General features: G+C 45.4%; 60 protein-coding genes, 1 tRNA gene and 1 pseudogene (1 of these 62 running past the window's edge). 5 read left to right on the forward strand and 57 right to left on the reverse strand.

Features of this window, described 5'->3' with window-relative positions; all coding sequences use genetic code 11:
- The 4 genes from ACT3RN_RS00440 to ACT3RN_RS00455 all read left to right on the forward strand — a co-directional run.
- The coding region (locus ACT3RN_RS00440; protein WP_444518331.1) for a hypothetical protein at nt 1-561 on the forward strand (561 nt) is incomplete at its 5' end.
- 60 nt (nt 562-621) lie between these two features.
- Nucleotides 622-1,353, forward strand: a complete 732-nt coding sequence (locus tag ACT3RN_RS00445; protein ID WP_192518121.1) for a hypothetical protein — start codon at nt 622-624, stop codon at nt 1,351-1,353.
- 73 nt (nt 1,354-1,426) lie between these two features.
- Nucleotides 1,427-1,502: transfer RNA gene (locus tag ACT3RN_RS00450), tRNA-Arg, on the forward strand.
- 175 nt (nt 1,503-1,677) lie between these two features.
- The gene (locus tag ACT3RN_RS00455; RefSeq protein ID WP_192518120.1) at nt 1,678-2,883 is read left to right on the forward strand and encodes a tyrosine-type recombinase/integrase; all 1,206 of its coding nucleotides are present in this window, start codon (nt 1,678-1,680) and stop codon (nt 2,881-2,883) included.
- A gap of 154 nt (nt 2,884-3,037) precedes the next feature.
- Here the strand turns inward: ACT3RN_RS00455 and ACT3RN_RS00460 are convergent, their stop codons facing one another.
- The 45 genes and pseudogenes from ACT3RN_RS00460 to ACT3RN_RS00680 form a co-directional block, all read right to left on the reverse strand.
- Nucleotides 3,038-3,463 carry a hypothetical protein gene (locus tag ACT3RN_RS00460; protein ID WP_444518332.1) on the reverse strand — a complete coding sequence of 142 codons (426 nt, stop codon included), beginning with the start codon at nt 3,461-3,463 and terminating at the stop codon, nt 3,038-3,040.
- Nucleotides 3,464-3,473: 10 nt separating this feature from the next.
- Nucleotides 3,474-10,415 (reverse strand): SNF2-related protein, encoded by a 6,942-nt coding sequence (locus tag ACT3RN_RS00465; RefSeq protein ID WP_444518333.1) that lies wholly within the window; start codon nt 10,413-10,415, stop codon nt 3,474-3,476.
- A gap of 133 nt (nt 10,416-10,548) precedes the next feature.
- Nucleotides 10,549-11,211, reverse strand: coding sequence for a DUF2829 domain-containing protein (locus ACT3RN_RS00470; protein ID WP_192518117.1), 663 nt, complete (start codon nt 11,209-11,211; stop codon nt 10,549-10,551).
- A gap of 23 nt (nt 11,212-11,234) precedes the next feature.
- On the reverse strand, nt 11,235-11,963 hold the full coding sequence (locus ACT3RN_RS00475; RefSeq protein WP_192518116.1) for a hypothetical protein: 729 nt from the start codon (nt 11,961-11,963) through the stop codon (nt 11,235-11,237).
- Nucleotides 11,964-12,267: 304 nt separating this feature from the next.
- Entirely contained in the window at nt 12,268-12,744 is a 477-nt protein-coding gene (locus ACT3RN_RS00480; RefSeq protein ID WP_192518115.1) for a hypothetical protein, read from the reverse strand.
- Nucleotides 12,745-12,800: 56 nt separating this feature from the next.
- Entirely contained in the window at nt 12,801-13,019 is a 219-nt protein-coding gene (locus tag ACT3RN_RS00485) for a hypothetical protein (RefSeq protein ID WP_192518114.1), read from the reverse strand.
- On the reverse strand, nt 13,000-13,740 hold the full coding sequence (locus ACT3RN_RS00490) for a hypothetical protein (RefSeq protein WP_192518113.1): 741 nt from the start codon (nt 13,738-13,740) through the stop codon (nt 13,000-13,002). Before ACT3RN_RS00490 ends, ACT3RN_RS00485 begins: the two co-directional genes overlap by 20 nt.
- 15 nt (nt 13,741-13,755) lie before the next feature.
- Nucleotides 13,756-14,598: a hypothetical protein gene (locus tag ACT3RN_RS00495; RefSeq protein ID WP_192518112.1), complete on the reverse strand. Its 843-nt coding sequence runs from the start codon at nt 14,596-14,598 to the stop codon at nt 13,756-13,758.
- Nucleotides 14,598-18,863: a defense against restriction DarA-related protein gene (locus tag ACT3RN_RS00500; RefSeq protein WP_444518334.1), complete on the reverse strand. Its 4,266-nt coding sequence runs from the start codon at nt 18,861-18,863 to the stop codon at nt 14,598-14,600. Before ACT3RN_RS00500 ends, ACT3RN_RS00495 begins: the two co-directional genes overlap by 1 nt.
- Before the next feature lie 140 nt (nt 18,864-19,003).
- Entirely contained in the window at nt 19,004-19,624 is a 621-nt protein-coding gene (locus ACT3RN_RS00505; RefSeq protein WP_444518335.1) for a hypothetical protein, read from the reverse strand.
- Nucleotides 19,614-21,242: a hypothetical protein gene (locus tag ACT3RN_RS00510; RefSeq protein ID WP_444518336.1), complete on the reverse strand. Its 1,629-nt coding sequence runs from the start codon at nt 21,240-21,242 to the stop codon at nt 19,614-19,616. The genes ACT3RN_RS00505 and ACT3RN_RS00510 overlap by 11 nt, the downstream gene beginning before the upstream one ends.
- Before the next feature lie 35 nt (nt 21,243-21,277).
- Nucleotides 21,278-21,931: a phage baseplate assembly protein gene (locus ACT3RN_RS00515; protein WP_192518108.1), complete on the reverse strand. Its 654-nt coding sequence runs from the start codon at nt 21,929-21,931 to the stop codon at nt 21,278-21,280.
- Entirely contained in the window at nt 21,928-22,815 is an 888-nt protein-coding gene (locus ACT3RN_RS00520; protein ID WP_192518107.1) for a hypothetical protein, read from the reverse strand. The genes ACT3RN_RS00515 and ACT3RN_RS00520 overlap by 4 nt, the downstream gene beginning before the upstream one ends.
- A gap of 70 nt (nt 22,816-22,885) precedes the next feature.
- Nucleotides 22,886-23,392, reverse strand: a complete 507-nt coding sequence (locus ACT3RN_RS00525) for a hypothetical protein (RefSeq protein ID WP_444518337.1) — start codon at nt 23,390-23,392, stop codon at nt 22,886-22,888.
- Between the two features lie 35 nt (nt 23,393-23,427).
- The gene (locus ACT3RN_RS00530; RefSeq protein ID WP_444518338.1) at nt 23,428-24,054 is read right to left on the reverse strand and encodes a hypothetical protein; all 627 of its coding nucleotides are present in this window, start codon (nt 24,052-24,054) and stop codon (nt 23,428-23,430) included.
- 79 nt (nt 24,055-24,133) lie between these two features.
- A complete protein-coding gene (locus ACT3RN_RS00535) occupies nt 24,134-24,763 on the reverse strand; it encodes a hypothetical protein (RefSeq protein WP_444518339.1) in 630 nt (209 codons plus the stop codon).
- Nucleotide 24,764: 1 nt separating this feature from the next.
- Complete coding sequence (locus ACT3RN_RS00540) at nt 24,765-26,228, reverse strand: hypothetical protein (protein WP_444518340.1); 1,464 nt, start codon at nt 26,226-26,228, stop codon at nt 24,765-24,767.
- Nucleotides 26,212-26,541, reverse strand: a complete 330-nt coding sequence (locus ACT3RN_RS00545; protein WP_444518341.1) for a hypothetical protein — start codon at nt 26,539-26,541, stop codon at nt 26,212-26,214. The genes ACT3RN_RS00540 and ACT3RN_RS00545 overlap by 17 nt, the downstream gene beginning before the upstream one ends.
- Entirely contained in the window at nt 26,538-26,954 is a 417-nt protein-coding gene (locus ACT3RN_RS00550) for a hypothetical protein (protein ID WP_444518342.1), read from the reverse strand. Before ACT3RN_RS00550 ends, ACT3RN_RS00545 begins: the two co-directional genes overlap by 4 nt.
- Before the next feature lie 32 nt (nt 26,955-26,986).
- Nucleotides 26,987-27,532: a hypothetical protein gene (locus ACT3RN_RS00555; RefSeq protein WP_444518343.1), complete on the reverse strand. Its 546-nt coding sequence runs from the start codon at nt 27,530-27,532 to the stop codon at nt 26,987-26,989.
- Between the two features lie 143 nt (nt 27,533-27,675).
- Nucleotides 27,676-28,587: a hypothetical protein gene (locus tag ACT3RN_RS00560; RefSeq protein ID WP_444518344.1), complete on the reverse strand. Its 912-nt coding sequence runs from the start codon at nt 28,585-28,587 to the stop codon at nt 27,676-27,678.
- An 85-nt stretch (nt 28,588-28,672) separates the two neighbouring features.
- A complete protein-coding gene (locus tag ACT3RN_RS00565) occupies nt 28,673-30,049 on the reverse strand; it encodes a hypothetical protein (RefSeq protein WP_444518345.1) in 1,377 nt (458 codons plus the stop codon).
- Nucleotides 30,050-30,144: 95 nt separating this feature from the next.
- Nucleotides 30,145-30,834, reverse strand: a complete 690-nt coding sequence (locus ACT3RN_RS00570) for a hypothetical protein (RefSeq protein WP_444518346.1) — start codon at nt 30,832-30,834, stop codon at nt 30,145-30,147.
- Nucleotides 30,831-31,187, reverse strand: a complete 357-nt coding sequence (locus ACT3RN_RS00575; RefSeq protein WP_444518347.1) for a hypothetical protein — start codon at nt 31,185-31,187, stop codon at nt 30,831-30,833. The genes ACT3RN_RS00570 and ACT3RN_RS00575 overlap by 4 nt, the downstream gene beginning before the upstream one ends.
- A gap of 78 nt (nt 31,188-31,265) precedes the next feature.
- Nucleotides 31,266-32,531: a hypothetical protein gene (locus ACT3RN_RS00580; protein WP_444518348.1), complete on the reverse strand. Its 1,266-nt coding sequence runs from the start codon at nt 32,529-32,531 to the stop codon at nt 31,266-31,268.
- A 73-nt stretch (nt 32,532-32,604) separates the two neighbouring features.
- The gene (locus ACT3RN_RS00585; RefSeq protein WP_444518349.1) at nt 32,605-33,447 is read right to left on the reverse strand and encodes a hypothetical protein; all 843 of its coding nucleotides are present in this window, start codon (nt 33,445-33,447) and stop codon (nt 32,605-32,607) included.
- Between the two features lie 114 nt (nt 33,448-33,561).
- Nucleotides 33,562-35,379, reverse strand: a complete 1,818-nt coding sequence (locus tag ACT3RN_RS00590) for a hypothetical protein (protein WP_444518350.1) — start codon at nt 35,377-35,379, stop codon at nt 33,562-33,564.
- Between the two features lie 156 nt (nt 35,380-35,535).
- Nucleotides 35,536-35,853, reverse strand: coding sequence for a hypothetical protein (locus ACT3RN_RS00595; protein ID WP_444518351.1), 318 nt, complete (start codon nt 35,851-35,853; stop codon nt 35,536-35,538).
- A gap of 3 nt (nt 35,854-35,856) precedes the next feature.
- On the reverse strand, nt 35,857-36,291 hold the full coding sequence (locus ACT3RN_RS00600) for a hypothetical protein (RefSeq protein WP_444518352.1): 435 nt from the start codon (nt 36,289-36,291) through the stop codon (nt 35,857-35,859).
- Nucleotides 36,284-37,063, reverse strand: coding sequence for a hypothetical protein (locus ACT3RN_RS00605; protein ID WP_444518353.1), 780 nt, complete (start codon nt 37,061-37,063; stop codon nt 36,284-36,286). Before ACT3RN_RS00605 ends, ACT3RN_RS00600 begins: the two co-directional genes overlap by 8 nt.
- Before the next feature lie 4 nt (nt 37,064-37,067).
- Nucleotides 37,068-37,289 carry a hypothetical protein gene (locus ACT3RN_RS00610; RefSeq protein WP_444518354.1) on the reverse strand — a complete coding sequence of 74 codons (222 nt, stop codon included), beginning with the start codon at nt 37,287-37,289 and terminating at the stop codon, nt 37,068-37,070.
- A gap of 67 nt (nt 37,290-37,356) precedes the next feature.
- Nucleotides 37,357-37,887 (reverse strand): BRO-N domain-containing protein, encoded by a 531-nt coding sequence (locus ACT3RN_RS00615; protein ID WP_444518355.1) that lies wholly within the window; start codon nt 37,885-37,887, stop codon nt 37,357-37,359.
- Nucleotides 37,888-37,967: 80 nt separating this feature from the next.
- The gene (locus ACT3RN_RS00620) at nt 37,968-38,618 is read right to left on the reverse strand and encodes a hypothetical protein (protein WP_444518356.1); all 651 of its coding nucleotides are present in this window, start codon (nt 38,616-38,618) and stop codon (nt 37,968-37,970) included.
- A gap of 133 nt (nt 38,619-38,751) precedes the next feature.
- The gene (locus ACT3RN_RS00625) at nt 38,752-39,318 is read right to left on the reverse strand and encodes a hypothetical protein (protein ID WP_444518357.1); all 567 of its coding nucleotides are present in this window, start codon (nt 39,316-39,318) and stop codon (nt 38,752-38,754) included.
- Complete coding sequence (locus tag ACT3RN_RS00630; protein WP_444518358.1) at nt 39,315-40,505, reverse strand: hypothetical protein; 1,191 nt, start codon at nt 40,503-40,505, stop codon at nt 39,315-39,317. Before ACT3RN_RS00630 ends, ACT3RN_RS00625 begins: the two co-directional genes overlap by 4 nt.
- Entirely contained in the window at nt 40,498-40,803 is a 306-nt protein-coding gene (locus tag ACT3RN_RS00635) for a hypothetical protein (RefSeq protein ID WP_192518083.1), read from the reverse strand. The genes ACT3RN_RS00630 and ACT3RN_RS00635 overlap by 8 nt, the downstream gene beginning before the upstream one ends.
- 1 nt (nt 40,804) lies before the next feature.
- Nucleotides 40,805-43,141 (reverse strand): hypothetical protein, encoded by a 2,337-nt coding sequence (locus tag ACT3RN_RS00640; RefSeq protein WP_444518359.1) that lies wholly within the window; start codon nt 43,139-43,141, stop codon nt 40,805-40,807.
- A 280-nt stretch (nt 43,142-43,421) separates the two neighbouring features.
- Nucleotides 43,422-43,493 (reverse strand): annotated as a pseudogene (locus tag ACT3RN_RS00645).
- 116 nt (nt 43,494-43,609) lie between these two features.
- Nucleotides 43,610-45,160, reverse strand: coding sequence for a hypothetical protein (locus tag ACT3RN_RS00650; RefSeq protein WP_444518360.1), 1,551 nt, complete (start codon nt 45,158-45,160; stop codon nt 43,610-43,612).
- A 9-nt stretch (nt 45,161-45,169) separates the two neighbouring features.
- A complete protein-coding gene (locus tag ACT3RN_RS00655) occupies nt 45,170-45,715 on the reverse strand; it encodes a hypothetical protein (RefSeq protein WP_225739047.1) in 546 nt (181 codons plus the stop codon).
- A 2-nt stretch (nt 45,716-45,717) separates the two neighbouring features.
- A complete protein-coding gene (locus tag ACT3RN_RS00660; RefSeq protein WP_444518361.1) occupies nt 45,718-46,608 on the reverse strand; it encodes a hypothetical protein in 891 nt (296 codons plus the stop codon).
- A 9-nt stretch (nt 46,609-46,617) separates the two neighbouring features.
- On the reverse strand, nt 46,618-47,544 hold the full coding sequence (locus ACT3RN_RS00665; protein ID WP_444518362.1) for a hypothetical protein: 927 nt from the start codon (nt 47,542-47,544) through the stop codon (nt 46,618-46,620).
- Between the two features lie 94 nt (nt 47,545-47,638).
- Nucleotides 47,639-48,544 carry a BRO-N domain-containing protein gene (locus ACT3RN_RS00670; protein WP_444518363.1) on the reverse strand — a complete coding sequence of 302 codons (906 nt, stop codon included), beginning with the start codon at nt 48,542-48,544 and terminating at the stop codon, nt 47,639-47,641.
- Between the two features lies 1 nt (nt 48,545).
- Complete coding sequence (locus tag ACT3RN_RS00675; RefSeq protein ID WP_444518364.1) at nt 48,546-49,133, reverse strand: Rha family transcriptional regulator; 588 nt, start codon at nt 49,131-49,133, stop codon at nt 48,546-48,548.
- Entirely contained in the window at nt 49,120-49,269 is a 150-nt protein-coding gene (locus ACT3RN_RS00680) for an Arc family DNA-binding protein (RefSeq protein WP_444518365.1), read from the reverse strand. Before ACT3RN_RS00680 ends, ACT3RN_RS00675 begins: the two co-directional genes overlap by 14 nt.
- A 113-nt stretch (nt 49,270-49,382) precedes the next feature.
- Between ACT3RN_RS00680 and ACT3RN_RS00685 the strand changes: the two genes are divergently transcribed.
- Complete coding sequence (locus tag ACT3RN_RS00685) at nt 49,383-49,724, forward strand: Arc family DNA-binding protein (protein WP_444518366.1); 342 nt, start codon at nt 49,383-49,385, stop codon at nt 49,722-49,724.
- Nucleotides 49,725-49,753: 29 nt separating this feature from the next.
- On the opposite strand, the gene ACT3RN_RS00690 is transcribed toward ACT3RN_RS00685, so the two are convergent.
- From ACT3RN_RS00690 to ACT3RN_RS00745, 12 genes are all read right to left on the reverse strand, one after another.
- A complete protein-coding gene (locus ACT3RN_RS00690) occupies nt 49,754-50,005 on the reverse strand; it encodes a hypothetical protein (protein ID WP_444518367.1) in 252 nt (83 codons plus the stop codon).
- A gap of 60 nt (nt 50,006-50,065) precedes the next feature.
- Nucleotides 50,066-50,365 carry a hypothetical protein gene (locus tag ACT3RN_RS00695; protein ID WP_444518368.1) on the reverse strand — a complete coding sequence of 100 codons (300 nt, stop codon included), beginning with the start codon at nt 50,363-50,365 and terminating at the stop codon, nt 50,066-50,068.
- 82 nt (nt 50,366-50,447) lie between these two features.
- Complete coding sequence (locus tag ACT3RN_RS00700; RefSeq protein ID WP_444518369.1) at nt 50,448-50,837, reverse strand: lysozyme inhibitor LprI family protein; 390 nt, start codon at nt 50,835-50,837, stop codon at nt 50,448-50,450.
- Nucleotides 50,794-53,166 (reverse strand): VgrG-related protein, encoded by a 2,373-nt coding sequence (locus ACT3RN_RS00705; RefSeq protein ID WP_444518370.1) that lies wholly within the window; start codon nt 53,164-53,166, stop codon nt 50,794-50,796. Before ACT3RN_RS00705 ends, ACT3RN_RS00700 begins: the two co-directional genes overlap by 44 nt.
- A 72-nt stretch (nt 53,167-53,238) precedes the next feature.
- A complete protein-coding gene (locus tag ACT3RN_RS00710) occupies nt 53,239-54,147 on the reverse strand; it encodes a hypothetical protein (RefSeq protein WP_444518371.1) in 909 nt (302 codons plus the stop codon).
- Nucleotides 54,089-54,811: a helix-turn-helix transcriptional regulator gene (locus ACT3RN_RS00715; protein ID WP_192518075.1), complete on the reverse strand. Its 723-nt coding sequence runs from the start codon at nt 54,809-54,811 to the stop codon at nt 54,089-54,091. Before ACT3RN_RS00715 ends, ACT3RN_RS00710 begins: the two co-directional genes overlap by 59 nt.
- A 127-nt stretch (nt 54,812-54,938) precedes the next feature.
- The gene (locus ACT3RN_RS00720; protein ID WP_192518074.1) at nt 54,939-55,169 is read right to left on the reverse strand and encodes a hypothetical protein; all 231 of its coding nucleotides are present in this window, start codon (nt 55,167-55,169) and stop codon (nt 54,939-54,941) included.
- Entirely contained in the window at nt 55,166-56,515 is a 1,350-nt protein-coding gene (locus ACT3RN_RS00725) for a BRO family protein (protein WP_192518073.1), read from the reverse strand. Before ACT3RN_RS00725 ends, ACT3RN_RS00720 begins: the two co-directional genes overlap by 4 nt.
- The gene (locus tag ACT3RN_RS00730) at nt 56,512-56,982 is read right to left on the reverse strand and encodes a DUF1064 domain-containing protein (protein WP_444518372.1); all 471 of its coding nucleotides are present in this window, start codon (nt 56,980-56,982) and stop codon (nt 56,512-56,514) included. The genes ACT3RN_RS00725 and ACT3RN_RS00730 overlap by 4 nt, the downstream gene beginning before the upstream one ends.
- Before the next feature lie 19 nt (nt 56,983-57,001).
- Nucleotides 57,002-57,307 (reverse strand): hypothetical protein, encoded by a 306-nt coding sequence (locus ACT3RN_RS00735; protein ID WP_444518373.1) that lies wholly within the window; start codon nt 57,305-57,307, stop codon nt 57,002-57,004.
- Nucleotides 57,304-57,465, reverse strand: coding sequence for a hypothetical protein (locus tag ACT3RN_RS00740; RefSeq protein WP_444518374.1), 162 nt, complete (start codon nt 57,463-57,465; stop codon nt 57,304-57,306). Before ACT3RN_RS00740 ends, ACT3RN_RS00735 begins: the two co-directional genes overlap by 4 nt.
- 2 nt (nt 57,466-57,467) lie before the next feature.
- A protein-coding gene (locus tag ACT3RN_RS00745; protein ID WP_444518375.1) for a hypothetical protein crosses the window boundary here: on the reverse strand, nt 57,468-57,671 show its 3' portion. Its footprint extends 183 nt past the window's final position; the window shows 204 of its 387 coding nt (coding positions 184-387); its start codon lies beyond the right edge, outside the window; the stop codon is at nt 57,468-57,470.

Raw genomic sequence — 57,671 nt, forward strand, 5'->3', positions numbered from 1 at the left:
AAGGAATTAAACACAATGCCTTTACGTCCTATTGATGCTATATTTGTTCATCCTAAACAACGCTTATATGTTGTATATTATCGCGGTGAATTATGGCAATTGCCACGTATGAAAATTGACGATAGATCATGGCAGAAAAGAAAACCTTATACTGACGACAGCCGCTCACTCTATCTGAGTATTCATCAAACAATCAGTGACCCAGTATTGGCACAAAAACTCCGGACCTTGAACTTGCCTGCCGCTGTACGTGGTAGCACGTTACCACGCTTTGAAGCATGGTGGGAAGCCCATGGTTTCAGCTGGTTAAAAGATAAGCTTTCAACAGGTGAGTCACCACTGGCTGCACATCAAACCAACGATTGGGCAACAGCAACTGATCAGCATGTTTTACTTTCAGCCTACTCACCTGTCACAGAAGATAAGACTCATGTACCCACAGCGATAGCAGATTTTAAAAATAGTGAATCGACGCCTACTGAGAGTACCGATATTTTTGCAGATATGTTGGCAGATTTAGCAGATGAGGTATTACATCAAAAGTATAGAAACACATTCTAGGTCAAGCATTATACGTTATTCAAACTCGAAATAAGTCAATTAAAATAAGAGCAGCACTATATGAAAGACTACAAGCTACTGCTCGCTGGTCTAATTTTATTATCGCTACTTCTCATTGCGGTTTTTGTTTGGTTATGGAGTAATAACCGTAAAAATACAGATCCATTGCCAATTATGTCAAACAACAATAAATCGGTGGCAATGCTAAATGAAGATGAGACAAATATCCTAGCCGATAGTCTCCTATATCTACAAGTAGAAAACAATCTACGCGCACCCTTAGCCGATATCATTACCCGCTTTGAGTCTCGCTACCCTCATGTACAGGTTGTGGCAAACTATGTATCCACCAGTGATATCATAACTTTGTCAAAGAACAATAATCATCCAAGCAAACCAGACGAACTTGTGTTTAGTATAGATATGATTATTGCCAATAATATATCTCGTGATGAGCTTTCAATATTGCAAAAAGAGCTAAATATTGTTCAAGACAATACCTTTAACGATGCTGATAAACTAGAAGCACGTACTCTAAATTCTTTTAATTATGCGGTAAAAGACAATCATACACTTGAAGGCGTTATTCTGACAGATAATACGACTGCTATTAAATTCCGTAATTTTTTACTATCAAGTACCGGACAAGACATTTTAAAATCATACGACTACGATAATATTGAAGGTTATAAGAATAGTGTCGATGAGCTATTTAATCCAGCCAAACTCATAAAAACTGATGCAGAGACCACCTCAGTCAATGTCGCTGATGCCCTTAGTAATGGTAAATAAAAAGAAATCATACCTATTTATCGTTTGTTGATTGCTTTTATGACTCGTTTTTTCTACAATGTCACTCCATAATGCGCCTATAGCTCAACAGGATAGAGCAGTTGCCTCCTAAGCGATCGATCCGAGTTCGAGTCTTGGTGGGCGCGCCATCAACCTATACTTCACTCTACTAAATTACCCCGTAAGCCTTAGGCTACGGGGTTTTTTAACGGATTAATCATACTATACTATCCCTTATCGTACTATTTACCCCCTTTCTATACCCTTAAAATAAGGGTATTCTTGAGGGTATCGACCGATACCCCAAAACAGGATACCCTTAAAATGGCTAGAATCATTAAACCCTTGACCGACAGTCAGGTAAAACAAGCCAAGCCGGAGAACAAGGCTTACAAGCTTGCCGACGGCGGCGGCATGTATTTGTATATCACAAAGCTAGGCGCTAAGTCTTGGCGAATGAACTACCTAAAGCCTATCACAAAGAAGTATGCCACCTTAACTCTAGGCCTTTATCCGGAGGTGACGCTCGCTCAGGCACGCGAACAACGCAAAGAGATTCGCGCGTTATTAGCAGAGGGCGTTGATCCGCAGCAGAAAAAACTAGAAGATGATCGTGAGAAGTTGTTGCTGTCTAATAATACGTTCGCAGCGATAGCTGAGGAATATATGGGTCGCAAAACACACATAGCAAAATCAACGCAAGCCAATAACTATCGGCAGATCAAGCGATTGAACAAGTATATTGGCGACACGCCTATGACTGATATTAAACCGATGGATATACTAGATGCTTGCCGCAGCGCTGAAGCACAAGGGTACTTAGAGACGGCAATAAAAATGCGCACAATGGCAGGTCAAGTATTTAGATATGCTGTGCAAACAGCGAGGGCAGAGCGAGATATCACACAAGACTTGATCGGTGCGTTACAGACACCAGTGACCAAACACCACCCAACCACACTTGACCCAAAAGACTTAGGTGAACTGCTAAATGCGATTGATGACTACCAAGGATCGTTTGAGGTTAGAACCGCTATCAAGCTTATGCCTATGCTGTTTGTGAGGGCTGGCGAGCTACGTTATGCCCTCTGGAATGACTTTTGTCTGGACGAGGGTACTTGGACGTTTACGCCTAGAAAAACGCAACGTAGGACAGGCTTATCTCTTATTGTGCCACTACCAAGACAAGCGATTGAGCTAGTACGCGAGCTATCACTACATGCTCGCAGTAAGTATCTATTCCCTGCGGTGCATACGACGGTCCAGCCTATGTCAGAAAACACAATGAACCAAGCGCTGAAGCGTTTGGGTTATGATGGTACTAAGCAAACTATACACGGTTTTCGAGCGACTGCCAGGACTTTAATTGTTGAGAAGCTGAAATACCCTGAAAATCTGGTGGAAATGCAATTAGGCCATAGAGTGCGAGATATGCACGGGCGTGCCTATAATAGAACGGTATTTTTGGAAGAAAGGCGCGACATGATGCAAGCGTATGCTGATTATCTCGATGATTTAAAGGCTGAATAAAACACTATCGTAATTAAGTATTTCTTATGGCTCCCGGCTGATATATAAGGGCTGCGGCTGTTTTGCGTTCATTTCTCGTGAACGCAAATGAACGCAAACAAAAAAGCCGCTAATAAATTAGCGGCTTTTTTGTTGGTTGTAACTTAAACTATAGCTAGTAAGCGAGCGTGCTATCCGCTACGCTGGCTCGTTCTTCCATATCGCTATCATATAGCACGTAGTCACGCTTGCGATCATCAAGCGTCCAAGTATTGTTGTTGACCGGCTTGGTTTTACTCATATCAAGATAAAAGGCGTCCGCTGCTACCAGTGTTTCAGCGTCACTACTTCCGCAATACTTGCCAGCCATATCGCTATCCGTCTCATCGCCTACGTTATAATCCATACGGCGTAGCACGTCTTTTAGTGCCCACCAATAAGGACCATAAACGCGGTATCGCTGTATATTGCTCTTTAGGCGATCAAAGATCACGCTAGCAGCAAACTCAGTAAAGTTTGCGTCTGGCTTGTTTTTAGCAAGCGACTTGATAGCGGCTTGCGTTCTATCCGCTAGATCGTCTTTATCAAATAAATAATTCATAGCCTTATCCTTAGATTGTAGTTTGCATGGTGAGTTCTTCTATTAAGCGCGGTCTATCAGCTATCATGTGCTGCCAAGCTGCCAAGCTTATCACCCAAACTTTCTTTTTACCGTACCAAAAATACGTTTTAGATGTTCCGTCTATATTAACACCACGACTTACCGCATAAGCCTTTATTGAGTCTTTATGCTCTTTAGTGTCACCACTAATGTAAACCTTGGTGTTTGGAGGTAGGTCGCTTTCGCTATCCGCCGCCTTGCTATTGTTTAATATAAATGCTCTTAATGTAAAGTCAACTTTCATATTGGCCTTAAGCGCGGTAATGCTACCACCTTCAAAAGCCTCAAAATACGCCTTCGCCTTTTCTTTATCTACCGTGCTTTTTAGGTCATCAAAACGTCCAAACTCATTGATATTATGCTCAGTCGCCCCGCCATCTAAAATCGCTTGCAGTTTTGATCCATCCAAACCTAGATTTTCTGAAAACTGCTCGACGCTATCACCATTTTTTGCCGCCTTGCTTGCCGCTTCACTGATAACAGCTTTTTTTAACGCTTCGGTAAAATACTCAATCACATCAAACGATCTAATGTAGGTAGGTGAAGCATCTTTGTAGGCAGTATTGATTAATGCTAGTTTAACATCGTCGCCAATATCTTTATCGATATACTTGTCATCGTATAGGTGATTGTCAAAAATAGCGGTCGCAATACCTTCAAAGCTTGCTGGGTCAGTCTCAGCCGTTATCGACTCTTTAGCGGATTTTACAGCGTCAAAAGTAGCGGCGCCATTCTCTTTTAGCAGGCTATAAAGAATACGGTCATTATCAACGACTTCTTTATCGCTTGCTGCAATCTTAACCCCGCTATTTTTAATGAGATCAGTAACGGCATTAAAGTAATCGGTCTGCCCTGGGTAGTAGTGATTGCGCTTAACAGTAACATCGTCCTTAGCCATAAAGGTTCCGTTATCAAGGTTAATCTCAAAGCCTTGTTTTTCATACTGAACCAACATCGCTTTAGCAAACGGCGTGCCAGCGTTTAAAACAAACAAGGGTAACACGATAGCGATAGGACTATTTTCAATATTGGCATGACTGCCACCGAAGTCAGCGCTCATGGTCCATACGGGTCTAATGCTATCATCGCGGTACTCTGCCACCTCTGGTATCATATCGCTATACTTGGTTGCCAGCGGTTTTAAAGCGCCTTGTAGGTGCAAGTTGTCCTCAAAGGCGGCCATTTGCTTTATTGCACTCAAGTAATCACCACTACCCTTGTTAATAACTTTATCTGTACTAGAGATAACCCCTGCTGGCGTGTTATTAGAGATAGAATAAACCCCGTTACTGCCACTAAATCGATCCTTGCCAATCTTACTTAGCGTCAGCTTACCGCTATCCATGCGAGCCACGTAAATAGCGTCTGGCCTATCACCAGCTTGCGGTTTAATAACGATTGAACCCACCTGAATGTAAACGCCATTCACAATAACCGCCTCTTTTCTAGCAATCCGCTCGCCAGCATCAGCGGGCAAGCTAATACCATCAATGCCTGTCTCTTCGGCAATGTAGTTTGCTGCAATAACGGACTGATTAATAAGCCCTTCAGCGGTTTCTTTAACCTCGTCATAAGCCGCTTGATAGATACCGCCCTCGTTGATAATAAGTTTATCGTTACTGAAGCTATAAGGGCTGCCTAGCACCTGTTTATTGGTAAAGGTCTTAGCCCACTCATCCGTCTTGCTTGGTGGGTACTCAGTAGTATCATTCATTATGCTGTCATAAATACTGTCTGCTGTGGTATCAGGGCTAGCAATACCACCGACAGGGACATACTTGTGCGTTTTATTCCAATCCTCAGCCTGCTCATAACGCTGCACACTCACCGAGTCTAAAATATCATTTAGCTGGTCAAGCGCGATCTGTTTTGAGTTCTCATAAAGCAGCTCGTTCTTTTTGCGGGTGTCTGCCTTGGCAGTAGATTTCTCATTTTTAGTGAGAAGCTTTCTATTGTCACGAATAAGGCTGACCACATTGATAACAGCCTGTTCATAAAACTTATCAAGAGATAGGTTTGCCATCATGCTAGCCTGCTCATTCACTACGTCCATATTGATACTTTGACGCTTAACGGCGGCATTGTACCGAACCTCCTTCTCTTTGGCGTCTTTGGTGGCCTGATACTCACGCATAGCGTCTTTATTGCCCATTGTGGAGATAAGCGCGTCCTGTTCAGTGCGCGAAATACTACCTGTGACCTCAATGGTGTTTTTACCATCGTCTTTTAATACACTACTGATCCACTCGTCTTTTTTATCAATCATCGTGCGTTTAAACTCATCAAACGTACCATCAGCATCGTAATGATAAATAGCCACCTTTTGCGTTTTGTTACCTTGACGCGCGCTGCGCCCGTTACGCTGCTCTAAGCTATCAGGGGTCCAACCGGTTGTTAAATGGTGGATTGCCTGCGTACCACGCTGCAAGTTAATACCGACCTCAGCTTTTTTGTTGGCAATAATCACCTGATACTGATTGTCGTCACTCTCAGCGTTAAAGCCATCTTGAATATCGATCATCTCATCCGGTTCATTGTTAATCTGACCGGTAATGATCGCGATTTTGCTGGCTGGCACGCCTGCACGCTTAGCAATCAACTTTTTAATCTTGTTGTGCAAAAACAGATGGTCGCAAAAGACAATCTGCTTAACGATAGTGCTAGTCGTACCGTCTGCATTGGCACCGCGCGGCTCTGCTTGTTCGGTCTTAAAATTCTCAAGCATGGCGGCGATTTTTGCTGAAGTGGTCACATCAAGATTAAGCTTGTCTTTATCTGCGATATCTTCAAATCTTGATTGCGTTTTACCGTTTAGTGTGTCGACGACAATGCGCTTTCGACCATCGTGCAACACTATCTTAGCCTCAACCGTGATTTTATATTCTTTAAAAACCTTTGTATCACCGTCTTTAGTGTAGACCGCTTTAGCATTATCCTCATCGGTATAAGGGCTTAGGCGCTTACGGCTATCTGAATAAGATTTTTTATTAAACTTATCAATCACTGATTGCGCAAGCTTTTCTTGTGACTTCTCAAAGTCGTAGAAGGTTGCCATTTCGCTAAACTCGCTATCAGCAATCATGACATCCATCTTGCGAATGAGGTTAAACGGGTGAGCCATCAACTCCACTTCTTCGCCGTACTTTTTTTGAATAATACTAAACGGGCTATTGGGGTTAAACGGGCTTTGCGGGTGATTGGGGTTGTTAAGCTCATTATCGAGCTGATCTTTTTCAACCTGTTTAGCGATGGTATAAGCATCTTGGAACATACGCAGCTGATCCGTTACGCCTTCGCCTAAATTAACCTCAACGGCGACCTCTTCACGATCTGGGATAACCACCGACATACCGACATCTTGCGCGTCTTTAATAACCGCATTTGATCCAATGACAGTACGCAAGATATTAGCGTTGCGAATACCGGTAAAGACGTTTTGCGAGCGTTCGCCGCCATCAATAGTTGGCATCACCTCTTCTTGAATCTGGCACATGATCTGAATGAAGTCATCAGCGCCATTAATACCGCCGCACATTTTATTAATCGTATCACGGCCGCTTGCCAGCGATAACATAGAGTAAATCTCAAGCGGACTATTGGTGATAGGCGTCGCTGTGAGTAGCTGCACCCCATCGTTATTAGGCGTGCTGCCACGTACATACCAAAGCTTGGCTTGTGCATCCTCACCACGCGCTGATTGACCAGGCTGTGATAGGTATTTAATGCGGTCGTCAGTGTTAGGTGCGGTAATCGAGTTTTTAAAGGCGTGCGCCTCATCGATCACCACGCTATCTACGCGCATATCTTCCAAAAATGGCGCGTTACTGTTCATCGTCAAACGCTCGATAAGATCAGCGGTTAAACCATTTACTTTCTCATTGTCTTTTTGCAACTCTTTTTCTGAAAAGGCGGTATCGTTTTGTTTGATGTAGTCCGCATAATCGCCTAGTGTGCTGTCCTTTAAGCGAATGCGCTTGAACGCCTCAAACGTCATGAATATTTTGCGGTACTTGCCATCGATAGCGCTTAGTAAGTCCTCGTCATATTTGTTTGACATGACACGGAATTTTTCACCATCCTCACGTAGGCCCACAAAAATACAATCATCGGTATTTTGATAAGCAAAAGCAGCCTCTTTGCGCCAGTTGGACAACACGCTGTTAGGAACCACAAAAATTGTTTTCTTTTTAACGCCAATATTATGCACATGCTGGACGCTGGCAAGTGAGGTGAAGGTTTTACCAAGTCCGACGCCAAAGCCGTTAATACCGCCAAAGAAGCGGCCTTGCTTGCGCACCTCGGCATTCTGATAGCCATGCAAGCTAAGTTCGGGGTTCATGCCAGCAATATCAATCGGCGTCTCATCTGCATTCTGAGTGAAATATAAATTGTCTTCATTGGTCATCATATCCTCAAGACCTGACATGATGTTTTTATTGGCTTTAACCCATGAATTAAACTTGATGTTAGCGGTATTGATCTGCTCCGTCATCCAGTTTAGGGCCTCACGCTGGCTCATAGTCTCAAGCTTAACGCTGCCTAGCGTGACGGTTCCTTTGCCAAGCCAATCACCGATACGATTATACAGCTTGTCCTTGTCTTTCTTCTCAAGACTGTCTTTGGTGCTACTGCCTTTAATATCGATATCTGCAATGCCGCGACCTTGTGCGTTATAAGCGACAAAAGCGTCTTTATGGACCGTTTGCTTTAAAAACCTTACCTTGTCTTCAGCACTAATAAGCGGGGTACGAAGATCAAGCTCAAGGCGCTTAACATCGATACGCGCCACACTGTCACGGGCAATAGATTTTTGCTTAATAAGTTTGGCTTTAATCTGCTCATTATTAGTAAGTTCAATCTGCTTATCAATATCTTTTAAGCGGTCCGACAAACTACCGACTAAGAAGTCATTAGCGGCGATAATTTGGCTGCCATCATGATTGACAAACCAGTCATCGTTATTGATAGGATCAGCGGTAGGATCAATCTGTTTTAGCTGCTCAGGCGTGATATGAAGGCTTTTATTTTCGTACTGAATACGTGCAATAACGCTTTGATAACTCTTAGCGGCGCCATTATCGACAACCTCGCTATTTATATTACCAAGCCAAGCGTCGTTATACTTGCCATTGGCATAATACAGTGCTACGAATTTATGATCTTGCTTGGCGTCACCAGATAACTTAGCGTTTTTGCCATCTAAAAAGGCGTATTTCATAAAATCTGTGATTTCAGGCTCGCCATTCTTAAAGTCATAGCCATATTCATGTAGCTCAATAGCCTCCCGGATAGCTTGCGCACACAATACACAATTCCATGCAGCGGGGCGATCAGCGATGGCACTTTTTGAGGCGCGATCTAACATGGACAAAGCATCGCTAGGGATTAATCCTGCTTGACCCGTTTTTTGGCTATACTCAAACGTGGCGCTTATCTGCTCATAGGTCACGCGAGCCATCACCATGTCGATAGCACTACCCATGCTGGCAAGTTGTTTTTGTATCTCAAGCTCAGTGCTAGTCACTTCTTTTTCTATCGCCTGCCAGCGTCCGTCTTGATACTCTAATTGCTTGCCATCTTGAAATACGACATCGCCGTTTTTGTAATCAATAATTTCAACACCTGCCGAACCCAACATATCCCAGTCGATACGGCTGTCACCAAACTTTTTAAGCATTTTTGACACTTTAGGGTTTTTCTTATTCTCCTTAACGGTCTCAATCTCTTTACCCCATTGGTTTATGGTTGTAGTTTCGTCACCTAAGATGAATTTTTTATGTTCAGCTTTTTTAAAGTAATCACCGCTTAGGTAGTCATCCCAAAATACTTTTGATTGAGCAAGGGTATCAATACCGCCGCCATTGTATAGGTCCATTATCTGATCTGTGGCATCGCTACTGTGTTTGCGATAGATAACAACATCAGTCACAACACTTGCGCCAGTTTGATCAAAAACCTCTGTTGGCATACGATATGCCCCCAAGAAGTCGGCTTTTAGGCTGGTGAGCTTGCGTAGTTTTTTCTTATCGTTCGCGCGTCCTGATACGACCGAAGTGGGCGTGATAAATACCGCTAATCCGCCATATTTTAGCTTCTCAAGTGATCTTAAAATAAAGTAATTCTCAAGCGACTCTTTTCTATAGCAGTCATCCTCTTTCGGATTGTCACCGCGCACCTTGTTACCACCAAACGGTACGTTAGTAATAATCATATCAAGGCTATTGTTCGCCATGATTTTGGCCTGCGCCTCAAAAGGAGAGATAATCGTTTTACTGCGCTCACCATCATTCAGTAATTGAGCAATGGCCCCCGATGTCTCATCAAGCTCGATACTATCAATAACAGCGCTTTCTGGGCTAGTCGCTGCAAACACACCGGTCCCCGCACTTGGGTCAAGCACCTTGCCGCCACTAAACCCCGTCTCGCTTGCTAAGTCCCACAAGGCGCTAGCAACATCTAGCGGCGTATAATACTCGTACTGACTACCACGAAGCCGCTTACCGTTCTCATCGGCTTTAGCCTTTAATCCGCCACCACTACCGGTATATTTAGCAAGTGTTTCTAACTGCTCATCGGTTAAGTCGTCACGGGTTAAGCCTTGCTCTTTAATGCTTGCCAGCAACTCGATAGCGGCGTCATTGGCTTTTTGGCGGGCGGCCGCCTTTTCAGGAACCGCAATACTAGATCGGTCAACCATTTGGCTGGACTGATCTTTAGTACCTGTGTTCGACTGCACCGTGTTGTCTGTTTTTAACTTGGCGAACGCACCCAGCTCTTTTAAGACAGATAACAAGTCTTTAGCAGTGCTTGCGCGGCTTTGAATATTATCAGACGCCTTGAAGCTGGCAAGCGCGGTCCGAAGTCTTTTTAATATAGCAAGTTTCTCTTTCATAATTGGTGGCCTGGTTGGTGTTATCGATTCCTTATTATGAGGTATAACGACTTGCCAGCTTTTAGTGTGTTCCACAAAAAAGCCCTATCTTTTTGATAGGGCTTGGTAAGAGGCAAGGCAATTACTTACTGTACTAGACAGCCAGCATCCAGTCCGTAGTAAGTGCGTCCGACTGGCTGATAGTCCACGGTACAACTTCGCCGCTTGCGGTTTTAAGGGCGATATACGCACCGTATGGCACCATGTCATCAGGATAGTCGCCCACTAACACGCCCTTGGTGTTACGCTGTGCTGGATAGCTTGCGGCTGGCACGATATACACAAACATACCCTTGCCGTTCCAGCCTTCACGCTGCACACGCTCGCCCACTTCCATCAGGTGTAGGGCTGTGCCAAAGTCAACAAGATCACCTTCTTTGATTGGGTGTTCGCTTCCACCTTCCACAAACTCACAGCAATCACATAAAGAGCCGCCACTTGCCAGCGTAGCGATTTCATCTTCGGTTAATTCGTGTTCGGGATCAGAAGGTGCGGTGCATTTAACTGGTAAGTCGCCTGTTTGTCCTGCAGTACATTCATAAAACTGGTCATCAAACATTTCTTTGGGCATCCACGATACATAACCGTCAAACTCCAAAGTATTAGGCGAACTATTGATATCTTCAATCAAATACCCCTTATCGCTACCATCTTCATCTGCCGGTAAACGCCAGCCTCGCAAGTCGTTATACTCTTGACGGCTCATTGGCTTGGCATTTACTTTTTTTAGTGCGTTAAATCGTTTCATGTCTGCCATGATTAATCCTTTCTTAGTTGATTTTAGGCTGCAAGCATATCGGATTTATCATCCGTAAACTGTATGGCAGTCATAATAGTTTTAGCATATCCAGCAATAAGATCGCGCTTATCACGTCCATTGATGACATAACGCGCCAGCACAAACTCATTAAAAGTGCCAAACGTAACATAATGCGGAATACTTTTGCCGGTAAACAGACCTTGCATTGATCCGGTTACTAATATGTCGGCTGAAATATCGGGTTCAAGCGCAAGATCGGGGTTGTTAGCAAGGTCTACGCCTAGTATTAACCCCAACTTGATATAGTTATCGAGCCACGTAAGCTGGCAATCCCCGCGCCCAAAAAATAGGTGAGGATAATCAGATTTTAAGTAAGCCGGACGGCTAAGATTGCCATTACGAATGCCATAAACAACCCCTTTGCTGTTTTTAAACCATTGACCATAACGCTTTTTGCGACCCTTGCCATACTCATTAATAGGAGTCATGGTTGTGGCGCTCTCATGCCATACAGTCGCTAGAATATAGGCGGCGTGCTGCGGCGACAGCTTGGCACGGTTGCAAGCTGCCATAATACGGTTAAAGCCATCTACTTGAGATTGACTAAAAGAGCCTGCTAGCTTGCGTCTCAGATAAGCCCAGTTAAAATCAAGCTGTTTGCCTTGTGCTAGGTAGGCTCGTTGCGAGTCACCGCCCCACCAACCATCAGCAAGTACGCCCAGCTCTTTTTGCATTTCAATAATTGCCATGATTACACCTCTTTTTGTTTAATTGGTTTGCGTAGGCCGTGCGCTCTTTTGCATCGCCTAATAATCAACTTTTTAAAGTGCCAAATATTTAAAATCAAAACGATTGTTCGAGCTGCTGTGGTAGACCACGACGGCTCAAAACTACTGCTTGGTAGTGACGCTGAGACTAAGAATATCCATACGATAATCCAGCCGCCCAACTGTCCAAGGGTTTCTTTTGATGTTGTATTGAATCGATCTGACAATAAACAACAGGTGCATATCATGAGGCCAGTAAAAGCTAATAATGTGTTGATGATAGGTATCACTTATCACCCCCTGAGAATCTATTGATCCATTTTAGGATAAGGTTTTTAACAATAGACTGAACACCCACCTTGAGATCGTCATCTGCTGACAATTCTAGTATCATGCGTAAAAATATCGTACCAAGTAGTCCACCAAAAAAAGCGGTTAGCATCATAATGGCGACCGTTGGCTTGTCATTGATTGCTGGCAAGATAACGAATGAGATGATAAAACCAACCACTATCGCTAGCAGCAGATTGCCCCAAAATGTGCCTTGCTTCTTCATGTAATCGTTGGTCATTGCAAGCCCTGCGCCCACAAAAACCAGTAAAATTGTCGCTACTAAAAAATACCAATACGGTAAACTTAGATATAAAAAGGTGTGAGGCTCATTGAGTTGTACCATCACACTGACTGCGCTAATAACCGTACCGCTACCTGACAATGCCAGTAGTTTGGTTGTCTGCACAGCTGAATAGTATTTGTCTGGCATTGTCTATCCCAATTAAATTGATGATTAAATATAATCACTGTCGTGATCTGATTGCGTTATCTGCGTATCTGATTGGTTTTAATGATGGCATCAAGACGACTAATAACAGCAATTTTATGTAGATGCTCGCTTTCTAGGCGCTTAGACACTAAATCAAAACTTGACGATGTTTTGTACATTGTTAAAAAAGATAGTCCTATTTTAAGCGCTTCTGGCAAGCTCATATTGCCGTGTTCCACCATCACAAACGCATCATCAAGCAACGCACTCTGCAATAACTCTGGCGATCCCTTGTAAGCTATCAAGGGTGAGAAATCGTGACGGCTCATTGCTGCCATCACCTCCTTGACTAATAACGGTTAAACCTTTGTTTTCACAGCCCAGCACTACGAAGTGAGATAGTGCATCAACCCCTACGCTATAGGCATCATGCAATATATTAAAGTTGCCGTTAGCATCCAATCTATCGATAATCTTGATACGGCTTTGTATCGCCTCGTTAATCTCGTTATCAGTCATGCCCGCATCAATCACGTCCCACTTGAGATCGTCGCTACTGTCGCCGCCAATCACGGATGAGATATCACCACTAAGCTGGCAGGCCATTTGTCCGACAATCCAGTCGTAGACATTCTCACAAAGACCCTCAAGTACGACGACATGAGCGCCTAGCAAGTGATTAACATACATATCACCCACTTGGTGGCACTTTGGCACATCTGACTGAATAGTAGGCAGGGCGTAACCATCAATATCACTGTCCCCGATATGCTGGCTTTGCGATATCGCTTGGTGATTAAGTAGGACAAAATAACGCTCTTGTGCGGTTAACTTGCCAGCCAAGCTAGGATTGCCCGTTAAGTGCGAGATCATGGCGCTTAATCGTTTTTCATTGAATGCCACGGGTATCTTGGCAATATCCATTGCTTGCCCTATCTGAAGGTCGGGCAGCAATACATTGGTCTCTAAAAGCTGTACGTCTAAAGTAGTTTCCATGTTTATCCTTTGGGGTTAACGACCCATATCTATAATATTTTGTTGGTCCCATGCGGTGAGGGATAAGAAGGTGACTTGCACTTTGACAGCTATACGGTTGCCGTCCTTGGTCATTGGCGCAGTAATAGGTGCTGATACGCTCTCAATCACCAGTGGCTTATAGGTTTTGCCGCCGTATTGCAGTTGAACCATTGGCGGTATCTCTGACGGGAACATGGCTGATAATCCCTCATCAAGCGCACCGACAATCAGCGATGTGTTTGATAAGCTCTTAGCGGACGCCCAGCGCTGCAACTGACTCACCGCTGCCTCAACCTCGGTTGCGGCATCAGCCCATGCTTGAAAGACAAGGCTACCAGTGATGCGTACTGAGTTTGACGAGGTGAAAATTTGGCGGCTATTGAGCTTGGTAAAGTTGGATTTACCCAGCAGTCCCTCTAGTTCAGCTTGGCCTTTTTCAACAATACCTTTGGCGCCGATGAAGCTAGCAGCCGCATCAGCCGCGTCAGCGACTACGCCACCACCAGCAGCAAACAAACTGTAGCCAGCAGCAGCGGCCTGCCCTGACTGAATCATACCCATTAAGTTAGGTAGTCGACCCTCTGGGTTTGAGGACTCAAAAGGGGTGCTGTACTGCGACTCGATGGTGAATTCAGCATCCTCAAAGATAGACTCAACCGTAGGCTGGTTGGTATCAACCTCATAAGTCTGTGCCCCTTGCCCGCCCTCAATATTCCCTTCGATCACGGGCCGTATTTTGACGACAAGGTTTTTATTTAAACCCTTCTCGCCCCAGGTGCTACCAATGGTATTGCCATTGGTAGTCTTGTTTTTGTTGGTGGCTGGCGCGTTTGGCATTAGTTGCCTGCCATGTCAGACATCGCTTGCATGGCGATAGTCATCAACTTGTTTTGATAGACCTCACTTGCAGCCTCAAGTTTTGCGGTAAGCTCGCTATTGCCCTCAGCTTCTTCAGCAATAGCGCTTAGCGCATCAACATCAAAAATCTCTGGGTCAAAGTCGCTTGAGTTTATCTCATTGACTATGCCGTCGACTTTGGCGGCTAGGTTGGCTGTGTTGAAGTCGTCAAGTGGGCTGGCTTGATTTAGCCAGTCGTTCGCCTTTTTAATATAATCTGATAAGTCGTTGGTGTACTGGTAATCAACAATGTTTCCGTTTTCAGATTTTTCGATAGTGAAGTCTCTAGGCGCTTCTTTTGATGACTGGCCGTCATTGTTTTTGAATTTACCGTCAATCTCGACCTTGCGATTAGATACTTCTTTGGCTGCTTGGAATACCCCTAAGCCTGCATGTCTTGATTCGATAAAGGTGCTAAAACCAAGCGATTCTGCCATTTTGTTAAGCTGATCCAAACGGTTTTCTGTTAGCGGCTCTCTGGCCTCCCATTGGTCGGCGTTATTCATAGCATCTTCGTCATCATTAGCGTAAGCAGCATAAGGGTTGCTGGATGAGTAATTCTTGTCGCTTGTGGTAGCTTGGTTGTCAGTCACTACCGCTTCTTCTACTACCGTCTCATTAAACATATCAAGCGTCCCTATAGTGTCGGTATTATCATTAACTTGGTTGTTGGCGTGTGCGATAACATCAGCGAGTGATAGCGGCTCAGGCTCACCGAACATATCTAGTGTTTGACGGCTTACGCTGTCCTGCTCGATATAGCTTGCCATTGCATTGAAATAATCGGTCATCTTCTTAGCACTGCGAGCATTAGCGGCTAGGAATACCGCAAGTTCAGCGGTGGCATCGTCCACTTGCTCAAATAACCCTTGTTGCAGCACGTATTCTTTAATATCTTGATTGCTAAGCTTGGCGTTCATAATCATGTTGGTGGCATCAACAATGGCGTTTTTAACCTCGTCGCTTAGCGACTGCTCGACACTATCAACCACTTTTTCAGCCAAGTCCTGCGCGTCACTACGGTTGACCGCTTGTGCTGCTACAAACTTAGGCGCGGCCATTGTTAGGGCGTTTAGGGTGTTTTGTAGCTCAGGCTTTGTTTGATCTGCCATCATCTCAAGCAAGCGGTCATCGTCATAGGCTTTACTGAACAATGCGCCTTTAATGCGAGCGACTAGCGCTTGAGTTGGATTGCCGTTACTGTCGGTATATTGCGCCGCTTCTGTCGCGCCTAGGCTGGCTAGAAACGATTTTACGAATGGGCGGTTACTGGCGGCTAAGATGTCGCCTGACTCGCTAGGATCGAATAGCTCTAACATGCCAGCATTAACACGCTTAGCATCTGATTTGGCGCGTTCTGAGGCGGTAAAGCTTAGTTTGTCGTCTTGGTTCGCTTCTACTGCAAACTCACTACGGTTCACTTGCGTGGTACGCATACGCACAAGGATAGGCTGCTTATAGCTCTCTACTTGCTTAGCGGTCATACCGAACATATCAGCGTTCTCAGCAAGCCATTCTCTGTACTCGCTAGCATCGCCATTGGCGTAGGCCATCTTGATCGCAATAGTGCGACCGTTGCCGCTTTCTACCACTAGGTCATCACCCACGATAGGCGCGCCGGTATCAACACGGCCAGTACGACCTAAGCTCTCAGGATCAAGTTCTCTTGAGGTTTTTTGTACCCAAGCAATAGAGGATTCACGCGCACGGTCACGCGGCTGTAGCTCTTGTGGGTATTTAGGGTTTTTGCTGCCGTTCGCGGTATGCGAGGCGATCAAGAATTTAGCATCAACTAAAGCAAAGACGCTTTCAATTTTGGTGCCTTTAGGGGTTTTGGCCTTATTGGATTTGCCTTTGGTGATTTTTTTGTTGTTGGGGTTGGTTGGGGTGTGATCTGGATCGGTGTCGGTTTTCAAAACATCCGCGCCATTAGTTAGGGACAAAACTGACATATCCGCGCCTAAGCCTTCTAAGTAGTTAGAGATAAAGCCTTTAATCTCGGTTAAGCTGCCGGATAATTTGCTATCGTTATTTATTGATTTTATTGATGCCTCGTACTGGTTATCATCGGTTTTAGTAACTGATATATAGCTCAGCTCGCTAAACGAATCAGCAACATAGGTACTAGTATTTTCATTAGGATTAGTATCAGCTAATTCGTTATCAGTGTCGTGATTTGCGGTATCTTCGATAGATGTCTCGTTTAAAATAAACATATTCAGCACCCCATCGACTGTTGCAAGGTCTGCCTTATCGAACATAGTTTGATCTTGGTTGACATCCTCACTATTTGGTGCTTTAATATTAAGTGTGCTTGAAGCAACCCCTGAATAGTTATCAGGGATCGCTGTTTCAAGCACATTGTCAAACTGGTTGACATCACTGTCATCCGCTTGGTAAGATTCATCTAAGAAGTCTTGGTATTGGCTAGATCCGGTGAACCCATCAAATGTATTTTTGGTGATAGTATCCCCTAGAGCTGCTAAGGCTTCTTTTTTGTCTATACCTATGTCATATAAAACCTCGCCTTCGTTATTCTTCTCCAGTACGACTCTTGCTGCTTTTAGATTGCCACCTACTACCACTGCAACATTCAATACATAATACCCTTCGATATTAGAGCCTTTTTCTTTGTTCAAAGCAGTGTAATGCCCATATTTGCCCTGTTTAATCATTTCAGGAATAGCGGCCACCAGCTTTAGTTTTTCACGAAACGTATGATTTGCTTTAGCAATATGTTTACCACCGCGCCGTCTCAACAAAACATCACTGTCAATGGCAGGACAGAAAACAACCTTATCTTTTAAATTGTTGTCAAAATATGCCATCGCATTGTTTTTTGCTGTTTTAAAATCAACATCCTCACTTACGTCAATCTCTTTACCTGTGATAGTGATAGGTGCTGCGACATCGGTGTCATCTTGCGTAGTGCTGTCTTGGCCAGCTGGCTCTGCTACAGTTTCGTCAACTACCGACGTTTCTATAACAGGTTCGACGACCGGCTCAACCACAAGCTCAACTTTAGGCGCTTTCATAGCCGCATCAATCTGGCTATTTAGGCTGGCAATATCTTGATCCAACTGCTCGATAGTGGCAGTCTTATTTTCAATCGTCATTTTTGCTTCTGCTAGCTCATTATCTAGCTTTAAGCGCTTGGCTTGTGTACGCTTAAATGGCATAGAGTTTTTGGCAGCTACGCGCATGATTCGACTAGCCAGCGCAGGCAACTGGACGTTATCACCTTGTTTTGGTGATAATGCGGCGGTCACATCACGCTTGTTTAACATCCATTTCCAGCTAATCATGATATCGCTTGGCATTAACTTGGATGGCGTACTGTCTGGATTGTGGAACCAGATAGACAATTTTTGACCGTCTGATAGATCAAACACAAAGGCAATATTAGTCACGCCCTGGCGCTTAAATGGCTTGGTTTCAGTGACATTAGTAACTGATACCGTATCGTTACCGGCACGGCTCATCGCGTTATATAAGCGATCTTTCAATAGCCCTAAACGGTTTTTGGTGTCCATCAAGGCATCAAAGCTCTGCTCAGGTTCAGCGCCCAGCAAGTCGAGTACGTCTGCAAGCTCAAATTCGTTTACTAAGTCGCTGCGAGTATCGGCACGAGTCATGTCTAGCATGAGTGTGCTATCACGCCCGTCATGGCTTAATAGCTCTGCTCCTTCGCCCCACTCCACACTGTCAAAGGTAACGCGATCAGCTTCATAAGCAAGCTCTGAGGCGGTAATGATCGGTAGGTAGTTTTTATCCTGCGAAGGGTTGTCCATAAGCTTGTTGATGGCGTCAACTGAAAACGTGCCAGCGTTCGATTGATTGATACTGTCAAACTGAACCAATCCCTCACCAATCACTTTTAGGTTAGCTGCGCCTAGGCTGTCAAGCTGGGTGCGCGCTACCACGGTAGCGTGATCGGCATCCATAGCGCCGCCAACCGCAATACTATCGACATACAAGCCCTGTTTATCAAAGGCGTTTAATACGTGCCAGCTATCATCAGCACTACCGACTGCACTATCAAAACTATAGCCGTCACTGCCCGTACTATCCGCTAGAATGGCTGGCAAGTCTCGCTTGTTGCCAGTGATTAAACCTGTTTCGTAGCGGCTATACTGGCTAGTAGGCTGACCATTGATAGTTGTTTTATGGTGAGTATGCGCTTTATTGAGTGTGATATATGCCATTGCAGGACGCCTATGTTTGTTAGGGATAATAAGATAGGTTTATTGTGACAAGGTTTGGCGGCTATGCAGCGGGGGTGTTCCGCTGAATGTTAGGCAAAGAAAAACCCACTTCAAAGAGTGGGTTTATTAGCTAAGAGATATTATCGCTCAAACATAAGTGGCCTGAGCTTCTGAAAGGTTACTGGCACTTTGACAATCTCACTACGCCCCGTACTACTAATCTCAGGACGGGCGCTTTTGGCACCAACCAACCATGACCTTGTGATAACTGGCTCGCTGTTGGGTTTTTTATGATTGATAAGGCCAACACTTAACTTAAATGCGTATTTTTTAGACTCGTTCACCGTGCCATCGTCATTAAAGGCAAGTTTGTGACAAGCTCGGTAGGAATTGGATATATCGCCATTGATGGTCTCAATAAACGTCACATCCATATCATCGGCTGTTTTTTGCGTCAGATACCCTGCTTGATACGAGCCAGCGTAAAAGGTCTCGCTATCAGCGCTACCCAGCGACATATCCGCCTCAGTTGCTAGGTAGCATAATGTTTTATCTCTAAACCAAGGAATGTTAGGGCCATTGCCGAATATATCTTCAATCTTGACCACATACATACACTGCAATAACGCTTCATGTACCCGTAATTTACCATAGAGTAACTGTAAAGACTGCATGTACTGCGAATTGGTTGCCGTACCTACTTTTACGCGCCCAACATCATTTTTGCTAGCGATTAGCCCTTGCACTAGATCAGTCCTCATAGTCATCCTCCATATCGTCTAGGCCATCTGGCAAGTCGTCGTCTTCAGGATTATTGCTCATATCGGCATTACTAGGAGGTTGCGGCATCCCTGCTGGCAAGCCCTCTTCGCCCATTGGTGGCGCGGTAATGGCAATAGCGACCTTCTCTGCAAAAGATAAGTCGTAGTCCAAGCGGTCTTCAAGCATGAGTTGTGTCGCCTCTTTGCCAAGTCCCAAGTCCTTTATCATCTGTACTGCCTGCATCTCGATAGTCAGTGTGTTGGCTTTGTTTTGCTTATTGCTTAGTGCTTGCGCGGTAGCGGCTCCAGCATCTGAGAAGAAGTCAAACTGCCACGGGTACTCTTTAGCATCAAAATATTCCCCGTACTTGATACCCCAATGAATGCTCATTAAGTGATTAAAGGCATCAATTAACGAGGTGCGAATAAGGTTAGATCGACGCATAATTTGTGCGGACGTTTGAAAAGACGCGCCATCACCCAGTCCGCCTGCCAGCATATCCGCCCAACCGACTAAGGATAAATCAATCCCCAGACCACCTGCCACGCGGCGAAGGTTGAGCATAAGTGTCTCAGGGTTAAGAGGCATGTTACGCTGTGATAAATCCCCTACCGACTGCAGTATCTGCTTATCGCCCCATTGTGGCAATACATGATACTTAGTGCCATGCAATGCCTCACCGCCTTTAAATGCCGCTTGTATCTGATCGCGGTAGTTGGTCAGCATTTTAGTAATACTTTCTTTATATTTGTTTTGTTGTTTTGGTGGCATACCTTCCATATTGACGGTTAAAAAGGCTTGTTTGACACTATCGGCTATTTGCTGATTGTTCAGTCCTGCAAGGCTAATAACAACATCCTTCCACGGCTTCTCTACTGGATAGAGGAATGAGCCACCGATTTCCGCTGGCAAGATGGGATTGTCACAGCGCTCATTGTAGATCAGTGTTTTTCTGTCTTGCCATACCTGCATGGTCATCTGCGGTATCACCTCGATGCGCTGCATCTTGACGCGCAATAGCTGTCTAGGAGTAAGCTTGGCAATAGAGCGCTCGTAGTCCTCTTCCTCTAACCCATGAAAGCCGACTGTCTCGCCTGCCTGCTCAAACGGCATAATAAGCGATGGCGCGGTATGGCGATTGTTCATAAGTCCTACCACGCCCTTACGCTTGTCAGTATAGATACGTGCGTAACTGTCCCCATAGGCGATGGCTTGACGCGCTAAGGTGAAGGCGTAACGGTTAATAATGGGCGCAATATGCAATGCCTCACGCTCCACCCTATCGCGCAACTCTTTTGCTCGTCGACCTTTACCACGCACGCGCTCATGCGGGGTAATAAATATCATGTCACCCGTGGTTTCATGCCCGCCGAGTGCTGCCGTAACATGCAAGCTTAATGCCTCTGCTATTTGTGGGTCCTTTTGCATCAGCTCCCACGTTGAGTAGATATCTTGACGGGTTCGCGGCGCGTTTTCAGGGCTGTTAAAGGTGCCAAGCTCCATCTGATTAAGCGCTTCATACTGGCGATTGACATCGCCAATGCCCGCTGGCGTGGCAGACCGTTTCATCTCACGATTGCTAATCAGCATGTTTGCCATGGTATTAAGTAGTTTCATGTTTTACGCCTATTAATGCTGTGTTCTAGCAAATGTTATTGTGGGCCGCTGGTTGAGCCGCCGCCAGTATCAACGCCGCCATGTTTATGAGATTTAAGCGATATGCCGCCCGCCTTGATATCGCCTGTGGCAGACACACTGCCATTGATTGTCTGGTTGCCGTAAGAGGTGCTATTGCCGTTGACGGTATGGCTGCCAGTGATTGACTGATTGCCTTGCATTGAGTAGTTGCCCACTTGTCCGATGTTGCCTTTAACGCTCGTTTCTGCGGTGACGTTAAAGTTACTGGCATTAAGATTGACGGTGGTTGCATCAATAGTGATGGTTTTGGCTTTAATATGTACCAAGTCTTTAGCGTCCAAGGTTATTCTGGTGCGTGCTAGTAGCTCGATATTTTCTTGACGTATGCGGCGAACATCCACCACCGCTCGCCCTTGCCCGTGACGACGGTAAAAAGCAATCACTGGCATTGAGGTGTCGCCTTGCTCAAAGAACACCCACACATCAGCACCAGCTATCAGCTCGCGCTCTGTGTCCATGTCATCATCGCCTATCGGGTAGGCAATCATGGCGGTGATGCCTTCTTCTACGCCATCCGTAAGCCCTGCGATAGAAACTTTAGCCGTGCGATTGGTGTTGTCGTAGCTGATAAGTTTGGCGGGGTGTATGTATGGTGATACAAGACTCATGATCTATCCTCCACGCCAGCAAGCCACGCTTTTGTTGCCATAACAGCGGGACCGCCTAACGCTCCTGACTCGAATCGGTGCGCGGCGGTTAAGGCTACCAATGTTTTGTTGTCAACCGTTATAAGCTTGCCTGCGTCCAAGCGCTCGTCGAGCTGGCGAGTAATAGTGGCTTTGGTGATAAGTATGCGCCGCAAGTTCTGTAGCTCGCGGTTGTCTGCTCGTGGGTAGTATTCTATTGAGCGCTCAGTCCGTGCTGACCCTAATATATCTGAGCCATTGTCATCAATAGACAGATAATTGACGTTGCCGTGCCGGATAGCGTTCGGATTATTGATCCATTGCACAGCGCTTTTATCAAACAAGGTCGCCGCGCCTATCATTAGCTCGTTTAGGCGAATGACTGACAAACCGTTATTAGTATGACAAATAACCGCCGACTCTTTTTGCAGTGCTTTAGCAATGGCCACGGTTGGCATCTGACCTTTCAGGCAAATAAAGCTGGCAAGTTTGATGTCTTTTTTAATGCGGACTTTAGCGCCCAATGCGCGGTACACCTCGTTAAAGCTGGTATTATCTAGGCTGACTGCCTTTTTGGTGACGCCTAGCAGTGGCTCGCATCCTGATAAGACAGCAATGATATGCAGCGCGGCAATGCGCTTGCCAGCCTTGATAGATTGCTCATTGATAACTTGTGATTTAACGATGGTCAGCGACACGTCTTTAGGGGTGGTCAGCGTCTTATCAATTAATAATAGCTTATGCAATCGATCATCCGCTTTGACGACAAGCTCAATGGTGACAGGTACGGGCACAAGATCAGTGCGATAGATTGCGCTAATTAGATTGGTGCCGATTTGACTGCCATCTTCGAGCTGAATGTTCATAGATTTTTATCATCGCTTGGCATGTTATCAACTACCGCCAACCCAATAGACTCAAAAAACGCTAAAACCTCTATAGTTTCCGCCATGTTGTACTCCAAAATTTATCTTTAAAAAACTCGTCTAAGGCGTTATTTTCGGGAACCTCAACACTAAACGGCTGACACTGGAATGCCTCACGCTTCATCAACTCAAGCGAATCTTTGTAATATTGCAGCGCCTCGCTTGATGACATGCCAGCGGGTTGTACGCCTAAATTCTGTGCTCCCTCCATGCGGCGGGCTTGCACAAGGTCGCAATGAGCGCGAACCACTGGCTCAATAATCAGCCAGTCATCCACACCTAAAACCGTGTTTTCAGTGATTGTGAGTAGCGGCTTAACACACGAGGCGTCGTCTTTTGGACAATGCTGCAACTCACCTGACCAGCCAGCATACTTCTTAGTATTCACGATCATGATCTTAACGACATCGGTAAGCATGACCGAAGAGCCAGTCGTTACTAGCTCTTCGTAAAGCTCCTCGGCGGCATCTTGCAGCGATCCGATAACATGATGGGCGTCTGTGCTAGTGGTGCTCATAACTTAGCCTTGGCTGTATTAATTAAGATTAGGGGTTAACCGAAGATAGTCACGCCGTCTAAACCACCCTGCGGTACTAAACTGCTAAGGCTGCCGAGCGCATTGGTCAAGGTGTCAGCGAATACATCCGCGCCGCTACCGGTTGCGCCAATCTTACCGCTTTGGCCAAAATAGTTATAACGGCATGACGCTTGCACTTGTAAGATTTGACTACGGCTGGCCGCATCGATTTCACCGCCGCCATCGGTAAAGGTGATTGCACAATCAATCAGTTCATACTCACGGCTGCCTTTGATGTTATCGCCGTCACCGACAAAACCGTCATAGATGCGAACGAGTGGCAAAATACCGCCATGTTTAACCGCGATGTCTTCTGCAAACTTTGAGATCGCGCCGGACTCTGTTTCAATTAGCGTCCACTGACCTTCAAAGTTGGTTTTAACCGTACCTGCTACGTGTGCTTGTAGACCGCGCGCATAGTCAACATCAGCGCTATCATTGTGACTGACGATAGGACGCTGAAAGTTTTGAATAAGCAAGTATAGGTTGTTGTAGCCCTCTGGCACTAAAACGGCGTTACACGCCAGCATAGCCGCGCCTAGTGATTTTGCGGTTTCGTACTGTTTGCGGTACGCCTGAGCGCTAGGAGTTTTGGTTTTCATGATCGGCCCTATAAGATGATAAGTAATAGGGCTATTTTGACGTGCTTTGGGCGGGCGGGTTTAGGGGTGTTCCATAGGTTTAGTAAGGCGAAAAGTTAGCGACTTGAAATATCTCACCTGCCAGCGCAACCTGAACGCCCATGTCTTCAGTATCGATACTAACAGCCACCTCTGGCACAATCTGCCACGGCACCAAGCGAGATAGCGTGGGTGCAAGCTCTGATAGCTCAGTGATGTCAGTATCAGAGTCAATCTTGATGCGAATGCGGCTGGTCAAAAATTTTCGCACCCCTTGCGACTCACTTAAATACAAAGGATAGCTACCTGCCTGCGCTATCGAGTGCCAAAGCCTAACTATTTTATTCTGATTTGGGTACAGCATATCAAGCATGAATTGCAAAAAAGCCAGTCCGCGCTCGCTTGCCATCGACTCCCAGTTGGCATAAATAGTGCTCATAAGTTTATCGGACAAGCCCCCGTCATTGCGACGTAGCACTGCCAAGCCGTTAAGCTTGGTAAAACGCTCAACCACAGTGGCGCTACCAAGCCACGGCACACCATAACTATAGATATCATTGAGTTGGTTTACTTGATACTCTTGAACCACAGCAGTAAAAACACCTGCCATTGCCCGCTCAAGCTCGCCCGCCTTATGAGTAAAGGCAAGTGGCGCTAAAAAGTCACTAGCGCTAAGGGTTGTATTGTCCATATCACATCGTCCATATAGCATTACCGCTATCAGCAGTACGGGTTAAGTTGATGGTGATGCTATCGGTATCTAAAAATGCCCATTCATGCGGCTTTACGGGCTGGCTTGCCACATCCTCACCACTGACCGTAAAATCACTAATGCGATCTTGAAAGGCGCTTATCGTTGAGCGTATGCGCGTAGCAATCTCCTGCAAGTTAAAGCCATCTGCATTATGGTGAATAGCAGCCAATGAGCCTTTGCCATACTCCGCCAATAATAGCTCTTTGATCTGCGTGCGTACTGAGTCAATATCATGTACAGCGGCAAGCCTACCTGTAATGCTAATTTGATAAGGACGTTCCACCACCGCCTTCACCCTGACGCGACCATCAAGCAAGCTGTCAGCACGCGCCACTAATTGCTTGATGTCGGTGATAAGCTGCTCACGCTCACCCGCATTGCCAGACTTAGCAACGACCGTTAGGTTTAAGTGGTTAATGTTACTCACATTCACGCCATAGTAGCGCTCATGGATGGTTTCATTCCATATCGCCATATAGTCAAAACGGTTCATAAAATGCTGCATCACCAAAAAGGTAAAGTTACCCATAAAGACCGCGTTTCGGTCATACATAGATGGGAAGCTGGCAAGCAATCTTAGCTGATTAATAGTCAAAGGGTTAGCCCCTGCCCGCACCATGTCACCCGCTTTAAAATATAGGTTTAACTGGCTCTCGTCACTGACATTGATCTCACTAAGCGCGGCTTGTCTTAAACTGCTAGGATCAACCTCTCCGTAGCACTGAGTAATTGCAATTTGGTACACCTCGCCTGCCTGCACCGTCTTGCCAGCTCTATCGCTTGCACCAAATATCACATTAATATTGGTTAGGTTGTCACTTTGCAGCGTGTAGGCTGGCATGTTGATGCCTGCGTTCATAAAGTTTGGCGTGTGCTGATAAACCTCGCCTGTGGTGGTATTAACGACACTAATGCCTGCAAAGTAAGCGTCATCTGTGGTTGACAAGCCAGCGGTATAAAATGACTCATTAAGCGGTATGGTCATATCGACACGATTCACGACACTTTGTTCAGCCAGTACCGTTTTAGACGCACCGCTTGCCACGGTAACTGCTGCTAGTAGCCGCCATTGTCTGCCCGTACCATCTTCAATAAGCCGCCCTTGCGATAAGGTAAGCGTGGCGGCGGCTCTGTTCTCAATCGTTATTTTATGCTGGCAAGGCGTGGCAACGGGCAGTATACCTTTGTTGATAGCGTCAGCAATAATGGTGCGATTTTTTGACTTGATAAACGGCTCAATGGCATTGACATCGTTATCACGTTTTAAAAAAACGACTGCTTCAACGATTGAGGTTAGCATGGCGCGCACGGTAGGATCACCTGCTCGCCAGCGTTCGGCTATCTCTGGATAGTCGTTAATATGACTGTTGATACTCTCAAGTATCTTACTTCGCTCGGACATCGTAATAATCCTGATCTGAATTTTCGGTTTTGGCCTCACCTAAATCTATCGCAATATTGCCAATAAATAGGTACACGTAGAGCTTGTCAAAGTCGCGGGTCTCGGTACTGATATTAAGCTGGCTGTCATCAAGTTGATTGAGTAGCGGTATATCAAGACGTAGCTTTTTAAGGAGCTTGTCTGCATTGTCGCTAGACAGCTCACGTAGCAGCATATTGCGCAAATCAGCACCATAGCTTTGACCAAAATAGCCGTTTGGCGGGGTATCCAGCCAATGATTGACCATCGCTTTTATTTTAGCCGCATCAATCATGAGTACGCGCCCCTTGCTTGGCTTGGCTGCGGCATTGGCTTGTCATCAGTTGCTACCTCAACAGAACCAATAAAGCGGCTATGCTTGACGCAAACGAGTAGCACATACAGCCATATCATAGGAGCACCTACCACAAACATGACAACCAAAAGCCCTATACCGCCTGCACCCCACGTCTGACTTGCCAGCATCAACCCATAAAAGCGCCACAACATAAAGCTTAAGATGGCGATAAAAGGCACAGCGATAATGATGGATGTTTTTAATAACCTGGTGATTGCCATCAAAAATGAGTCAGGCGTGACCAGAGTATTAAGCTCAACGACCCGCGATCGGCAAGCAAAGTATAGGTAGATAAGCGATACCCAAACGGTGCCAGATAAAAACGCATCGACAATATAGCTGTTTTGCATAACAATCCTTACAATACGTGGCTTGTGTCAGCTTACGGCTGGCTGGTTAGATTGGTGAGTTGCTGCTCAAGCCCTGCCTTCTCTTTGGTCTTGATGTCGATAGTCTTATCAAGATCGCCCGCATCGTTGACCAGCTCTTTAAGTTGCTGGGTTTTATTTTTAGGCGCGGGACCGGTGCGCGGCTTGCGTATCTTTTGCTTGGCTCGTGACTTATCGAAGGCTGCTTGACCGGTGCGTAGCATATTACCAAGCGCGGTCACTGAGGCATCAAAAGCAGGTCGGTAGCTGTTATCGTAATCGCCTGATAGTGGCTGCGCCTTGCCGTTGACATCAATACGGAAGATATCGAAGCGCTCAATATCTTTGTTGTCTTCGTCTTTAGCACTGACGACACGCAAATAGATTTTAACGGACTGACCATTCTCAAGTACCATATTGACGGGACGTGCGCTTGCGCCTGATACGCGCGCAGTTTTGCCCACTTCAACAATGGGTATCGCTTGCTTGGTTGATTTTTTTAACTGACTGACAAAGTCTTTAACAAGATGTGTTTTTTCGGTGATATCGGATAGTTTCATGGTGGACCTAGATAGATAGTTGCTGATTTATCTATTGTATCGCTGTCCATGCTGGCTCGTTTGGTGTGTTCCATTGTTGTAGGTAGCAAAAAACCCAGCCATTGCTGACTAGGTTTTTGTTATCACGAATATGCTAGGTGACACTACTTGCCAAAATTGGCCTTAGTATTACGCGCATAACCAGCATTTTTAAGCGCTTGTAGGCGATTTGGGTTACCTTTGTAGATATTAGCTCGCAAGCCTTTGCCAAACGAGCGCATCTGCTTACGAATAGCGGAGGACGTACCAGCCTTGCGACGTGCTTTTTTCAGTCCGGCTCGCTGGCTAGCATTTAGTTTGACTTTACCGCTAATGCGCTTATTGATCGTGACCTTCTTGCCGTTACGGATGGCCTTAACGGCTTTATAGACCAATGTTTTACCATTGACCTTTTTAACGGTTTTCTTGCCAGCGCGCAGTTTTTTCTTAGCAGCGTCAAACTGGTATTCCTCATTCATGCTATCAAAGCTTTCTTCGTCTTCATCATCGCCTTCGTCGTCGCTATAAGCGAATGCTGCGACAAAATCATCAAACGCTTCACCGTCATCTGGCATATTCTCTAACACAGTCTCAGCAGCGGCAAGGCAAGCGGCATCAGCCACTTCAATCTCGTCATCAAACAGATCAGCGATAACCGCATCTTCAACGCCTAGTGTTGATAGCGCATCTGATACATGCGCAGAGAAGGTAACACGGACGTTTTCGTCAATCTCACCCATGTCGCTATCATCGTCATCATCATCAGTAAATGCTTCGATCATAAGACCGTCTAACACCTCACTAGGTAGCAGATCTTCATCGTCATACTCGCCATCGGTAAGTACGGCAGACAGCATAAACGCGACGTTTAAAGCAGCAAGGCGCATCTGACTGGTCGCTGCAATCGCCATGCGCTCAGAGATAGGGTCAAGCTCCATCTTATCGGCGGCTTCTTGCGGGGTTAGTGCGTCAAATTGTGCTTGCGCTTGGTCGTGTTGACGGTTAAGGCGGCGCTGGGTAATAAAATCGCGTGACATAATTTAATCCTTTCAGTGTGGGGTTATAAATAAACAAGGTTGTGACTAGCGCCATGCGATGACGCTAATAAATAAGGCTTAATAACTACTTAGTAACAGTGCCTTCAAAGAATACTTGACGGGCGCATCCTTCAGGACGGCGGCTAAACTTAATATCTGCTTTACTAAACGGGTCATCAGCGCGTGGCGTGATTTGCAATAGATAATACAGACCGCCAAGCTCAGACGGCTGAACCAGTAATCCTGCTGCCACGCACGCATCAAGGGCACGGCTACATTCGTCCTGAGCATCACGCACAAAGCTGGTCATGCCTTTTAGTAAGTGTTTTTTGACGATAGATAGCACAAGATTGGTCGTATAAGTCTCAATCTCGGCGCTATTGGTTAAACGTAAGGCGCTATTTTTACTATCGTACTGAGTGAGCGCGTCACCATAGATCCAACGATCACCACCTTCAAAGCGTTCATTGATAACCACGTTCACGCCAGCGCTGGCAAGTGCGTTTTGCGCCTCTTCATCAAGCGATACGCCTGCCATTTTTTCCATGTCACGAAATGCCACAGGGAAGTCGTAACCAGCAACCGGTCTATTGATAGGCGGTATGCCTGAGCTGTTGGTGCGAGCATTACGTAGTAGCGTTTGGGCTAGTAGATCACCAACGCATGGACGCCATTTTTTACGCGCCAGCACGGTTGTCGCATTGCTTGGGCGTGACTTGTTAGGGTTCCAAAATACCCAAAAACGATGGTCATTAATGCTTAGTGTTTCAGTTAACGCTACGGCTGATTGCCAGTCGGTGATATTGCCGATATCGAGCAATACATGACAGTTGATTTTACCCATCACCTCGGCCAGCGCTTCAATATGAGGTAGGCTGGCCACGTCACAAGTGACTAGGTAGCGTGGACGATCGCGCATGTCTAACAACGAATTTTTAAGCTCTGTTGGTGTCAGGTCGGTTACGGTGCTGGCTGGTACGGCCAACTCAACTTGTTTGGTGCGATAAGCGCCAAGCTCGTTTAATGCGCCCATGGTTTCAAGCGCTGTTTTGATCGCTTCTGCCTTGCTTGCGCTATAACTGGTCGTGACAGACTCAAAAAAATCATATTGGCTATCCAATGCGCCGTAAAAGTCTAGCTTGCTTGTGATATAACCAAAATTATCGGCGTGCTGTTCTTCTAGTGCTTCAACGCCGCCGCCAGTGTATAAACGGCCTTTTAATTCCGTTATCGTACTGCCGTCGATCTTGTCATTAAAGCCGATCTTAAAAACAAGGTTGTCCAAGGGGTCGGCTGCGGTAGTAAGGGTTTTTTGATCAACCGCCATGACTTTTGCTACGACGTTTGAGTCAAAAGCGTATTCCGTGACAAGCTCTACGCTTGCCAGCGCTGCGGGATCAGGTGATTCCGTCAGTGCCATAGAAGACGCTAGAATACTTAAATAAAGGGTCTGAGCGCTCATAATAAAATGCCTATACTGAGTAGTGATAGCTCAGTATAGGCAAGGTTTGATTTAGGCTTTTAGGGGTGTTCCATTAAAGCGCACGGCGTTAAAATCTATGCTGGCGCTGGCGTTGCTATTATAGTAAAGTCTGATTTAAAAATGATGGTATCGGTCGCTTTATCATAAACCGCTTGCGATAATCCGTTTTCATCAAGCGCTGGCCATTGGCTGACAAGCATTTCTTTCACCGCATCAAAAACATCAATGTGAAGGTCATGGTCGCCTCGGTACAAATTCTCTACTTCCTCAGCGGTACATCGGTGTAGCGTTAGCGTTGCTGGTTGATGATTAATACGCAATCCTGTGTAATTAAAGTTTGCGTCATTAGAGCCTGCATGGTCGTCAATCAGTGTTTGTAGCTCGTTGATTGGTGTTGCATTTACCATGTCTACCCAGTCTGACGGCAGCGCATCTGCACCTAAAACCAAATCTGAGCTAAAGGAACTTAAAAAACCTTTTAATGTATATTCATTAAAGGCGGCCATTACCATTATATTGTTTGGTGGAAAAATATTTGTACCGATAACCATTCGAGCGCCAATAGGGCGTAAGCCTGTTTTGGAAAACAAATCCCAACTGGCGCGAGATTCGCTATTTATAAAATATGGACTCAACAAAGAGAATACCGCTATTTGCTCATACTGAATGTCTAACGGATCGTCATTATTTGTATCGACATAACTTTGGATAACTGGTAAGTCATCGTTAATCTGAACTTTTAAACATGCTGCTGCGCCTATCATCTCATTTCCTCCGGTTTTTTAATAAATATTCCTGTTACGGGAATAACGGCTATATAGCTAACCTTGTTCTTCTTAGCGGGTGCGCCGCCACCAGTACGCAAGATGCTTACCTCGCTGATCCCCCGCTTGAACGCGTCCTCTACCGCAAGGTAGCTTGGATTAGAAGGGTCATGGCCTAGCAGCGCTTTGTAATTGCTGGCGGTCACTTTAAACGGCTTATCCATACGCCCGCGTTTAAATCGGCCAACGATCACACCATTGACCAATGACGGCAGGCTAGTACCTTCTGTCTTGTCGATAACGCCTTGATATTGCACGCCAGCGGCGCTACCTAGTGTTTTACTTTCAATCATAACAAAATGCCTATACTGAGTAGTGATAGCTCAGTATAGGCTTGGTTTGGTTTGTGGTTTTAGCGGTGTTCCGAACGGTTAATACCCTTCCCAATTCCCTATAGCGCATGACTTCATTGTAATATCTTGGCCAAACGCAAGATACACAAGGTCATTATTACTGTTTTCGGTCACTGCAAATTCAATCGTGTGAGGTGTCGGGCTTACCACGCTAAGTTGGTCGCGAGTGAATGGCGGCGCACTTTCAGCACCATAAAGGTCTAAGCCTTGATAAGACCTTAAGCCTTGATAAGACCTATTAAACGCCCCATGCCCACCACCACCATCGATATTGAACATCGGCCAATCATTGTGGAATATTGAATTAAGAAACTCATAAACTGAGTTCCATTCGCTAGCTGGCGCGGTGTAAAGCTGCCAAGGCTCACCGTTAATGCGATATTTTGCATGAACATCGCCAATTATCATCGGGCTATTATTAACATCGTCTTTCATTGTAAAAAAGGTTGGCGTACAGACATTAGGGTCGTTATATTCTTCTATCACCGCGCAACTATGAATGGTTAGCGTGGACGCGCCGCTATCACCGCCTATCATGCTGGAAAACATATCGTGTTCGGGGCTAACGCCGTCTGTCGGCTTAAAGGTTAGCCAGTTATGCTGCTTGGTTAGAACGTAAGGCGGTGTGATTTTTCTATGGCCGCCGCTAAACAATTCTAAATCCATTAAGTTATGGCCGCCGCTAAACAATTCTAAATCCATTAAGTTAATGACGCCTTGGTCGGGCGTTAAAATCATACCCTCGCTATCAATGCCGCATATAGCTCCTTTGTTGGAATCAGTCAACTGCACCGCCCCATGGGGGTAATCAAAAAACACGATTTTTTTCCCACTTGAGTCAAAAAGGGTTTCTGCAAAAAAGTCTGCGCCCTCGCTGGAAGGGGGTAATTTATAAGTCTTAAATTCACCGCCATTGCGACTCACTGTCACAAAATAATCGGGCACTACTTCGCGGTCGAACGACGGTAGCGACATTTCTGCAAAGTTTGCGACGCATTTAATAGCCGCATCACCTATGCCACCAGTACGCAAGATACTTACCTCGCTAATCCCTCGCTTAAACGCGTCCTCAACGGCTAAATAACTGGGATTAGATGGGTCATGGCCTAGCAGCGCTTTGTAATTGCTGGCGGTCACTTTAAATGGTTTATCCATGCGTCCACGCTTAAACTTGCCAGCGATCACGCCATTAACGGTAGAAGGCAATGCTGTGCCCTCGCTTTTATCTATAACGCCTTGGTTTTGGATGCCAACCGCTGCGCCTAAAATATTACTCTCAATCATGATAAATCCTTAAAGTGAAATAGCTAATTATAGTGAGTGACCACAAGCCAGCAGCCACTCAATAAAATGGCGCTTAGTTGGTGACGGTCAATTTTTCGCCGCGTGTATGATTGTATTGAGCAATATTGCGCAATACCTGATCTTTAGTGGCATAGCCTTTGATGTAAATCTTAGTGATCTCGCCAGCCTTAACCAGCGTGCTAGTAGCAGGCTCTAGCATATTAAAGCCGCCATTGTTTTTAACTTCCACAAACTCAGCTTCGCTTACGGGCGCTTCGGAAGTCGTTTTGTTATCGGGTGCTGAGCCATCGACGGCTGGGTTACTATCTGTTTTTGCTGACTGGTTAACTTCGTTTGCGCTAATGTCATTGCTGTTACCAGTATTCGACGGCGCATCACTGTCGGCAGCGTCAGCCACTCCATTAGACTTTTCACTGTCGTCCGTGCTTGCGCTATCGGAGATGGTATCGGCGTTTGCTTCACCATTGACCTGAGCGCCATGCTCATCGCTAGTATCATCTTGAACCGTCTGTGCATTTTCATTGCTATCGCCTTTGTTGATTGAGGTTACTGATTCATTAGAGTTGCTAGTATTGCTATCGCCACCGCCGTTACCACCAGTATCAGTATCAACGCTAGTATCGTCATCAGCGCTGCTATCAGTAGTCTGAGCGCCATTAACAACTTCTTTAGTATCGTCTTTAGTTTCTGTGTCATTGTCACTCTCAAGCGTGCCTTGATGGTCAAGTAAGCGCCACACTAGGGCGGCTTTATTGTCTGCGCTCAAGAACTCAACGTCGGCCTCTATAAGCTGCATTTCAAGCTTGTCTACAGTGTTGTTGTCGTACACTTTTTTAAATTCAGGGCTTTGTTCAAACGCCTTGATATTGTCGGGTAGCGCCTTTGCTTCTGACATGAGGTTGATCCTTGTAATGGGTAATAAATCTTAATGTATTTAGTTAAAAAACCTTGCTGCCAGCTATGACAACAAGGTTTTAGTGGCTATACCGTTTTACTGCTTACTAGCGGCTTAAAGCGCTGGCAAGTTAATCATCTCAATAAGCATGAACTGGTTGGCAAAACGAGGGATTGGGTTCGTTTCAGCAGCAGTACGGCTATAGATAGCCACGTCTTTCTCGTAAGCGTTACCATTAGAAGTCATAACCATTGGCGGTACAGCAACCATACCAACAAACGGTGCTTGTGCTGGACTGATAGCGCGTGGCACCAGTAAAGCATGAGCCGTGGTAGATGAACCCGTCTCATTAAATACGCCCATAGACTTAGGCACATAATAGACGTTAGCACCGCTGGTTTTTAGTGTACCGATACGGTAGATGCTGGTTTGATCGCCTGCACTCTGACCTGTTGATGTGTAGTTCTCACCACTTAAGCCTGAGAAGAATGCTTGCCCGCGATCTGAGACATACAAGTCATAACCGCCGACCGCTAAGTTAATAGCCGTTGACAAGCGAGTGCGCGCCATACCAAGAGTGATGTTAATGTTGGCAAAAGCATCAGCGATATTAGTCGGTGATACGCCGCCTTTGGTGAAGTCAAACGTCACCACACGGCCAGTTTCAGGGTCTTGGTTAGACAGACACATATTGATAGCGGTACGAAGTAAGCGACCCGTCTGCTCAAAATACTGTTTCTGCATGGCGATAGTTTGTACTGCACCGAACCAAGATAAACCAAGCTCATTCATAAGCTGGGTGATCGCATCGATAGTAGCGACTGAGCGCGAACGGCTTGGGAAGGCGTAGATTGAACGATGACCAAATTCCATGTCGATTGATGGCTCACGTAAAATCTGATTGCCATTGTCGTCTTTACGCTCATAGTCAAAGAATAATTCAACCGTTACGTCGTCTTCAGCAGGCTCAGCACCAGCAGAGATATCGAACTGTACTTTAACTTCGTGAGTATCAAGATCAGCGGTTGCGCTGGTTAAGATATAAGTATCGGAGCCAATAGTAATCTCATCAATCGGCTGAAGGGTGCTGATACCAGAAGTTGTTGGATGACGACGGCTTTCGTCGCTACCAATCTTAATACCTTTTACAAATACCGAAACACGGCCACCCAAGAATGGCGCTTTGGTAGATGAGGTATCAACTTTAAACTGGGTAGTCTTATCCGCTTTAACGCTGGCAGTGTAGGCCACATGCGAGGTTAAGCTAAACGCACCAGTAGCACCTTTGTCCATCGTTAAGATATGACGGTTTTCAGTGTAAGGCATACCCGCCTTGTCACCGTCCATCGCGTCGCCTTTACGCATAACGCCCATGTTCATGCCAGCTACCGCCGTACCGAATACGATAGGTAGCTCGTTTGATCCCATAGGGTTAGGTAGCATAGACACTAGCGGCAAGCTGTTAGCGATACCATAAGTGATAACCACTTGTGTTGCGGCTGGCACGACTGATAACGCTTCGTGATGACCTAGTGACAAGCTATCAAAAGTAGGTTCTACGGTTGAATCGTACTGGTCAGCACCACCAAAAGGCATAGCAGCAGTTGCTAATGCGGCGGCCACAACATAAGCTGACGGCTCTTCACCACCATTACGGCGCTTATACTCAATGATACCCTCACTGATACCATCAAAAATCGCTTCAGGGTGATCTTTAATGACGGAATGGCTAAGCATACGCTGCATAGAAGAAGGTAGCTTGCTAAAGCCTACACTGCGATCAGAGTGTTCGTTCTGAGCTAGCATAGAGTCAAACGCGGCGACTTCTTGACCCGCATTCGCTTTATTGGTGAAGATGTGCATGATACCGCGCGTGGCTTGCACCTCTTTATGGGCGGCATCGTTTAACTCTCGTGCTTGTTTCTCTTGCATGGGGATAATCCTATACGGTTGGGTTGGTCAGGTGATTACTAATATAAATACCAATACTGATATGCTTATAGTAATGCCTAGCCAAACGGCTCGTTTAGGGGTGTTCCATACAGCAAAAAGCCAGCGGTTAGGCTGGCTTGATGGTTGGCTACTGGTTTACATCATAGGTAATATTTCATACTTAATGGGTCGGATGGGCGGCGGTATTGGACTATAAAATAGATTGAAGTCACCTTGCTGTCGTGGTGCTGGCAAAAAGTTTTCACGATACATAGTCATGTCATCGGCAACGCTTTCATTAATTATAACCACATTATCACCAAATAAAAGTGTGTCGGTTATCTCGTGATAGATAACATCAAGCCTTTTAGCGGCTTTGATTCTTGCGTAATTACTAGAATTAACCTCAACAAGCCCAAAGCTTCTAGGTATCTCATTGCCGAAATTCCAAATTTCACTAATGCCAGTTTTCATAAATTACTCGCTAATAAAATCTAGTGGTTCGATAAATTTACTTTTTGATACGTAGGTGGGCAGCGCCATTTCCAGGTAGCGGCTTTCATGCCCGCGCTGTAATAAGTCATAAGCATCTTGAGGACCTACTACTGGCTCGGGGGAGGTGCTAATACTTCTTAATTGCCACTCGATCGCTCTATGCGATGGTGATTTAGCCCATAAACCTACACACAACCTAATATCATCGTCTGCCGTCGGTATCTTGTAGTACAAAGCATATAGGCGGTCAATACCAGACTCAAACGCCTCGTTAAAGCCTACCCATACGCGACGCTCAGCTAGGGTTACGTGCATATAATGCTTGCAGCCCGTCTGACGGCTTTTTGAGATAATATCGCCTATATCGCGCTGTCTTAGCCTGATCGTGTCGTTGTATTCTGTGTAGTGTCTAGTCATTAGAAATCACCTTTTCTGACATCTCTTTGAAGTAAGCTTGCATGGAGCCACCCTCATCAGTGAACCACTCGCCAGCATGACAATGAATAGCAAATCTTTTGCGAAGGTCTGACTCTAAATCTTCGTTAACCACATATAGTATTTCTAAATTACTGCCTTCTATATATCGCAACAAAGAAACCGACTTGCTAGGGTTTTCAGACACCCCTATTTTATATAGGTTGTTATTTGGATTGTACACTAAATAGGTTTTGACACTCTTCGCTTTAGCTTCCATATCGCGCTGCATGGAACGACTAAATAAAGCAGCGTCCTTCTGAGTGAATCTCCGCGCCTGACCTAAGCTACTAATAATCATATCTTTAGTACGCTGGCAAGTATCAAGCTGCTCATCTATGAAGTTTTTATATACCATATTTATTTGATGTAGAGTCACATCGCTAAACGGCACTTGATCCTTAGTGTCTAGGCGCATGTTAAACCCGCCCTTAGTGATTTCTAAATAGTCTTGGTTGGTGCTTTTGACATCAAAGCCATGATATTTTAGCGCTTGGCTAAACTCGCGAATAGCCAGCTCTTTTATATTTTCAGGTATTTCAAAGTTATCGGTGCCAATAAGCGGATCAAGCTCTTTTAGCCTGCCATCCTTGGTAAGCGTGGCAACTATTTGCGTCGTGCGCATTTCATAAAACCTGATTCGCTCTTGAGTCAGGTAGGTATTGACTGGCCCTATCTCGTAAGGCGGCATCTTTATCCTTGGGTCTGTACTCATATCATCACTCGCTTGTCGACTTATTGCTGTCATGAAAGGCTTGCAGATAATCAATAAATGACGGTATGTCATCTCGACTCAACATGAATGATTGATCTGGGTAGTCAGGGATGTTAAAGCTTAATTGCGTACACTCTTGACCATGATTGCTATTAATGGGTTTGACCAGTACAGCGTGATAACCACCATTATATATATCTAGTTGTTCGTTATTTCTATCTATCATGTCATTACTCGCTTATCATCTGCTATTAAGTGCTGGCAAGCATCATTCATACTTGCCAGCGTAAGACTTACTTGTCATCTAGGTTTGGCAGTTGCGGCTGTATGCACTCCATAATGGTATTGATAGCGTCGTCATACACCATTTTATCGCCTTTCCATTTGTTTAAACCATAGCCGTGACCGCTAGCCTTATCGGATTCAATAGCGCGGATTGCATAAACCGCATCTAGCGACTGTTGGACGCTAAGTGGTAATTTTTTACTCGCAATGTCGCCCTCTATCAAGTCTAGCACCCAAACCCTAAAGTCCTTAGCTACTTTGCTTCGTGCAAACATAGCTATTAGGTGGCAACCTCTTAATGAAAATACGCGGGTTTTTGTCGCCAAGCCCAGTGTTTTCAACGGCGTGGTCGTATTGACCAGTGCTGCCATACTTGGTGTAAACTCGTCATTATGCTTATTGTAGATGCGAGATACTGCCCTATCATCAGCATAACCTAGTGCCTCGGCTAATTGCTTGGCTGTAAACCATGTTTGACTATCGCCATTATCTACTGCCGTCAAATCGACATTGTTAAAACTTAATGATACTATACTCATGTTAATTTCCTTTAGTTTGGGATTGACAGCCTCATGCGATTCTTTAGTAGGTAGCGCATGGGGCTTTTTTGTGTCTGCTACTAACTGTCTGTTTCTGGGACTGCTTTTAACATCCCAAAGTACAAGCCTTGCTCGTTCATTTTAGACTCTATAGCTCTTAGGGATTTAGTGCCGATACTATCCTGCATACCTAACCATTCTTGATTTCTGGCAACCAAGTCTTTGATTGTATAGACACCCGCGGCATTTAAACACGTTCTATTCCAGTCGCTCATCAAGTAATCTATAGGCTCGTTAAACCTAGGGTCAGCCAACATAATTTCGCGCTCAGCATTAACGCGCTTTAAGCACTGTTCTTTACTTTCATCAGGTAGCATCGCCACCCAATCAGCCATGTTTTTAGGCATTTGGACATGGCCTCGCATCGTACTATGTTGACGGTACATATCACCGCGCAAAGATACGTCAATTTTATCCACAGTCATGATAAAAGGCGGCTCGCTTTCGCACCTACCAGTACCAGAATGATATATTTTTCCAGGGTTTAGACATAACCAGTTCTGACCAACTCTCACACTATCCTTTATGTGGCTAACCTCATCATTAGCTGAATTATAGAGCGTAGGCTTGTTGTTAATTCTAACGATAGACTCCAGCTCTTCTATTTTACTGTTTAGTCTAGCAATCTCATTAATAAGAGACTGATTGATAATAATTTCGTTTTGTGACACTCGACACCCCTTTACATTAGCAATTAATGCCATAATATAACATAAATATAGGGGTGTGTATTAGAAATAAACCCCTATATTTTTAATATAAGGGTATGTTTTTACATAAAGCCATACAGACAAAGGCTATTAGCTACTCATAAGGCACTGCCACATCCGCCACGTCTTCTTCATCAAACGCATCAAGATAGTTTAAATCAAAGCGCTGCGCTAAGGCGTATTTTTTGCCATGACTTGCCAGCATCGACTGCCCCATGATGCCTGTAACCTCGTGATATTCCTTGTGATTGTTGAGCATAAAACAAAACAAGTCGCCCTTCTCTGGCGTCCAGTTTGGCTTAAGTTTAATGCGATCATCACCTTCTAGCGATATGTCGTAAGGCTCAACGAGTGCCATTGAAGACAACTCCTCACTGGTGACAAACATACCGCCATCGTGAAACGCACCGCCTAAGCTATCAAGTATCAATACCATGGCATGGCCTAGTGGCTCATAATCAATGGCGTGCTCATCGCTGTCGCTCACTGTACCAAGTCCTGACCAGGTGACAAAATCACGGCTATCATCACCAGTGTTGACTGGCAATACCACACGCCTGAAGGCAAAAACAGGTATCACCGACTGACTACGCAAGGTAATGATGCGATTGGTGAGCGCTTGCCCGCTTGCGACCAGCTCGTTTTCTATTCTTAAACTCACGTATTACCCCACTTACCTTGATAGGTATTAATCTCGGTTTGATATATCTCTTTAAAGTTGTCTGGCACGCCTTTTTTGCCTATCTGCCCTTTCGCGTACTGGTAGCTGGCTCGTTCTGCTTGTGTCGGCTGATTGGGTGACTTAGCTTGCGCGCGTTTTTGCTCAGCCTTGATCTGTTTCTCAGCCTTAATTGCTGCTTGCTTAATCTTTTTAGACCAGTGAAGGCGACCATTCCAGTTGTTAAGCGCCTCGGTCTGCCTTGCTGCTTCACGCTCTAATTGCTTAGACGTTTGACGGTGAGGCTTGATCTTGTTGCTGGCCTTGGCAATATCGTCCGTGGCGTACCCTTTCACCTTGGCAATCATGTGCGGACTGGTCAAGTGCTTCATGACTCGCAAGACATGCTTGCAAGCCACGCCCGTTAATTTAGGGTTGCGAGTTGAGGGGTAGCGGTTCTCGTCTATGCCAAAGTTATATTTGCCCACAGTGGCAAGGTAGCGATACCAGTAGCGGTGACGGCCACAATCGCAATCAAAGTTAATCTTACCATCAATGACCGCTTTTTTGACATCGACCACACTAGGCGCACGGGTACGGCCTAGTAGTAGCTCAGGATAATCTAGTAATTGCACTGAGACATAATGATGCGTGTCTGGGCTACCAATACCGGCATTAGTAACAAACTTAATTATGTTACCCTGGCGCTTAAAAACGCTGGCTAGAAATATCTGAGTATTGGCGCGGTTGATATCTTCACGCCTTGATTGATTGATAACATCGGTTGGGGTTATGCCGCCTAAAAATTTGCTTGATGCGGCTTTGACATTGGCAAGGTAGGCATCAAGCACCGCCGCGTTCATGGTTTTCTTAAGCTCGTTATTACGCTTGGTATCGCCTAATGTGAACTCAAGTAGCTCGCTGGCACTGATACCAGCACGGCTTTTTGCGGACTTGATAAGCGAGGCAAGTTGGCGATTATTTAGCCGCTTGCCAGCCTCGATATCCTGCATCGTTTCTTTGAGGTACTTGTTATGAGTGCTGGCATGTTTACGCTGATCGCCCACGCTTTTACCAGTACGCAATCGCCACTGTCTAAGCTCGTCAAGCGTCATGGCATTGGTTTTACGATCTTGCCAGCTTGTGCTGTCCTCGCGCTCTTCGCTTAGATAGTTGGTAGGTTCAGCCATTAATTACCCCGTCTATCAGTCCGCTATTGGTGTAAGTACGCTTGATTTGCGCTAGGCTGGCGGGTAATGGCAAGTAGATGCGGCGATTGGGTAACGCCTCACCTACTCTATTCGTGCCAGCGCATAGCATGACGACATCTGCATTATCACGGTTGCCATAAGCACGGTAAGCGATTAGCGTTGGGTCGTGTATCTCGTCACGCCCCACGTCCCAGATAATGAGCTTGTCGGTACGCCCACGCCTGACCAGAAGGTCAACGTGAGATCGGACGGCGTTTAGGTAGATATTGGTTAGCATGTTAGCGCCCTTTGGTTGTGCCGCCTGATAGGTTATTGATGGTCACGCTACCTTCTTTTATGTAACCTGCTAGGCCGCCGCTGGCTGGTGAAGACTCCTTATAGTTACTATCGGTTGTCTCGGGCTTCGGGAAAAGTCGGAAAGTTGGCGGCTGCATAATTGTATCTTGCACGATCAAAGATTCAATTATGCCATTTTCACCATTTTCACCAATATCACCACCTTTACCACCCCGCGATTTAGATAGGTTAGGCCTAACGCTGGCTTTATAAAAATGGAACGGCCAATACGTGCCTACGCTGTACCCACCCACACCACCTGACGTAACGCCACCGTTAAGTGCTCTTTTGCAAAGCCCTGATAAATTGTAGCGCTCATACACTGAATCAGGCCAAATGTATTGAAAAAATACCCTGTCTTGTGTATCTGAATCAATATCCGATTTATATAAATCATAAACCTCCCCGTTAGGGATGGCTGATACAGCCTTGGGGAGTGTTGTTGGTACTTTGAGTGCTGGGCGAAAATTGAAGTTTTCTAGGGTGACTACGGATTGACTGGTGCTCTCTAAAATTACGGAAGGCACTTCAGCACTGGGTTTTATTTTGATGGTAGCGTTATTAGGCATAGCCTCAAGCGCTGATTTAATTAGGTTTAAATCAGGGTTTCTATTATCAGCTAAAAACCATTCTGCTGAACCCGCGTTAAGAGTCGCTAAGCCATAAGGCGCACCGCCACCTGACGCTGTACCGTTTTGATGACCCACTATAGCGGAACCTTCTCCTTCAACCTCATTGTAACTCCAAGCACCACCACCGCCACCGCCGCCACCGCCGCCAGCAATAACGCCATAATTATCGACCTCGATACTACCCTTAATGGCTGTGCCGCCGTTTTTGCCCGCTGTAGCCACATCCGATACTGAGAAACTGAAACTATTGCGATTATAGATATCAATAAGGGTGACTGCCCCCATACCACCATCACCGCCACGCCCTAAAATACGACCTCTATTTTCCACAACAATCTCAGCGCCGCTAGTCCAGTTACTACCCTCTATCATGGCTGGCGTGCTCGTATTAGGCGCTACAATGTCCACGCCAGCATCAACAATAAAACGCACCTTATCGGTTGCTGTTGGGTATGAGCCGCTTTGCTGTTTGTAATACTCAGCCAGATCAATACCATTGGTGGTGCTTTGCGTTATATGTAGGGCTGTCTCATTATGTCCAGCGTCATTGACTGGCACGTTTATTGATAGGTTGGCTGGTGCGCCCACCGTTAGTCGAACGTGCTTTTGCGGTTCTGCCACGTTATCGTCGGGCGTAGTAGTAAAGTCGATGACCGCTTGCCCGTTTCTGAGTATGACCGTGCCGCTATCGGTTTTATCTGGACTTGTTATATCGTTATTACTGCCGTTTAAAGCACCCTCTTTTACCGACCAGTTAAGTATTTGACCGTCTGGTAGATTGTTAGCCGTTACCGTAAATCGCACTGCACCGCCTTCATTAATCGAGGTCTTACTGGCTTTTACATTCCATACTGTCGCAATAACATCGTCTGGATTGTAGCGCTCAAACGTATGTGTTGTTTGCAATGGGTAGACGTGAGGGCGTGCGCCGCTGGCTAGTACCTCTGTCATGCCTTTTTGACCTAAAACAAGGCCGTAAGTATTAATAAATGGATCACTAGGATCTGACGACACAAAGATCTTGCCCGTAACTCGACGCCAAGCGGTATCTAAGCCAAGAATGTCATCAAAGATAGGCTTAGGATTGACTGGCTCATGTGAATGGTACTGATAACCCATCGGGTAAAGCGCACGCATCGCAAGTTGGAAACGGTTTTTATTCAAGTATTGCGGGTGAGGATCTGGCGCGGCTAAATGATTCTCCATCATTACAATGGATAGCGCCCCATTGGTATCGGTGGTGACTGTTATATTACTGGCATCAATATCATCTAGCGACAAGCCAAGGGCAATAACAAAAGTGACATCAGGGTGCAAGCTAAACAAAGGCGCAGCATTCGAGCCTGCAATCGCAAACAATACGTTGTCATCGGTCATCAAGCCAATCTCGTAAATATCGGTTATAACATTCGCCGTCATCGAGCTGGTAAAGCGCAAGGTATTGCTTTGAGCCTCAACATCCCCTGACACAATACTACCGCGCTTAAACTCAGTCGTGAGTGCGGTCTCATTGCCTGTCACGGCGCGCTTTTTGGTGCCGACTGCTACTTGTGTTAGATTGATTTTGAGTTGTGCTGAATCTGCATTAGCAGCGAAGGCGGCTTGCTTGCCAGCCTCGGTGATCGTAAAAATAATAGGGTCTGCCATTGTTTTAATCCAATAATCAGTATAGTAATGAGTATTAGTTTAACGTGTGCCGGCAAGTACGGTGGGTGGTGTTCCAGTGTGCGATAGACCTATTGATATAGGTCGTAAGACGTTGCTTTATGGGTGTATAAACGTCTTTTAATCAGCGAGAAAACACAAAATGATGTGAGATAACTTTAGACATCGAGGTGTAGCTTGCGGTGTAATTTAGACATTCACGTCTAACTTTAGACCAACTTTAGACATTAAAAAACCCACCTAAATTAATAGATGGGCTTTGCGATTGTGGTTGGACTCGAACCAACGCCACATTATACGATGGTAATTGCTCTACCGACTGAGCTACACAACCTAGTTTACGCCTTACGCGAACCTTTGTTAGTCAGCTAGTTTCATGCTGTGCACATCAAATAGGAACCCCTGCTCGATACAATCTGCTAGCACAATAATTATAACAGACATTCATAGCTAAAGCATAGCTGCCAGCTCGTTTAAATCCTCCCATTGCTCTTTATCCTTCACGCTACCGACAAACTCCGCCTTGTTGACTGGTGAATAACTAATCCGCTCCATAAAGCCAAACGCAAAAGTATCTGCTAAATCGGGTGAGGTGATGCCGTCTTTTGCCATGTCTTTTTTACTGACAATGCCCCAGCGTGAACGCTCATCAAAGAAGTACGGTAAGCGGCTCATTTGCGTTTCCATATCCTTAATCATCTGGTACTGAGCACGCACCTTATCACTCACGCTAAAGATACCGCGCTCAACCGATTTTGCCATTGAGACATAGGCATGAGCACGTTTATTAAAGTAAAGCGCTTTCAAGTTATTGTTAAAACAAGGCACGCCCCAGTTGACCGTTTCAAAGTACAAGCCTTCAGACTTGAGTAGCTGACACAATCCCATGCCAGCACCCATTGGATCAATAACTAGCGTTGCCCCTGCATACTCAGCCATGACGCTATAAATATTGGCTTTTAGCTCATTGATATTAGCGCGATTGCTAAACAGCGGTATATCAGCCACATGGACATGACGCTCAATACGCCCGTTATAGTCTTTATCAACAACTTTCATCACCGTGATAACGCTATGATCTCGTCCAACGTCACCGCCCACATCGACTGTCACAATATAACCGTACTCGTCATCCTCAGTCACGACTGGCTTACGTGCCAGCATATTAGTGATCTCAGTACGAGTGAGTAAGTATTTGCCTTTGAGTTCGGGGAATATACCACGTATGCGAATCAAATAGCCTGGGTGATCGCGGCTGCCATATTGATATAACGCCTCAACCAATTTTGTTTTACTGACCAGTGGCGACTTTTCACCGTTGAATATGAGGTTTACCCATATACCGCCACCAGTGAGGCTTAATGTGTGGTGCGTATCGTAGAAAAACCCTGTGCTAGTAGCGGGCTGGCTTGTGAGTACGGCGCGGTTATTCTCATGCGTCAATGCACCGATGACAACCTCCATCACCTCGTCATCAATACCAGCCGCTTCATCACCCCATACCATGTAGTAATCGCCATGCTGACCAGCGATATTGGTTGGCGAGTGTTTAGGCGCGGTTTTAGCGAACACAAACCACGTATCTTTAAAGTTTTTAATGTAGATTTTTTCAGCGAGCACCACCACAAAATCAGCAAGCCAGCCAACTGCGGGATTATTCTTGAGTCGCTGCAAACAGATATTAATCTCTTTCCATACGACTGTGCGTAGCTGTCCAATTTGCGGTGCTGTGAATAGCATGACTGATTCAGGATAAAACAGCAGATGCCATAAAGCGACGATGCCAGCCGACCTAGATTTACCTGTACCATGACCAGACGCCACAGTGGTTCGACTGCCAGGCACGACAATCGACTTAAAAAGCGTTTCTTGCTGCGGGGTTACGCCCTGACCATTGGCATAAGTCATTCCTAACGCTTCGACGGCAAAGCGTGTTATGTCATAGCGATACCGCTTACATACCTCACGCCACTCTGGTAGCTCATATAGATTCTCAATCACTAAAAAGCCTTAGATGCTAAACGGCATCATTTCAAACTCACTGTCATCATCATCCTCTAGCGGTTCACCATCGTCACTAGGCTGGCGTGTAATAACATAACCCCCATGTGCCTGTCTTGCTGCCCAAATAGCAAGAAGTACCGCGATATGCCCGTTATTCATCCCCATGCTGTCAAAGTCAAGGGCACGCCCGCGCTCGTCAAACTTGCGCGTCTGGATAACATTTTTTGGATCATAACGTGCCAGCGAGTCATCAATGCTTAAAAGACCTGCTGCATTAGCCGCCTTGTAAGCACTCATAACCGTACTCATCTGCTCCTTCTCATTAAACGCCATGCCCCAATGTCCAAAAAGATTAGGCGTATCAGTAACGACAATCGTATTCTCTTTGGCTTTTGGCTGATCCTTCCAGTGATCTTGCTTGGCGACTAATATTTTGCCACTGTCAGCCGATGTCACTGCAAGTATGCGCACCGGATCACCGTCATAGCTTGCGGCTCGTGCGTCAATAGTAACTAGGTTGGGATTGGTGGGCTTGGCTGGCGTGTTGGTCATAATCAGTCTTTAACCTCACTCTGAGTAATAACCCCAGTGTCAGGATCAGCATTAACCCGCGTATGCCTGCCAGCGGCTTTGTCAATCACATCAGCCTCAATAACCACGCCATTTAGCGACTCTGGTGGGTCACGATGGCCTTGCACTGGTGGCAAGCCTGGTGGAATACTTCCGTCTGGCTCTCCCGTGTCCGTTATATCGTCGTCAAGATGACCTAAGCCAACCACCGTAGGCTCAAGTCCTACGACCACACAATCAACCGTAGCACCATGAATGTTTTTAATGCCGACATCGATTTTGTCAGGATAAAGCGTGTTTTCAACGACCTTAAAGTTCCATTTGTCTTTGACAATAGACGTGCCAGCAAAACCAAGCTCATAAGCCACGTCAAAACTACGCTTGCCCTCATGTGTCCAAAAGTTTACAAACTGCTTGGCAATGGATGAGGCGGCGTGAGGATCAGCGGCAAAAAAGGCAATTTGACAGCGATAAGCAATAGCAGCGGTACGAAGTTGCACCACACGCTGCAATGGGTCCGCTGGCACGATGACATTTAGCCAGTTGGCGTTAGGCTGCACAATGTCACGCTCAGGTGGTGACTCAATAGCACTAATGGCTGTCACCATCATGGGTAGATATACAGAGGTGCCGCTATTGGTGGTATCGCCCATCGCCTTAGCGTTTTCGTTTTGCTGCACCGCTTTTAGCATGGCCTCAGCGTCATCTATCATGCCCGTCTTTGAAACGATGATAGCGCCCTCAATGCGGCGCGTTTTCCAGTCACGGATAGACTTTTGACCAGAAGGCGAACACCATTGCCTAAAGTCGCGTAGCACCATGCCCCACGCCATTTGCATAGACTCAAGGGGTGATAGTAGTCTGTTGTTGCTCATACCCACCCCTTAGCGCTTACCAAATAAGAAAACACGCTCAGTCTTACGCTCGCTATCCAAGTGCGTTTTTTTAGCGCTCTCAGTAGTGCGTAAATCTTTGTCGCTAGTACCTTGATCGTTAAAGCTGTCCCATTGGGCGGCAATCTCACTAAATGGCACTGACGGGCAGACAAGGTTGTCAAATAGCACTTCTTTGCGGCTGGCACGTTTGGCTTGGATGTTCTTTTGACGCAACTCACGATTAATCGCCTCTTCTTGAGCGGCGACCACTTCATTCTGGTAGTGATTAATCATAGCGTCCGACTGAATAGCCGTTAAGATACTGTCGTACTGGTGGACAATGGCTGTCTCTAATGCTGACTTGATAGCGGATTGCTGCGAGGTCATGCCAGCGACACTATCAAATGCAAATTCACCATCCTCTTGCTCGATGAATAGCGCGTCAAAAAGTCCGTCACCGCGATTGGTGTTGTAGTTTGGCTGGCGCACAAAGTCATAGCCGTAAAAGCCTGTGACATCATACAACCCGCCAGCGCCACGTTTGCGCATGACAGCACTAGAAAAGCCGCCTACTTTGTTGGCATATAGGCGCTCTGAGTATTTACCGCTATCAGTGTCTAAAAACTCATGCTGCGTTGAGACATTGCCACTATTATCAGCCGATAACTTGATAGTGCGGATAGCTGGTTCAATGCGGATTGTTTCATTAGTATTAGGGTTTACCCAAACGTCTGGCGGATTCATACCGAAACGTCCACGCAACTCATGGCCATAATAGCCGTACATATCACCGCTATTGACCAGCTCTTGTGTGCGGCTTGAGTTGATGTTATCAACCATCGACTGAACGCTTACGTCTGATCTATCTGTACCGATATCTTTTGAGCGACCACGATCACTCAAGTTATAAGTAATCAGTTTTGTTTTCTTAGCCATGAAAAAAGCCCCTTAAGTAAGCATAGTTAATATACTTAGTTTAAGGGGCTTTGCTGTGGTGCTGGCTGGGGTGTTCCTAGTCGTTAATTTATCGTTATTGCCCTAATCGCTTAACAGCTTCATTGATAATGCTAGGCAACTGCTTTTTATCTGCAAATTGTACGACACTAGCAATACTCTCACTACTCACAACCGCATGTTCATCAGGGATGAACCCAACGACTGGTTTTCCGTTGTGGTCAAAATTCAGCATCATGCGGTTATGTCTAATCATACTAACAATAAAGGCCTGGCATATTTCCTCTGTATCAAACTCTGGGTATTTTGGCAGTGTATTGCCGCCCGCAACAACTATTTTCCGCAGCATGTCAACATAGTCCATTATCTCGCCTTTAACATTCATAATGTATTGATTATGAGTGAAGCTACTGATAGGGGTTGCTGGCATGGTCGCTTTTAATGAGTAGCTGTGAATATACTCAACGGCTTGCGGTACTTGTTCAACCGTTAAGCATTCAACATCGTCAACATTGAAGCGCTGATGAACCATCTTCCAAATATCGCTATAGATAGCACCGCTTTTCTTGCAGTGCATGTTTACGGCATCAACCAATGGCTTGCGGTCTACTGTTGTGGATAATTGATTTGGTGCTTGTGCTGGAGCACCAACCTCTTTATCGAGAATGTCAAGCACCCACTTACGAAACTGCTTAGCGATATCGGTACGGGCGAACATTGCGAGTAAGTGGCAGCCTCGAAGGGAGAAAATGCGTATTTTTGCTCGCAAACCCTTTGTTTTCGACGAGACCACCGATACGGTTGTCTCGATAACCTGACTCAGGTTATCGCTAAATTCATCTGCATTAGCGTTATACAACTTGTTTATTGATGTTGAGTTTTTATAACCTAGTGCTTTGGCTATTTCTTTAGACGTTAGCCATATTTGACCATTCTGTTCAACTGGGTTAAAATTAACGTCGTTAAAGGTTAAATTGTTCATATTAGTTTCCTTTGATTAGTAAGTTGGCAGATACATCTTTGTGGGTGGTATCTGCTTTTTCTTGTCCAAAATTTAGTACTAACTGCATTTGCTTTTCTAGCTTATCTAAGCGCTCCTGCAAATCAGGTTTAACTTGCTTGCCTAGCACTGCTAATGCCCTTCCTGCATCACTAGCGTTTTTAGAGGCTGTATCATAAGCGATAGACACTTTATTGTATTGATACATTAGGCTGCTTTGACGCTGGTTAAGAATCTCGCTCATACGATTAAATTCATTGATATAAGCCTCCTTTAGTTTAGCGGCTTGCTTACCTGTAAAACCCATAACCAAAAACATTAAGCCGTCTTTGGTCATACTATAATGATCGGTTCTTTTTGTATCTTTGTTTTGATAGACTCCTTTGCTGTCGGTGTAAGTCATTGATTCTATTACTAACGCAAAATTTCGTTGACTAAACTCTTCTGAACAATCAAGCTTGGTTATCGCCCTCAACACATCAGAATGACGCTTGCCAAAAAACTTAGCAACGACCAGTGAGGTTGTTTTAGGTACTTCATTTTCTATTGATACCAATTCAAGTGGTAGCATTACTGTCCTTCTCCTTTTCAATTATCATATTTAACTGCGCGGTAATTGATCGATGGTTTTTGATAGCATGCTCTTTCAACCATTCCAGCAACTCAGCGCGTACTCTAAAGTTAACCTGCTTGTCTTTTTTCTTCATTACCAATCCTTATTTATGCTTTAATATTAAAGCAGAACCATTAAAGCATAATGCTTTATTGAAAAGCAAGCATTATGCTTTATAATGTTTATAAAAAATGCAGGTAGATAGGTATGAGTGAAAACGAGATAGTGCAAGTAAACTTTCGAATGCCTAAAGAGCTAAAGGATAAATTAGAATACTCAGCGACAGCTAATGGGCGCTCTATTACGTCTGAACTTACGACTAGACTGGAAGATAGCTTTGCAGGCGTGACAAATACCAACGAGTTTAGCGAGAAGCTACAAGATATGGCTGGCGAGCTGGTAGCTTTGAGTACAGAGAATAGAGAGCTACGCCGCTTATACACTGAGGCTGTTAACTCTAATTTTGATAAGATTCCAAAAGGATTGAAATCAAAATACGGGGTTTTACTCAACGAACTTTTAGAAGACGAAAAAAAACCCACCGATTGATTGGTGGGTTTTTCGTGTTTAACTAAAGGTTATCCACCTAGAAATTCCTCAATACCTACTATAACAATAGCAATATAATGAGCAATGAATCTATAGAAAATGAATGCAACAACAATTGCCAGTACCATTGCAAAAGCACCGCCCAGAATCTCCTTTGACCAGTGATAAAAACCAACACCAGCCAGAAAAGAAAGACCATTACGCACATAGAAATAAGTTTTTCTTTGGCTCGATGTACTAAGTAAGTGTCGCCCTTGTGATCTTCTAGAGTTTTTTGCCATCATAAATACCTTTGATAAATATAAGTGAATACTATCTAAATGCCATTCAACTAATTTTGATTAAGGCCTTACTATAAAAGAAAACTCGTCTGCAAAATCAGCACACATACGCTTCTTATTATCCGCCTCGTTGTATTGATTCTGAAAATCAGCGATACCTTCTTTTAAGGCATTCTCTAACTGAGTTCCTTTACCAAACCTGCCAGCCAACGCCATACATTTACCCGCATCTTCAATAATAGCATCGCTATAAGTATTATATCCACAATGTAGCTGCGCTGACGTAGCAAGTCCGTGCTCATACATTAACTGCATACAGTTGTAGTCATCACTTGCCAGCGCTGGCGTGAACAAGCTCAATGATAAGCCTGTCGCAATACCAGTTTTTACTAAAATATTTTGTTATCTCATACAAAAACACCTTTCGTAACGGTTGGTTGTTTTACCTTAGGATATTGGAAATCTCATTATCCAACTCAATACGCCTTTGGTGTGTGTAATTTATCAAACAACTGTTATGCTCCATTGTATAAGCACTACCACCCTTAAGGTGTCTTGCAGAAAACTTGCAAGATTTATCTCTAAAGTCAATCCATGCCCGTTGCGCCAATTTTAATTGATTTTTCTCATTGCTATCCAATAAATCCTGTAATTTGCCATATGACTTATTCAATTGGCGATCTTCGACCGATAAATGAGTTGCGGTGCACTCATTAAGGTCGTTTTGATAGTAAGCGTTATCGCAATAGTTAGCGGCTTGTGCTGGCAAGCATAAACCTGCCAGCAAACTAACCCCACATACGATCTTGACCAAACCCGCCTGTAACTGCATGTGCTAATCCCCTATCCGACAAATTTTGATTAATTGTATCATTACTTGATTGCAATATAACAGGTTTATTGCTGCCGCCGCTGTCTAGACGCTCTTTGATCTTAGGCGCGGCAGGTATTTTAAGGACAGGCGAAGCTGGCATGTTAGCAGGTGCATAGCCTGTATTGCTGCCAGCGGGCGTGCTTGAGTTGAAAATCATAGGCTTATTTTCACTAAAGCTGCTATTAGCAATATTCGCCTTCTTGGTCTTTTCAGGAACCATACTGCCCATACTTACGCCCAGCGCACTGCTATTGTTTTTGGCCTTACCTGCCAGCGATTTATCAGCCTCTTTACTGGCTGGCTGTTTTTGCGTGACGGTATCTGCCACCGCGTTTTTAACGTCCGACACTTTAGCGATAGCCAATACGTCCGCTTTCTCGCTCTTAATACGTTTTCGAACGCCAGCTCTTACGTTTGCCGAGCTGCTTTTAAAGTCGCTATCAACGTAACGTTCTTTGTCTGCATAAAGCGCCTTTAACACGGCCTCGTTATCGCTCATATCAACGCCTGATTCTGATACCCGCTTAAACCGTGACTTATGGTTCGCGCCGTATTGCGTTGAATGTGAGTAGATAGCCTCCTGAATACCGCGATTTTTGGTGTCAAAACCATATTCCTCCGCAATTTTCTTGGCTGGCATGTAATGCGTTCGAGTAATGTAGTCTTGCTGCGATTTCTTAAACTCATCACCGCGGCGATTGGCCACGTCTTTATACTTGGTGTTAAACGCTGCTGATCCGGCCGACAAGCCCGCAAATTCACCGGCAAACTTTTGGCCATCCGGACTTTTTAAGAACGCCGCCATGGTACCGGTTTTTGATGATAACTGGTGCGTGCCATAAGACACACCGCCATGATCACCCGCGCCAGTCGATACGGTACCAACGCCGCGGCCGCCTGACTCGTATTTTTCTGCAACCGATCCTAAATCAGCAAGCCCCAGCGCTTCAGCAAGCCCCGCGCCAGTAGCAGACACGCCGTTACCCATGTCCGTCATTTGCTGATCGATCCATGCGCTCATCTTGCCAGCCATCTCATCCATACGACTAAAGAAAGGCTTAATACCATCATTCCACTTATCACTCATTTTCTTAGGCAAGTTATAAGCAGTAATAGAGTTCGTCCAATCCTCAATATAAGGGGATGCCGCTGCGCCTAATGCTTCACCTGCACCGCTACCAAGCCAGTAACCAACACCACCGCCAATAATGCCACCAATAGCCGTGCCAATAACTGGCACAACCGAACCTATGGTCGCGCCTGCTGCTGCCCCTGCCAATGCGCCGCCAGCACCACCAGCAACACCGCCCACACCTGCGCTCTTCTCCTTGTGATTGAGGCCGTCCCAATCCATAGCAAGCGAACCTGCCCCAATCGCTGCCCCAATATAAGGTAGCTTTCTACCCAATCCTCTTACTAAGCCGCCACCTAACCCGCCTAGTCTACCAAGAAGCCCGCGACGACCACGACCACCGCGTCTGTTGCGACCACCGCCACCCAGTAAGCCACCCAGTAAGCCGCCACCAGAACCACCACTGCCTTGCTTTTTAATCGCCTTCCATATTTTATCTAATAACTTCTCATTCTCACGATTGTGCCGCGTCTCATCATTAGACAATGGTTCGCGGCGCTTCATCGATTTAAACTTTGACCAACTAAATTTAGCGGCACGTCCGGCAAGCTTGCCAGCGCGTCCGATAGGAGATAGCAGCTCTTTAGCCTCTCTAATACTATCAAGCATCGGGTCCATGCCGCTAACATCGCTACCAAAGCCGCCCATACCACCACCAGGCAAGCCAAAACCTCTTTTGCTATTACTACCATCCGATATAAAGCGCCCATTGGCATCACGCTCACGTCGAGCATTATCGGGTGAGTTGTTGCTTGAGCTTGTACTGCGATTACTTGAGCCGGATGAATTGCTACCACGATCAGCTGCGCTTGAGCTGGCACGGCTAATCGTTGAGCGACTAGCTGAACCGCTAGATGATCTATTGCTATTACGGTTATTGGTGCCATCGGTACTAGCTGAAGAGGATATACGCGGGCGTCTATCGAGCGAGCTTGAGCGCGTGCGACTTATGCTTGCGCTGGCTTGTGATTCGCTACGATAGTTTGCGGATTTAACAGCGCGGGTAAGCTCTCGCATTCGTGTGTTGCCAATTTGGTTTTGGCTCTTGAGTATCTGAATGATCTCTTGCGTATCATCATGGACGTTATCAATCCCGTCCTTCATGCGATTAATGCCAACGATAAAGCCGTTAGCATCGTAATTTAGGGTAGTCATAATTGAGTGCCTGTATGTGTGTTAAGTCACTCAATTATCGCACTTGCCAGCGTTTAAGCGCCTTGGTGTTCCTTAGTCGTCAACTTGCGTATAGTCTATCTCTTCTATGTCGTCGTCATCGTCTGGCTCAGGCGTGCGCCCAAAGTCGCCACTACTGGCTGTCTCCTTAATCCACTCAAGCCTATCATCAAGCTCAGCCTTCAATCTATCCCTTGCTTCTCGTTCTTGCCCGTCAATATCACCCAATGCCTCAAGCGCTCCTAATCGTCTATCTTGGTCGGACTGGCTAAAGTCTTCTGGGGTGATTCCGCATAAAGGCAATTCTACCTCGCTTATTGTCTTTGAAGCACGAGTGGTCACATCGAGCGCGTTGGCCAAAATATTTATCACTGCTATCTTTTTTTGTATGGTCTCAGGATCAGCGTCTATGTCCTCTAAATCATCAAGCAAACTGAGCGAAAGTGAAACCACATTGTCTTGAATATCGCCTTGTTTTTCCCATCTTTTACGGTGTTTAATAATCATGGTGGCGCGTTGCTTTGCGCTCATGACAATATTGTCGGTTATTTTCTTAATAACTTCGTTTTTTGGTGCGTTGGTGCGTGGTTTTTGGTCATTTTGTGCTTTATTAGTTTTAGAGCGCACCAACTTTGTTTTTTGTGCTTTTTGGTGCGTAGTATTCTGCTTGTTTTGCTCGCTTGGTGCGTGTTTTTTATTGCCTTTGATGCTCTTTTTTTTAGGTGATACGAGGTTGTTTTTAACCCACTCTTCTTTGCGTCGCCTCCTACCAACCGAAGTATGAGACTTAGGCGCATCCTCACCAAAATGAGTGGTAAGCTGGTCAGCAAGCTCTCTGTCAGTAATGATTGGTGTGTTTTCCCATATTAATTGTGCCGACTCCCAAACATCATCAGTAATATAATCAGCCACAATCCACCCCCACAAACACATCGTCAGGGTTAGCGGTAAAGCTATCGTCATTCAAGGTCTTAGGCTTGGCTAGCGGTATGCTGTACTGATAATGCTTATCACGATCTGCAAGCAATCTATGTCGATCCTCTTTATCGACACGCGCGGCTATCTGTGCCATCTGCATATCAACGGCTTGCACCTGTCTTGCCTGCTTAACCTCGATATCTCTAATAACCTGCATAACATCGCCTATCGCCTGATAAGTAGGGCTACCCACTACCGTGTTAGCGCTATCAGTCTTAGCAGTCTGGCAAAGCCTTTTTGCGCTGGCCAGCAATGCTTCGTGGTCGTTTTTACAGATAGATTTAACATGAGTCACCATGACGCTGGCAAGCTCAGTCGTTAGCATCTGAATAAGACTTTGAGACTGATTAACCACATGATTGACCGTACCTGCCAGCATATCAAGCTCAGGCTCACATGATAAGCCTAGGATATAATCCATTGATTGCCCATATAAATCTTGAAAAATAAGAAGGTCTGCCAGCGATAGATTGTGCTTGCCGTTTTCAATCTCGCTGATGCGATTGCGATTGTTTGACACACCCCATACCGCTTGCATGACCTCTGTTTGACTCATGCCAGCGTTACGCCTTGCCGCTGCCAAGTTTAGACCGACAGTCACATTAATACTTTTTAAATCACGCTTAGTAAAACCTAGTCGCTTAGCCATAGTGCATCCCTGAGATAATGAACATTGCAGCCACTTTGCAATGCAGATATAATCAACTCGCTATCGTTGTTCAGATCAAAAACTTATGTAATATCCAAACGTCCTTGCCTGCCAGCTTGGACGTTTTTTATTTATGTGCTACCGCAAAAACCCTGTGCTGCCAATCCCTACGGTCAAACCCTTGTCCAAAACACTGCTCACGCTTACTCATATCAACGCAATAATGGCGAGCTTTGTTGCACTCCAAATCTGCCTTGCTAGCCTCGTGACCCCATAACTTGCCGTTACTATCTACAGTTAAGCATTTAACCCAGCGGGGCATTGACGCTATCAAGCTTTTGGTGATTAATTTATTCATGCGCTCACCTCGCTACAAGACGCCTCACCTGCCAGCGCCATGTAAGCGGCACCGTCAAGATAATTATCTTCTTTGTGCTCGCCCTGCTCTGACCTTGCCAGCTTGAGACACGCCATAAACTTATAACCTTGTGCTGGTGTCATCTTGATACTCGTCAACGCCTCAAACATAGCTACAATCTTATCCATGCTACGTTCAGCACCATTGCCATTTTTATCGTATGACTTGCCACGTTCAACCATTGTTGCCACTGCCTCATTGAGTATCTGCGCGGCTTTGGGCGCATCACACTCCACGCTCAACTGGTGCTCGTTCATGCGCTCGCTTGCAGCGTCATACGCCTTATTGAAAAACGCCGCACCTCTATCACTACCCACAGCAGCATCAAACCTAACATTGAGCGATTGACCAAACGTCTGCGCTGGCGTGTCATCGTTGAATGTGTCGTCTTTCAATTTTTCTTTAGCCAATAGCATTACCTGAATCTCCTCCTTGCCTTTACCAAAACAACACCTTAAACAAGCACCGTTATTCGTAATAAACCCGCTATCCGTCGAGCCAGCCTGACACCGACTTTCACATAGCGGGCAAGACGTTGCTGTGCAGTCTTTTTTTGGTATAGTTGTCTTTACTTCGCTATCATTAGCCAGCGACTCAGGTATAGCGGGCGTCATCTTAGGCACAACAGTCATAGCGATAAACTGTCGCAAGTCATCACAAAGCTGGCCACCCCTATCTATCAAAATGCGGCGTAGCCCGTTATTGCTTACAAAAGACGCTCTAGTAGTTACATTGACCTTGTTAGGTATATTTAATAAACAAGCACTTTTCTTAGTGGCATGCTCTCTAACATACTTATCAAAAGCGGGTTGGTGTATCTTAATAATCTCTGCCACATCGCCTTTCCTAAAATAAATATCGTTATCTATAAAGACAGCCGTTAATCTTTTTTTATTAAGATTAAAATAATAGATGTTTAAATCAGCATCTTTATCGACATCAATAGGATCAATATTTAACCGATCAGCTTTAAGCGCTGGCACAATGCTATCCCTAATAGCCAATCTCAAGCTGTCTGTCTTACCATCACGCCGCCCTTGCAATATGCTGAAACACCCTTTTTCAGATATGAATCTATGGCGGTTTAAGCCGCTATGCTCGTTCTCCATCAAAAAGTAAGTCAGATCACTGTCAGTCACATGGTTGGTTAATGATTTACGCAAATTACCCACCCCTAACGCTTCACCAAGCTGGTAGAACGCTAACCACAACTTGCCATCTGCCACAACCGTAGTTATTGGCGAATTATTTACGTTAAAGCTAAAACCCCTCTTAACATCACTCATAAAATAAATTCCTTATTGTTTTTAACCGTGGTTTCGTAAATGATGATCCCGTACTTATGGGCCATCTGTTTTGATTTATCGATATAAGTTCTAGTGCGCCTACCCTTAAAATCCTCTACCACCTCGCAATTTTTCTCGATATTAAAATAAACAAAATCAGCGATATAGTTCATGGCGTTATGCGTGATCTTGCCAGCCTCATCGCGCATCGTAGGGGTCAGCTCAAACGGTACTTGCAAACGTATGTCTCTGATCCGCCCCTGCCTCTCAAATCGCTTTAAGTGACAGTAGCGGTCCCCTTCACCCGTGCTATCAAATCTTATGCCGTCGATGACGACTGGAATATTATTATGCTTAGATTTTTTAGCGCCTTTTGCGGGCCATAATCGCGCTATCTTTGCCGCGTTTGCCTGACCAACTTTACTTTCAGTGATGTTCGACCATCTAATAGCTGTTTTACGTGCCAATTTACCGCCCTCCTGCTGTTTAAATTGTTCTTACACCCGAATGTACCGAGTCGATAACAAGGGCACTTAAATCGTCATCCAATGCGCCGCCTTCTTTATCCCACTGCATAGGATCGTTATGCCTGATGCCGTCTATCTCGATAGCGCTACATGAGTAACGCTGTAAATCGATGTTGTATGTCAAACCAATCACGAAATCTCCTGCCTTGGTCACTGCGACGTTTTTAAAGTACGTCATGGCGTTCGGCTTGCCAGCTTTGAGCGCTTGCTGGCGAGCTAGGTACTTCTGCTCGCCTGGCGTGTAGTCGGATGGGTCTTTTTTCACTGCTCAATCCTATCTATCGCACTGTTTTGCCAATCCGTCGTATCACAAGCGACGTAACCTAGTTTTTCGTGATAGTCGTTCTGAATTGGCGGCCAGTCAGTGGCTGTGATCTTGCCGATTTCTTTGTATATTTGCTTTTGCGCTTTCTTGATACTCATACCTAACCCCACTTCTTAAAATCAATAACCCAGACCCAATCATTGTTCTTATAAGCACCTAGACCGTACTTTTCGTCCCACACATCATCAAAATAACGAACATCATCCACAAGGCTTAACTGAGACTGGTCGCTTTTGCTGCCCTTGCGCTTAGGGTATCCGCAAGCCCTAGCGTCCTGTTCGTTTACATCCCGTATGCGCTCAAT

Source organism: Psychrobacter sp. AOP5-GZ1-6 (assembly GCF_052376345.1).
GTDB lineage: Bacteria > Pseudomonadota > Gammaproteobacteria > Pseudomonadales > Moraxellaceae > Psychrobacter.

What these genes read in the sequence shown, in the direction of transcription:
- ACT3RN_RS00545 (WP_444518341.1), bottom strand. Translation starts at nt 26,541, where the DNA reads ATGATTGATGCGGCTAAAATAAAAGCGATGGTCAATCATTGGCTGGAT.
- ACT3RN_RS00575 (WP_444518347.1), bottom strand. Translation starts at nt 31,187, where the DNA reads ATGATTGAAAGTAAAACACTAGGTAGCGCCGCTGGCGTGCAATATCAA.
- ACT3RN_RS00455 (WP_192518120.1), top strand. Translation starts at nt 1,678, where the DNA reads ATGGCTAGAATCATTAAACCCTTGACCGACAGTCAGGTAAAACAAGCC.
- ACT3RN_RS00525 (WP_444518337.1), bottom strand. Translation starts at nt 23,392, where the DNA reads ATGAGCACCACTAGCACAGACGCCCATCATGTTATCGGATCGCTGCAA.
- ACT3RN_RS00460 (WP_444518332.1), bottom strand. Translation starts at nt 3,463, where the DNA reads ATGAATTATTTATTTGATAAAGACGATCTAGCGGATAGAACGCAAGCC.
- ACT3RN_RS00465 (WP_444518333.1), bottom strand. Translation starts at nt 10,415, where the DNA reads ATGAAAGAGAAACTTGCTATATTAAAAAGACTTCGGACCGCGCTTGCC.
- ACT3RN_RS00680 (WP_444518365.1), bottom strand. Translation starts at nt 49,269, where the DNA reads ATGAAGAAAAAAGACAAGCAGGTTAACTTTAGAGTACGCGCTGAGTTG.
- ACT3RN_RS00535 (WP_444518339.1), bottom strand. Translation starts at nt 24,763, where the DNA reads ATGGACAATACAACCCTTAGCGCTAGTGACTTTTTAGCGCCACTTGCC.
- ACT3RN_RS00690 (WP_444518367.1), bottom strand. Translation starts at nt 50,005, where the DNA reads ATGGCAAAAAACTCTAGAAGATCACAAGGGCGACACTTACTTAGTACA.
- ACT3RN_RS00445 (WP_192518121.1), top strand. Translation starts at nt 622, where the DNA reads ATGAAAGACTACAAGCTACTGCTCGCTGGTCTAATTTTATTATCGCTA.
- ACT3RN_RS00605 (WP_444518353.1), bottom strand. Translation starts at nt 37,063, where the DNA reads ATGAGTACAGACCCAAGGATAAAGATGCCGCCTTACGAGATAGGGCCA.
- ACT3RN_RS00630 (WP_444518358.1), bottom strand. Translation starts at nt 40,505, where the DNA reads ATGGCTGAACCTACCAACTATCTAAGCGAAGAGCGCGAGGACAGCACA.
- ACT3RN_RS00540 (WP_444518340.1), bottom strand. Translation starts at nt 26,228, where the DNA reads ATGTCCGAGCGAAGTAAGATACTTGAGAGTATCAACAGTCATATTAAC.
- ACT3RN_RS00510 (WP_444518336.1), bottom strand. Translation starts at nt 21,242, where the DNA reads ATGAAACTACTTAATACCATGGCAAACATGCTGATTAGCAATCGTGAG.
- ACT3RN_RS00505 (WP_444518335.1), bottom strand. Translation starts at nt 19,624, where the DNA reads ATGAGGACTGATCTAGTGCAAGGGCTAATCGCTAGCAAAAATGATGTT.
- ACT3RN_RS00710 (WP_444518371.1), bottom strand. Translation starts at nt 54,147, where the DNA reads ATGACGATAGCTTTACCGCTAACCCTGACGATGTGTTTGTGGGGGTGG.
- ACT3RN_RS00470 (WP_192518117.1), bottom strand. Translation starts at nt 11,211, where the DNA reads ATGGCAGACATGAAACGATTTAACGCACTAAAAAAAGTAAATGCCAAG.
- ACT3RN_RS00665 (WP_444518362.1), bottom strand. Translation starts at nt 47,544, where the DNA reads ATGGCTAAGAAAACAAAACTGATTACTTATAACTTGAGTGATCGTGGT.
- ACT3RN_RS00595 (WP_444518351.1), bottom strand. Translation starts at nt 35,853, where the DNA reads ATGAAAACTGGCATTAGTGAAATTTGGAATTTCGGCAATGAGATACCT.
- ACT3RN_RS00495 (WP_192518112.1), bottom strand. Translation starts at nt 14,598, where the DNA reads ATGCCAAACGCGCCAGCCACCAACAAAAACAAGACTACCAATGGCAAT.
- ACT3RN_RS00720 (WP_192518074.1), bottom strand. Translation starts at nt 55,169, where the DNA reads ATGAATAAATTAATCACCAAAAGCTTGATAGCGTCAATGCCCCGCTGG.
- ACT3RN_RS00675 (WP_444518364.1), bottom strand. Translation starts at nt 49,133, where the DNA reads ATGCTACCACTTGAATTGGTATCAATAGAAAATGAAGTACCTAAAACA.
- ACT3RN_RS00585 (WP_444518349.1), bottom strand. Translation starts at nt 33,447, where the DNA reads ATGTCAGAAGCAAAGGCGCTACCCGACAATATCAAGGCGTTTGAACAA.
- ACT3RN_RS00635 (WP_192518083.1), bottom strand. Translation starts at nt 40,803, where the DNA reads ATGCTAACCAATATCTACCTAAACGCCGTCCGATCTCACGTTGACCTT.
- ACT3RN_RS00685 (WP_444518366.1), top strand. Translation starts at nt 49,383, where the DNA reads ATGAGTGAAAACGAGATAGTGCAAGTAAACTTTCGAATGCCTAAAGAG.
- ACT3RN_RS00565 (WP_444518345.1), bottom strand. Translation starts at nt 30,049, where the DNA reads ATGAGCGCTCAGACCCTTTATTTAAGTATTCTAGCGTCTTCTATGGCA.
- ACT3RN_RS00550 (WP_444518342.1), bottom strand. Translation starts at nt 26,954, where the DNA reads ATGCAAAACAGCTATATTGTCGATGCGTTTTTATCTGGCACCGTTTGG.
- ACT3RN_RS00500 (WP_444518334.1), bottom strand. Translation starts at nt 18,863, where the DNA reads ATGGCATATATCACACTCAATAAAGCGCATACTCACCATAAAACAACT.
- ACT3RN_RS00560 (WP_444518344.1), bottom strand. Translation starts at nt 28,587, where the DNA reads ATGTCACGCGATTTTATTACCCAGCGCCGCCTTAACCGTCAACACGAC.
- ACT3RN_RS00610 (WP_444518354.1), bottom strand. Translation starts at nt 37,289, where the DNA reads ATGATAGATAGAAATAACGAACAACTAGATATATATAATGGTGGTTAT.
- ACT3RN_RS00580 (WP_444518348.1), bottom strand. Translation starts at nt 32,531, where the DNA reads ATGATTGAGAGTAATATTTTAGGCGCAGCGGTTGGCATCCAAAACCAA.
- ACT3RN_RS00705 (WP_444518370.1), bottom strand. Translation starts at nt 53,166, where the DNA reads ATGACTACCCTAAATTACGATGCTAACGGCTTTATCGTTGGCATTAAT.
- ACT3RN_RS00590 (WP_444518350.1), bottom strand. Translation starts at nt 35,379, where the DNA reads ATGCAAGAGAAACAAGCACGAGAGTTAAACGATGCCGCCCATAAAGAG.
- ACT3RN_RS00725 (WP_192518073.1), bottom strand. Translation starts at nt 56,515, where the DNA reads ATGAGTGATGTTAAGAGGGGTTTTAGCTTTAACGTAAATAATTCGCCA.
- ACT3RN_RS00480 (WP_192518115.1), bottom strand. Translation starts at nt 12,744, where the DNA reads ATGCCAGACAAATACTATTCAGCTGTGCAGACAACCAAACTACTGGCA.
- ACT3RN_RS00615 (WP_444518355.1), bottom strand. Translation starts at nt 37,887, where the DNA reads ATGAGTATAGTATCATTAAGTTTTAACAATGTCGATTTGACGGCAGTA.
- ACT3RN_RS00715 (WP_192518075.1), bottom strand. Translation starts at nt 54,811, where the DNA reads ATGGCTAAGCGACTAGGTTTTACTAAGCGTGATTTAAAAAGTATTAAT.
- ACT3RN_RS00640 (WP_444518359.1), bottom strand. Translation starts at nt 43,141, where the DNA reads ATGGCAGACCCTATTATTTTTACGATCACCGAGGCTGGCAAGCAAGCC.
- ACT3RN_RS00475 (WP_192518116.1), bottom strand. Translation starts at nt 11,963, where the DNA reads ATGGCAATTATTGAAATGCAAAAAGAGCTGGGCGTACTTGCTGATGGT.
- ACT3RN_RS00515 (WP_192518108.1), bottom strand. Translation starts at nt 21,931, where the DNA reads ATGAGTCTTGTATCACCATACATACACCCCGCCAAACTTATCAGCTAC.
- ACT3RN_RS00655 (WP_225739047.1), bottom strand. Translation starts at nt 45,715, where the DNA reads ATGACCAACACGCCAGCCAAGCCCACCAATCCCAACCTAGTTACTATT.
- ACT3RN_RS00530 (WP_444518338.1), bottom strand. Translation starts at nt 24,054, where the DNA reads ATGAAAACCAAAACTCCTAGCGCTCAGGCGTACCGCAAACAGTACGAA.
- ACT3RN_RS00570 (WP_444518346.1), bottom strand. Translation starts at nt 30,834, where the DNA reads ATGATAGGCGCAGCAGCATGTTTAAAAGTTCAGATTAACGATGACTTA.
- ACT3RN_RS00555 (WP_444518343.1), bottom strand. Translation starts at nt 27,532, where the DNA reads ATGAAACTATCCGATATCACCGAAAAAACACATCTTGTTAAAGACTTT.
- ACT3RN_RS00740 (WP_444518374.1), bottom strand. Translation starts at nt 57,465, where the DNA reads ATGAGTATCAAGAAAGCGCAAAAGCAAATATACAAAGAAATCGGCAAG.
- ACT3RN_RS00490 (WP_192518113.1), bottom strand. Translation starts at nt 13,740, where the DNA reads ATGGAAACTACTTTAGACGTACAGCTTTTAGAGACCAATGTATTGCTG.
- ACT3RN_RS00520 (WP_192518107.1), bottom strand. Translation starts at nt 22,815, where the DNA reads ATGAACATTCAGCTCGAAGATGGCAGTCAAATCGGCACCAATCTAATT.
- ACT3RN_RS00600 (WP_444518352.1), bottom strand. Translation starts at nt 36,291, where the DNA reads ATGACTAGACACTACACAGAATACAACGACACGATCAGGCTAAGACAG.
- ACT3RN_RS00660 (WP_444518361.1), bottom strand. Translation starts at nt 46,608, where the DNA reads ATGAGCAACAACAGACTACTATCACCCCTTGAGTCTATGCAAATGGCG.
- ACT3RN_RS00700 (WP_444518369.1), bottom strand. Translation starts at nt 50,837, where the DNA reads ATGCAGTTACAGGCGGGTTTGGTCAAGATCGTATGTGGGGTTAGTTTG.
- ACT3RN_RS00670 (WP_444518363.1), bottom strand. Translation starts at nt 48,544, where the DNA reads ATGAACAATTTAACCTTTAACGACGTTAATTTTAACCCAGTTGAACAG.